This is a genomic window from Pelomonas margarita (assembly GCF_043555875.1).
Classification (GTDB): Bacteria; Pseudomonadota; Gammaproteobacteria; order Burkholderiales; family Burkholderiaceae_C; genus Pelomonas; species Pelomonas margarita.
Genome location: NZ_JBIGHW010000007.1, coordinates 223,259 through 275,622, shown reverse-complemented (window position 1 = coordinate 275,622; position 52,364 = coordinate 223,259). Strand labels below are relative to the sequence as shown.

The following is a 52,364-nucleotide window of genomic DNA, read 5'->3' as shown; positions in this document are numbered from 1 at the left end:
AGCAACTCCACCAGCGAGCGGTAGGCGCTGGTGTCAACCTGCGACGGCACGCCGGCCGGATAGCTCGCCAGCCACGGTTTGGCGCGAGATGTCACATGCGGGACGTCGGCAAGAACGGCGGTCATCGGCGGGCCCTTTTGGCGTGCTCTGCGTGAAGCCGCCGATGGTGGGACTGCCGGTTACATCGAGCTAGGGGAGTTGCCCTAGGACGTCGGTATCGGCTTGAAAGAGGGCGCGTGCCAATGTGTCCTCGCGCTGTCGCACAGTGGACAGGAACTCGGCTGCGCCGCGCATCGCGCGGAAGGTGTCGAAGCCGGTCTCCAGGAAGGTCTGCAGTGTGCCAAGGCCGGCCATCTGCGCCGGGCCGCGCATCAGCCGCAGGGACTGCCGCAGCAGCGGCTTGCGCGTGAGTCGGTCCAGCGACTCGCCGACGGCCATCGTCAGTGCGATCTGCTGCTGGCGCGCGGCCGGCTCGCCGCAGGCGCGCCACGCGAGGGCGTAGTCCGGCGCCGTGATGGCGGTTGATGCCAGGTGCTCGGCCATGCGGGTGTCCAGGCGTTCCGACAGCGCATGCAGGCGTGCGAGCTTGGCGACGGTGTCCACCACCTCGTCGGGGAACAGCCGGGTCAGCGTGGGGATGACGCGGGCGAACTGCGCATCGCGCTGGCGGTAGTCGCCTGGGCCGTAGAGCTCGTGCAGGAAGAAGCGCGTGGCGGCCTCGTAGCGCGAGTGGCTGAGCAGGTCGGCGTAGGTGTGGGCGAAGCGCTTCTGCTGGTAGGCCTTCAGGGACTGCACGCGCGCCTGAAGCGCGGGGTCGGCGGCGCGCCGGGCGCGCTCGGCGTCGACGGCATGCAGTTCGGTCAGCAGGGATTCGGCGCTTAGAGAGTCCATGGAGCGCACTGATTCTGCCTTCCTACACTGTGGCGATGAATGCACGACTGCAGAGGATCTGGGTGTTGCTGCGGCTGGCCGTGGCGCTGTGGGTGGGCTGGCGCTTCGGCTGGGCCTGGGGCGTGGCGACGCTGGGCCTGCATGCCGCCGTGCTGGCGCTTGGCTTTGCGCAGCTGCGCTGGGTCAACCGGCCGGCGCCGGCGTGGGGTCAGCTCTTGCGGGCCTGGGCCGGTGAGGTCGCCGCCAGCGAGCTGGCGTTCTCCTGGCGCCAGCCGTGGCGGGAGTGGGCCGAGCCCGATCACCTGCCCGCCGGCGCCACGCAGGGCGTGCTGCTGGTGCATGGCTTCTCGTGCAACCGCGGGCGCTGGAATGGCTGGATGCTGCGTCTGCGCGCGCAGGGTGTGGCCTTCGTCGCGCCGACGCTGGAGCCGGCGTTCGGCAGCATCGACACCTATGCCGATGAGATCGAGGCCGGCGTGCAGCAGCTCAAGCGCCTGACCGGCCGGATGCCACTGCTGTGCGCGCACAGCATGGGCGGCTTGGCCCTGCGGGCCTGGTGGCGCAAATATGGCGCCGGGCACGCGACGCCGCGCGTTATCACGCTGGGCTCACCGCATCAGGGCACGCGCATGGCGGCGTTGGGGCTGGGCGTCAACGCGGCGCAGATGCGCCAAGGCAGCGCCTGGCTGGCGGAGCTGCCGGGATTGCCGGATGTGGACTGCCTCTGGACGCCCTGCGACCAGATCGTCAACCCGGCTGAGCGCGCCGTGCTGCCCGGCGCGCGGGCGCACCGGCTGGACGGCGTGGGCCACATGGGCCTCGTGCATGCGCCCGAGGCCTGGCAGCTCGTTCAGGACGCGCTGGCTTCTTCTTTCAGCACGCCGCGGCGGATCTGATCGAGCTCGATGCTCTCGAAGAGCGCCTTAAAGTTGCCCTCGCCGAAGCCCTCATTGCCCTTGCGCTGGATGAGCTCGAAGAAGATCGGGCCGATCACTTCCTTTGTGAAGATCTGCAGCAGCAGCTCGTTGTCCACGCCCAGGTGCGTGGCGCCGTCGATGAGAATACGCAAGCGCTTCAGCTCGGCGACGTTTTCGCCGTGGTTGGGTAGGCGCTTGTCGATCAGGTCGAAGTAGGTGGCTATGGTGTCCTGGAACACCACGCCCGTGCCCTTCATGCCCTCGACCGACTTGTAGATGTCGGTGGTGCCCAGCGCCACGTGCTGGATGCCTTCGCCGTGGTACAGATCCAGATACTCGGCGATCTGGCTCTTGTCGTCGGAGCTCTCGTTGATGGGGATGCGGATCTTGCCGCAGGGGCTGGTCATGGCCTTGCTCTTGAGGCCCGTGAGCTTGCCCTCGATGTCGAAGTAGCGCACCTCGCGGAAGTTGAAGAAGCGCTCGTAGAACTCCGACCATTCCTTCATGCGGCCACGGAAGACGTTGTGCGTCAGGTGGTCGATCTCGGTCAGGCCGTGGCCGACGGGGTTGGCATCGACCGGCTGGCCGGCCGCGTCCAGCAGTGGCACGAAGTCCACGTCGTAGATGCTGATGTTGCCGATGGCGCCTGGCTTGGCGCCGCCCTTGCCCTGCCAGCGGTCGACGAAATAGATCAGCGAGTCGCCGATGCCCTTGATGGCCGGGATGTTCAGCTCCATCGGGCCGGCTTTGTTGTCGAAGCCCCAGGCGCCCAGCTCCAGCGCGCGCTGGTAAGCGTGGGCCGCGTTCTCGACGCGAAAGGCGATGGCGCAGATCGACGGGCCGTGCAGCCGCGCGAAGCGCTGCGCGAAGGAGTCGGTCTCGGCGTTGATGATGAAGTTGACGCCGCCCTGGCGGTACAGCGTCACGTTCTTGTGGCGGTGGCGGGCCACGGCCGTGAAACCCATCGTGCGGAACAGCTCGCCCAGGGCGGCCGGGTCGGGCGCGGCGAACTCGATGAACTCGAAACCGTCGGTGCCCATGGGGTTGTCCCAGGGGGTGAACTTGGCCATGTCTGCCTCGTGAGCTGTGCTGTGGAAGCTGAAAATTCTGCGGCGCCGAATCCGCAGAATTCATGCAATCTGTGGCGCCGTGTTTTGATGTGGCGCAATATTCATGCGTAGTGTGACGCTATGGCGCCGGCCATTCGGGCAGGCCGTAGCTCGCCAGGATGGCTTTCAGGCGCCCGCTGCGGCGCAGCTTGGCCATGCCGTCGCTGAAGGTGCGCGCATGGCTGTGCGCCTGCGGGTGCCGTGGTGACAGGGCCAGATAGGCATAGCTGGGCGCTTCGCAGCCGGCGTTGCGCGCCTCCAGCCCGGGCTGCTGCTTCAGCGTGTAGGCCACGAGGTTTTCTTCCTCGATGAAGGCGTCTATGCGGCCCAGCTGCAGCCGGCGCAGCATGCGCTCGGTCAGGCCGTCGCCGGTGTGCACCTCGAAACGCTGCGGCGCCGACTTGATGGCCGCGTCCAGCGCCTGCCCGTAAGAGTAGTCGCGGATGACACCCACCCGCGCCAGATCGTCCAGGCTGGCCGGGCCCCGGTAGCGCCAGGCGCTGTCGGGCCGGGTGTAGATGCAATAGCGGTTGCGCGAGATGGGCTGGTCGGGGAAGACGAAGTCCGGCGCCTCGTCGCGCAGCGTGGACGGCGTGGCCGTGTAGACGCCGGCGCGCACATCGAGCAGGGCGCGGCTGTAGTTCTGGTTGACCAGTCTCACCCGGTGGCCGGCGGCGGTGAAGATCTCGCGCACGATGTCCACCGTGAAACCTTCCTGCGCGGCGCCGGCCTTGCAGCTGAACGGGCACCAGTAGTCCGGTGACGCGAGCACGATCTCGTCCGCCTGCGCCGGCAGGGCGGTGGCGAGCAGCAGGGCGAGCAGGGCTTTCACGACCCGCCCGACTGTAGGTGGCGCCGACGCGCGAAGGCTGCACAATTTCCCGCATGGACGCTCCCCTCGACCTCGACGCCATCGACCGCCGCATCCTGCGCGCGCTGCAGGCCGACGGCCGCCTGACCTACGACGCGCTGGCCGCCGAGGCCGGGCTGTCGTCGTCCGCCGTGCTGCGCCGCGTGCGCCGGCTGGAGGAGGCGGGTGTCATCGGCAGCTACGTGGCGCTGGTGCCACCCGAGCGCGTGGGCCTGGGCCTGACGGCCTACCTCAACGTGCGGCTGGAAAAGCAGACCGAGAGCCCGCTGCGCAACCCGCGCGACCTCTTTCGTGCCGCTGTGCAGACCTGGCCCGAGGTGGTGGAGTGCGCCGCGCTGACCGGTGAGATGGACTACCTGCTGCGCGTGCTGGTGCAGGACATGCAGCACTACGCCCGCTTCATCAGCGACACGCTGCTGATGCACCCCAGCGTGCAGGACTGCAAGACCAGCTTCGTGCTGGAGCGGCTGAAGAACACGACCGCAGTACCAGTCTAGGGGGGTGAGGCGACGGCGCTTGAACCGGCGCGATGCCGGGCAGAACTCATGGCCAGGGTCGACGCCGCAGCCTGCGGCGGGCCCTGTCAGCCCATCCACCTCAGGAGTTCTGCATGCGTCTTCTCGCTCACACCGCCGCCCTCGCCCTGCTGGGCCTGCCGCTGGCCAGCCACGCGCTGGACGGCGTCACCGATCCCCAGGGCGACTTCCTCGCCACCTTCGCCGGCAGTGCCGCCAACAGCGCCGACCTGGACGTCGTCGCCGCCACCGTGCTCTACAACGCCAGCACCGACACCTTCACGCTGAAGGCCACGATGGACGGCAACGTCGGCACCACCGCCACCGGCCTGTACGTCTGGGGCGTGAATCGCGGCGCCGGCGTTGCCAGCTTCGCCAACAACCTGGGCCTGAACGGCGTGCGCTTCGACCGCGTCGTCCTACTCAACGCCAACGGCACGGGCACCGTGGCCGGTGCCGGCGCGCTGCCGACGGGCTCGGTCGTCATCAGCGGCAAGACCATCACCGCCACCGTCAGCGGCGCGCTGCTGCCCAGCACCGGTTTTGCCAACAAGCTGGACTACACCTTCAACCTGTGGCCGCGCAACACGACCTTCGCCGGCGTGTCCGCCATCTCCGATTTCGCGCCCAACAACGCCAACTTCACGGCCACGCCGGTGCCGGAGCCGGCCAGCGCGGCGATGCTGCTGGGCGGCCTGGGCCTGGTGGCCCTGTACCGCCGCCGCCGTCAGTCGAACTCGTGAAGTAGCTTCAGCGCATGGGCCTCGTTGAGGTTCAGCAGCTCGGCGATGTCGTGCAGGTCGTCCGGCACGCCGGCGTCGTCCCAGCCGCGGGCCGTGTGCCGCGCCAGGCGCACGGCCAGGTGCACGCAGCGCACTTGCGGGTCCCGCGCGTGTTTGTCGTTGGTGATGCGCATCAGCAGGTCCGGCAGGTGCCAACGCTGCATCAGTGCCTGCTCCAGGTCGGCCAGTTCGATGCCCAGCACCTGGCACTGCGCGGCCGTGCTGCGCAGCGAATGGTCGGCGTCCTGCAGCGCGGCGATCTGCAGCGCCAGGTCCGGCGCGTGCAGCCACAGCAGCATCTCAGCGAAGTCGTGCAGCAGCGCTGCGCTGTGGATGACGGCGGCATCAGGGTCGGCGCGGTGGGCCGCGAAGCCCAGTGCATAGCGTGAGGCCCGCTCGGCGCGCTGCATCACGCGCGCCAGACCCATCAGCGCTTCGTCATGGCCGGCCAGCGCCTGTTCCATGGTCGGCTGCGGGCCAAAGGCGCGGAAGAAGGGCGTGATGCCCATCAGCACCAGTGCGGCCGTCACCGTCTCGGTGTCGGCCATCAGCCGCCCGCGCTTGAGTTCGCTGGCGCGGGCGATGACCTTCAGCGACATCAGCGGGTCGGTCACGATGAGTTCGGCCAGCCCGTGGGCGTCGACATCGTCCTCGTTGGCGCGCATCAGCTCCAGCGCCTCGGCCGTCTCGGCCAGCACCGGGATCTCGGCGCTGGCAAAGGCGTTGACCCAGGCATCAAGGCTGGGCAGCGGAGCGGCGATGGGGGGGCGCACGGGCATGGTGGCCCGATGCTAGGCCGATGCGGGGGCGCGCGTTCACCGCGTGCGCCCCCTTTTCACCACTCAGTTCACAGTCTGCGCACGCCGTCCAGCTGCGCGGTCAGTTCGCCATCGGCATACAGCGCGCCCTCCGGCGCGCCGGCCTCGGCGTAGAACTCCAGCTGGCTGCGGGGGCGCCGGCGGCGGTGGGCGGGGGCGAACACCAGCCGGATCGCGCGCGCCGCGCGCTTGAGGCGGACCCAGCGGCAGGCCCAGGCGTCGTGGGTGTCGGCGGCGTCGGGGCCGCGCAGTTCGATCAATCTCATGAGGGTCTCCTTGGCACCTGCCGGCGGCCCTCATCACATGGATCGAGGGGCAGGTGGTGCGGCTGATTCAGGGGCTGTCGTCGGGGAAGCGGTCGCGCAGCAGTCGTCGCAGTTCCAGGCGGGCCTGCTGGCGTAGCGCGTGGGCGTCGGTGGCGCTCTGGTGTCGGCCGGCCTGGCGTTTGAGCGCCGGCGCGACCATGGGATTGCGGGGCTTGCGCAGCTTGATCTGCAGCGGGCGTGGCGAGGTGAACTGGGGCATGGGCAAAAACTCCGGTGAAGGCCGCGTGGGCGGCGGGCAATGCAGCGGCTCGACCCGTCGGGGCCTGGCGTTTGCGGCAAGAGGTCGGCGCGCCGGGGGCGCGTGCAGGGCAGCAGCGCGGGCCGGGCGGGTCAGGGATGGTGGGAGGGGCACTCGTCGTGGCGCGAGGACTGCAGCACCACAACTTGCGCAAATGATAAACAAACGTTGATCTTGCGCAAGTGGAATTTATCCATCTTCCCCAAGCTTGGGGAGGCCGGCCGTTGGCGGACGCAGACGCGCTGGGGTCAGCGCTTCTTGGTTTTCAGCGGCGCGATGCCGGACTGCAGCTTGCGCCAGTCGTCCAGCTCGGCTTGCGGGCTGGGAGCTGCGGGCTGGGGGGCCACACGCGGGGCCGCGGCGGGCTCGGGGGTGAGCACCTCGCTGAGCAGGTCCAGCAGCCGCGTGCGGGCGCGCTGAGGGTGGCGGCGGTAGTAGGTCAGCACCAGGCCCACGATGAAGCGCTCGTCGTCGTCCTGCGGCAGGCTGGGCGAGGGCTCGGGGGGCGGCGGGGCCACATGGCCCATGGCCGCGGCCATGGAGGTCAGCGGCGCTGGCGTGGCCACGGCGCCGTGCTCGAGGTCCATCCAGCCGGGCGTCTTGTGGCACAGCTGCTCGAACTGGCGCGCCAGCCGCTCGCCGATCTGGCGCGAGCGGCCCTTGATCTGGCTCCAGTAGCTGGGCTGGATCTGCAGCTTCTCGGCGAAGCGACGCTCGAGGCCACGCAGGGTGGCGGCATCGGGGTGTTTGACGGTGGCGCTGACGAACTCTTCGAACAGCCGCATCGCGTTGTCCAAGCGGATCTGCGCGACGTCGCGGGGGGCGCTGGGCATGGGGGGCATGATAAATGAGTGTTCACCTGGGGTTTGCCGCCGGCCGCAGAATGCGCCGCATGACCTATCGACTCAGCGCGCTCGTTCTTTCCCTGTTCGCCACGGCCGCCCCCGCGCAGGGCAGCGCCGACGAGCTGCAGGCCATGCTGGCTGAGGTCAGCCCCGCGCGCATCGAGGCACGCATCCGCAAGCTGGTCGGCTTCGGCACGCGGCACACGTTGTCCGACATCGCCTCCGACACGCGCGGCATCGGCGCCGCGCGGCGCTGGATCACGGCCGAGCTGCAGGCCTGCGCCAAGGCGTCCGGCGGGCGGCTGCGGGTGGAGGCGCAGAGCTTCATCGAGCCCGCCGGCAATCGCGTGCCCCGGCCCACAGAGCTGGTCAACGTCGTCGCCACGCTGCCAGGCAGCGGCGCCGGCAAGGACAGGCTGCTGGTCGTCAGCGGCCACTACGACTCGCGTAACAGCGATGTGATGGACAGCCTGGGCGACTCGCCCGGCGCCAACGACGACGCCTCGGGCACGGCGGTCATCATGGAGCTGGCCTGCGTGATGGCGCGCCGCCAATTCGATGCGACGCTGGTGTTCATGGCCGTGCCGGGCGAGGAGCAGGGCCTGCTGGGCGCGGCGCAGTGGGCGCGCGAGGCCAGGGCCCAGGGGCTGAACGTCGAGGCCATGCTCACCAACGACATCGTCGGCAGCTCGCGCGGCGATGCCGGCCAGCACGCCCCCCGGCGACTGCGGCTGTTCGCCGACGGGCTGGACCCGCTGGTGCGCCTGCTGCTGCAGGCGCAGGCCAACCGGCCGGCCTCCGTCGCCGACCAGAAGGCCTTTGTCGCGATGCAGGCCGAGCTGCTGCCGCTGCTGCAGGCCGGCGGCAACGAGGACCTGCCCACCCACCAGTTGGGCCGCCACCTGAAGACGGCCGCCGAGGCGGCCATGCCCGGCTTCACCGTGCAGCTCATCCAGCGCCGCGACCGCTACCTGCGCGGCGGTGACCATCTGCCCTTCCTCGAGCGCGGCTATGCGGCGGTGCGCTTCAGCGAACCCTTCGAGAACTTCTCCCATCAGCACCAGAACGTGAGGACGGAAAACGGCATCACCTACGGTGACCTGCCCGAGTTCGTCGATTTCGCCTATGTGGCCGACGTGACGCGGGCCAACCTCGCTGGCTTCGCGACGCTGGCCTGGGCGCCGGCCGCGCCCAAGGGTGTGCGGCTGGACGCCAGCGGCCTGACCAACGACTCCACGCTGGAGTGGCTGGCCAGCGACGACCCCGAGGTGGCCGGCTACCGCATCGTCTGGCGCGACACCGACGCGGCCACCTGGCAGCACGCCCGCGATGTGGGCCGCACGACGCGCGCCACACTGCCCGTCAGCAAGGACAACGTGGTGTTCGGCGTGCAGGCGGTGTCACGCAAAGGCTTTGCGAGCCTGGCCAGCTTCCCGCTGCCCAAGCGCTGAGCGGCCGCAACATTTGCTTGCGCGGACCTCGGTGGCTTGCGCCAACATCGCGGTCAGGAGTTGTCCATGACTGCATCGATCCCCCGCTCGCTCAGCCTGCTGCTCGGTCTGGTCCTGTTGGCGGGCTGCGGCGGCGGCGGTGGCACGGCCGCTGCCCCGACCCCGCCACCGGTAGCCACCACACCCCCGCCCGTGCCCAGTGGCCCGCCGCGCGCCACCGTGCAGCCGGTGCAGTTGTCCAGCCCCTGGGGCTTGGCGCAATTGCCCGATGGCAGCTGGCTGGTCACGCAGCGGGCGGGCAGCGTGGTGCGGGTGTCGGCCGACTACAACACCAGCCAGCCCGTCAGCGGCGCGCCCGTCGTGGACAGCGCCGGCCAGGGCGGCCTGCTGGACGTGGCGCTGGACCCCGACTTCACCAGCACTGGCCACGTGTTCCTCAGCTACTCGGAGCCCGGCAGCGGTGCCGAGGCCGGCCGCTCCGGCACGGCGGTCGCGCGTGCCCAGCTGGTGGGCAATGCGCTGCAGGGGCTGACGGTCATCTTCCGCCAGGCGCCCAAGGTCAGTGGCGGCGGCCATTACGGCTCGCGGCTGGTGTTCGGGCGTGACAAGACGCTGTTCATCACGCTGGGCGACCGCCAGCTCGGCAGCCCCGCCCAAGACCTGGCTCAGACGCTGGGCAAGGTGGTGCGCGTGAACCGCGACGGCAGCCTGCCCACTGACAACCCCAGCTTCGGTGCCGGCGCCCGGCCGGGGCTGTGGAGCCTGGGCCACCGCAACCCGCAGGGCGCGGCGCTGCACCCAAGCACCGGTGAGTTGTGGGTCAGCGAGCATGGCTCGCAGGGCGGCGACGAGATCAACATCGCCCGGGCTGGCGCGAACTACGGCTGGCCCATGGTGAGCTACGGCTGCAATTACGGCGACCCGGTGGGCACTGCTTGTGCCATCGGCGGCGGCACGCATGCGCCGCGCTTCGTCGAGCCGCTCACGTGGTGGGTGCCGACCTCCATTGCGCCCGCCGGCATGGCCTTCTACGAGGGCGCCCTGTTCCCGGAGTGGCAGGGCAACCTCTTCGTGGGGGCGCTCGCCGGCCAGGCCCTGTGGCGGCTCACGTTGTCGGGCAACAGCGTGACGGCGCGCGAGAAGCTGTTCGACGACCTGGGCCAGCGCATCCGTGCCGTCAAGGTGGCGCCGGACGGCGCCTTGGTGTTGCTGACCGACGGCGGGCGCTTGATCCGCGTCGCGCGCTAGAACGCCGCGCTCAGGGTCAGCTGCGCCGTGCTGCGGCGCGTGGCGGCCGCGCCCATGACCGGCCCGCCGCGGCTGGCCCAGACCCAGGCAGCCTGCACCTCCACGGCCTCGCCCAGCTGCCACGAGCCGCCCGCGCGCAGGTCGGCGCGCGTGGGGCCGTCTGCGTTCCGAGGGCGGCCCCAGCGCGAGTTGCCCGTGGCGTGCAGCACGCCCGCATGGGCCAGCCAGGCCAACGGCGCTGTGGCGGGCCAGCGCATATTGGCCTCGAGGTAGACGCTGCGCTGGCCGCTGCCGTAGTGGTTGGGCGCGCCATGCAGGCGCAGCTGCCAGCCCTCGCCCAGCAGGCCGGCAAAGGCCTCGGCGTGGTCGTAGCGTGACAGCCGTTCGTAGCGGTGCAGCACCAGGCCAGCCTCGGCGTCCAGCCCGGGCCGCAGCGTGATCACCCGGCCGCCATAGGCCCGCCACCAGCGGCCCCGGCGGGTGGCATCGAAGCGCACGTGCGTCAGCGACAGGCCGGCATACCAGCCGCCCGTGCCGTCCCAGCCCAGGCCCAGCTGCGCGCCCGGCTGGTTGTCGCTGTAGGACTGGCCGCGCTCGCGCGCATCGCTCTGCAGGGACAGCGTCATGCCGACATCGGCGCGCGCAGCGCCCATCAGCAGCAGGAACAGGGGCAGCAGGCGGGCGGCGGGCATCACTCCGCAGTGTGCACGACCGCTGTGCAGGCGGCGTGATGCTGCCCGGCCCAGCGGGCCAGCGTTGCACAGCTGTCGATGCGGCCCTGCGCGGTGCTCACCAGCGTAGCGCGCCCGTCCAGCTCGCGGGCCAGCGCCAGCAGGCCGGCGGCGTGGGCTGCCGCGAAGGAGCTGCCCGTCACCACCGCCCAGCCGCCGCCCGGCGCGGTGCTGGGCACGTCACGCCCGGGCGCCAGCAGCGCGCCGCTGGGCACCGGCGGTGCGCTGCCCACCACCAGCACGCCCGGATGCTTGGCCGGGAAGGGCGCGTCGCGGATCGGCAGCGCGGCAACGACGGTGGCGCCGCGCGCCTGGGCCTGGTCCAGCAGCAGGGCCAGCAGCCGGTCGTCCGGCCCGCCCAGGCTGAGGTTGATGATGTGGGCGCCCTGCTGGATGGCGGCGTACAAGGCCTTGGCCAGGCCCAGGCCGGTGCAAAGCGTCTGCGCCGGGCTGGCCTGCCAGCAGGCGCGCAGCGCCAGCAGCCTGGCCTGCGGCGCGATGCCGGCGATGCCGGCGCCGTTGTCGGCCCGCGCCGCAATGATGCCGGCTACCGCCGTGCCGTGGTGCTCTGCCGGCGGCGGCTGGTCGCCGACGAAGTTCTGGCTGTGCACCACCTGCCCGGCCAGGTCGGGGTGGCGGGTCTCGACGCCGCTGTCCACCACGGCCACGCGCACGCCGCGGCCCGTGGCCACGCGGTGCAGCTCGGCCAGCCGCCATTGCTGGGCCACCGGCTGGGCGGCGTACAGCGGCTCCTGGGCGCTGCTGCCCTCGGCTTGGTAGAGGCCCACCGGCTGGGCCCAGGCCACGCGGCGGTCCTCCGACACGGTACGCGCCACGTCGGCCGAGGAGCGTCGGTCGCCGGCAGGCAGCTGCATGACGAAGCAGTCCACACCGGCCAGTGGCATTGGCCATTCGCTGCGCATCTCCAGGCCGTGCTGGCCCGCCAGGCTCTGCGCGACCTGTTGGCGGGACTGCCGGCCCATGCCGGCGCCGTAGTGGCCTGCGTAGCTGCCGTCGGGCCGGTAGTGCGCCTTGGGCAGTTGCAGCATCACCAGCACCTGCCGCTGTGCCTCCTCGGCCTGCGCCGCGACCGGCCCGCCCACCAGGCCGCAGGCCAGCAGCAACAGCAGCTGCAAGCCCAGCACGAGGCCCCTCATCGCGCCGGCCCCGGTTGCAGCGGCTCGGCCAGCTGCACGATGGACGCGGCCCGCAGCGCGGCCAGGCCGCGGGCGTCCACGCGCAGCAGCCAGGCGCCCGTCTCGGTCGGGCCGGCCACCACGCGGGCGCCCTGCGCCTGCAGCAGCTCGCGCAGCGCCTGCTCGGTGGTGCCGGGTTTGAACATCACCAGGGCGTCCGCCGCCACCGGCGCCGCGCCGGCCGCCGATAGGCCTTCGTAGGCCGGTGCTTGCGGCGGCGCCTGCAGCCACAGCGTCAGCAGCAGCACACAGGCCGCCCCTTGCAGGCCCAGCGCCCAGGGCATCCAGCGCGGCGCCTCGCGCCGGGGGGGGAGCGGTTGCAGGCGGGCGTGCAGCCGGGCCAGGCCGGCTTCCACGTCGCCCCCCGCAGGCGCCTCGGCGCCGGCCAGCAGGGCCTGCATCGGGCGTTCGGCTGCCAGCTCGTCGCGGCACAGCGCGCAGTGCACCAGGTGCCGCTGCACCTTGGCCGTGTCGGCCTCGTCCAGCTGGCCGCGCGCAAACCAGGGCAGCAGGGCCTGCGCGGCCGCGTGCTCGTCGTGTTCCATCGGGATGACCACGCTCATGACAACGCTCCTCCATGCCCGGCCAGGTCGTCGAGCAAGGTGCGCAGCCGGCGCCGCGCATAAAACATCCGTGTCTTCACGGTCTCGGCTGGGCAGCCCACCACGTCGGCGATCTCCCCGTAGGCCATGTCGTGGAAGTAGCACAGCTCCACGACGGCCCGGTGCTCGGGCGACAGCTCGCCCATGGCCTCGCGAAGCCGCTCGCGCAGCTGCACCTGGCCCAGCTGCTGCTCGGGCCCGGGCCCGGTGTCGGCGGCCTCGGGCACGCCCTCATCGTCCACGGGCAGGTCTTGCCGGCTCAGCGCCTTCAGGCCCTTGCGGTATGCGATGCCGAAGATCCAGGTCGACAGCTTGCTGCGCCCGTCGAAGCTGTCGGCGCGCTGCCACACCACCAGCAGTGTGTCGTTCAACGCCTCCTCTATGGCGTCAGGCTGGCGCAGCAGCTGCGTCAGGAAGCGCCACAGGCGGGGGTGGTAGAGGCGGTAGAGCGCGTCGAAATCGGCCCGGCGGCCGCGTTTCACGCCGGCCAGCAGCGCCAGCTCGACGGCATCGGCGGCCGCGCCCCGTTCGGTGGGCGACGGCGCCTGGCGTGGGGTTCGGAGGCTGGACCAGATGGACATGCGGCGTGTGTACCCTGCCGGCGCTGGCAGGTTCAAGCCGCAGGCTCGCCATCATGCGCTCAGTCGCGGTGGCCTCGGTCACCCCGGTCGCCCCGGTGATGCGGATGATCGTGGTGGCGGTGGTGATGGCCGTCGCCACGGCGGTCGTCGTGGCGCGGTGAATCCCAGCGGTGGCGGTGGCCGCCGCGGTCGTGGTCGCGGTGCACGACGACATGGCGGCGATACCAACCGTCGTCCACGAAGTACACCGGCGCGCCGCAGGCGCCATAGTGGCCGCAGTGACGGCGCCAGTCGCGGCGGTGGCCGGGCGGCACCCACAGGTAGACCGGCTCGCGGTAGACGTGCCGGCCCGCATACACCGGCTGTGGTGCCACCAGCACCGGTGGCGGGTAGCGGCCGATGTCCACGCGGCCGTACACCCCGGGCTGGCTGAAGCCGATGGACAGGCTGACATCGCCGGCCTGGGCGGGCAGGGTGCTCAGGCTGCCCAGGCCCAGCAGGGCGGGGGCGAGCCAGCGGGTGAGGGAGGTGCGGATGCTCATGACAGTCTCCTGGGCGGCCGGGCCGCGGTGCGTATTGAACGTCAGCGGGAGGGCCGTCGTTGGCCTCGGCGTGGTAACAAACGGCAGCCGAGGCCTTGTCCTACACGGGCGGTTCGGCTGTCTCGGCGGGCGCCTGGCGCCTGGGCAGCTGCGCCAGCACCAACGTGCCCCGGCCCGGCGCGGACAGCAGCTGCAGCGTGCCGCCCAAGCTTTCGATGCGGTAGCGCATGCCCAGCAGGCCGTGGTGGCCGGTGCCCACGGCCTCGGGGTTGAAGCCCTGGCCGTCGTCGCGGATCTGCAGCTGCAGCCAGCCGTCCGCCTCGCCCAGCGACACGCGCACCTGCATAGCCTTGGCGTGGCGCAGGATGTTGGTCAGCGCCTCCTGCACCAGCCGGTACAGCGCCAGGCGGTCGGCGTCGTCGGTGGGCACGTCGGCCAGCTCCAGCTTGAGTTGCAGGCCCGAGCGCTGTGCGAACTCGGTGGCCAGGATCTCCAGTGCCGGGATCAGGCCCAGGTTGGACAGCGCCGAGGGCCGTAGGTCCTCGATGATGCGGCGCTTCAGCGCGATGCCCTGGTCCAGCAGCGCGCTCATGTGGCGCAGGCGCTCGTCGATGTCGGGTACGGCCTTGGCCTGGCGTCGGATACGGGCCACGTCCAGCTTCGCCGCGGTCAGCAGTGCGCCCAGCTCGTCGTGCAGTTCGCGGGCCAGGTGGGCGCGCTCGTCCTCGCGTACGGTCTGCAGGTGGCGGGCCAGCTCGGTCAGCTCGGACGTGCGGCGTGCCACCTCGCCGTCCAGTCGGTCGCGCTCCTGGGCCAGTTCCTCGGCATGCTCGCGGCGGGCGCGGTGCAGCGCCTCGTTGCGCCACAGGAAGACCGCCAGCCCGGCCAGGCTCAGCACCGTCAGCACATGCACGCCCAGCCGACCGTAGGTCAGCGAGCGGTTGACGGCCTCGCGCTCCTGCGCGATCTGGCGCAGCTCGTGCCGCTCCAGCTGGCCGACGGCGTCGCGCACCGCCTGCATCTTCTCGCGGCCGATGTCGGACTCCACCAGCGCCTGCCAGCCTGGCGTGTTGCCCTCGCGGTAGAGCTTGATGACCAACTGCAGCTCCGACAGCTTTTCGTTGGCGCGGCGGCTGGCGTCGGCAGCCAGCGCTGCCCAGTCGGAGCTTTCGTACTGGCCGTGCAAGCGCTGCAGCAGGCCGGGCAGTTCGCGCTCGGCCTGCTGCACGGGGGCCAGGTAGTCTTCCCGGCCGGTTAGCAGGAAGCCGCGTTGCGCGGTCTCGGCGGCGGTCAGCAGCGAGCGCAGTCGCAGGCCGTCGTCGCGGGCCAGGTGGCGGGCGCGGGACTGCGCCAGCGCCTTCTCGGCGCCCCAGAACGCGGCCTCGCTGACGCCCATGACGGCCGCAGCCGCCAGTGCCGCGCCAAGCACGGCGACGCCGCGGTGGCGCGATGCCCGCGTCAGCAGCGGGTCCAGGCGGCGCAGCACCATCGGCCGCTCAGCCCGCCGAGGCCGCGGGGTCGGCCAGTTCGACGCAGTAGGAAATCAGGTCGTCCAGCTCGCGGCTCTTGTCGAACACGCGCTCGGCACCCAGGCTGGCGCAGCGCTTGCGCATCTCGTCCGTGGCGTAGTTGGTCAGAACGACGCGGCGGGCGCGCACGCCCAGCTTCTGCGCGGCCTGCAGCACGCCCAGACCGGTGCCGGAGCGTAGGAACACGTCGACGATGACGAGGTCGGCCCCGGGCTCGGCACTGCGGCTCATCCAGCGCACCGCCTCGGCCTCGTCGGCTACGGCGCCCACCACCTCGACCTGCGCCAGCTCTTCCAGCGTGGCCACCAGGTTCTCCAGGATCACCGGGCTGTCCTCGACGATGAAGGCTTTGAGTGCTGGCATGGCCCGGCGCTGAGTTGTTCTTGGCGTGATGGGATCAAGTATCGGCCGCGCGGGCGCCGGTCCGGGCGGCGTGCGTGGCGCGTTGCTTTGTAGGAATTGTCCTAGGCGCCCGCGCCACGCGCGCGCGGGCGCCGCCCTCACGGCTTCACGGCGATGTCGTTGCGCACGGCCACGACGCCCGAGGTCTCGCGCGCCAGCCGGCCGGCAACGGCCTTCTCCGCGTCGCTCTTGGCAAAACCCGACAGCTGCACCGTGCCCTTCAGCGTCTCGACGCTGATGGCCAATGCGCTGACGGTGGGGTCGGCCGCGAACTTGGCCTTCACGCGGGTGGTCAGCGTTGCGTCGTCGATATAGCTGCCGGCGGTCTGCTGGTCGCGGGCCACGGCGCAGCCGGTGGTGGCGCCGACGGTGGCGAGCAGGGCAGCGGACAGGGCCAGGGTCAGGACGGGGCGGTTCAGCATGAGTTGCTCCTTGAGGTTGTGCGGCCCGTGACGGGGCCGTGACTGCACTATCGGAGCGGCGCGGCGACGGCGGGATAGTCCGGCGGCGGGCGGCCTTGTCGGAGATGTCCGGCGCGCTTGTAGGACACCGGCCGCTGCCCGTCGCGCGGTGCGGCTGCTACGCTGACCTGATCGCATCCAACCCACAGGCTCTCCATGATCCGCATCGGCATCGTTGACGACCACGCCATCGTGCGCACCGGCCTGCGCCAGTTCCTGTCCGACCATGTGGACCTGCGCGTCACCGGCGAGGGCGCCACGGGCCGGGAGGCGCTGGAGATGGCGCGCCGTGGCGACGTGGACGTGCTGCTGCTGGACATCTCCATGCCCGACCAGAGCGGTGTGGACGCGCTGGCCGCCATCAAGGCGCGCTTCCCCGCGCTGCCGGTGCTCATCCTCAGCGGCTTTCCCGAGGCGCATTACGCGACCACGCTGCTGCGCCAGGGCGCTGCCGGCTATCTGAACAAGGAGTGCGACCCCGAGGAGATCGCCGACGCCATTCGCCTCGTGTCGCGCGGCCGGCGCTACATCAGCCCGGCCGTCGCCGAGCAGCTGGCCGACAGCGTGGTGGGCGGCAGCGGTGCCGCTGGCGCGCCGGACAAGCCGCCGCACGAGGCGCTGTCCGAGCGCGAGTTCCAGGTCTTCCTGCGCCTGGCGCAGGGCGAGACCGTGGGCCACATCGCCGAGGCGCTGTTCCTCAGTGTCAAGACCGTCAGCACCTACCGTACCCGCGTGCTGGAGAAGCTCAAGCTCTCGACCAACAGCGACCTGACCTACTACGCGCTGAAGAACGGCCTGATCCAGTGAGCGAGGCCCCCGCGCTGGGCCTGGCGGCGCAGCCGGGCGACTGCGCCGGCTCTGGAAAGCCATGAGGCGCGCGCGTGCGGGCTTGACCACAATCGCGGCGCTATCAGGGAGAACAAGATGCGCATGAAAACAGCGGCTGCCGTCGGCATGGCCGCGTGGCTGTGTTGCCTGGCGCCCGCGCAGGCAGCCGACAAGCCGGCCGCCGGGGCCAGGGCGGTGCTGAAGCCCGCGGCCAAACCCGCCGCACGGCCTGCCGCCAAACCCGTTGCGAACGAGGTCGCCGCTGCGGCCGCGCCAGCTTCCGCCGTGCCGCCGGCGCCCACGCTGCCGGACTGGGCGCCGGCCGAGATGAACCGGGTGCTCAAGAACAACGTGGCGCCGCGCTTCACCGTGCTGGCCAGCGACGAGCTCGACGCCCGCACGCGCGCCGCCGCCGAGGCCATGCAGGCCGAGCACCTGCCGCGTGTGCGCGCGCTGATGGAGCGCTGGTTCCTGGAGGAGCTGGCCCAGCCCCACCCGCAGCGGGCCTTTGCCCGCATGCTGGCGCGGCTGGCCAACGAGTTCGCCCTGTGGGGGCGTGACAGCCTCGGCCCCGAGCAGGATGCCGTGCTCGCGCAGATGCTGCAGCAGCCCGGCATGTGCCGGCCGGTCGGCCCGAATGCCAGCGAGCTGGTCATGCGCCTGGCCCGGCTGCGCGGCCTGCCGGCCGAGATGCGCGAGGCGGCCGTGCAGGCCGAGGCCTTGCTGCTCGCGCGCTGGGGCCAGCCGCGCCAGGTCAGCGACGCCGAACCGCTGGCCGCCGAAGAGGCCCTGCTGCAACTGCGCGCCACCGGCCAGGCCCCCGCGACGCCGCTGCCGCCGGTGCTGGCCTTCTTCTACCTGGGCGACCAAGACAACTTCCGCCGTGACCCCTTCATCGCCGACCCGCCTTCCCGCTGTGCCATGCACCAGTGGGCCGGCGCCAGCCCGGCGCAGTTTCGCGCGGCCATGGCCTTGCAGGCGGCCGACTTCGTCTGGCAGGAGCGCCGCAAGGCAGCCGCCAAGACGAGCGATGACGACCCCTATCCCAGCCTGTCGACCTTCTTCGGCGCGCGGGGCGTGTTCACGGTGCAGGCCGACGTGAACGCCGAGGGGCGCGTGGTGCGCGCCAGGATCATCAAGCGCGACGTGGAGGTGCCCGGCATCCGCGGCGTGCGGCCGTTTGCGCACGAGGGCACGCTGGAGCTGGCGACCCTGGCCAAGGCGCGCGAGGTGGACTGGTCGGCAACCGCCACCAAGCACGGCAGCCTGAAGGCTGTGGAGCGGGAGTTTCATTGGAGCTTGTCATGGCGTTGAATCGATGGAAGCTGGCGGCGCTGGCCGGCCTGCTGGTCGCGTCGGCCTGGGGCGCCCAGGGACAGTCGGTGGCCGCGCCCGCCGCCGCGCCGCGCGTGCTGGCCGACACCGTGTACGACGGCGCCTCCGAGGCGCTGTTCTGGGGTGACTGGGACGAGCTGGAGCGCCTGTACGCGGCCGCCCGGCAGGATCTGCAGCGCGCCGAGGAAGGCGGGCTGGCGAGCTGCCGCTTCGGCCACGGCATTTGGCGCACGTACGCGGGTGAGGCTGTTGCCTACCGCGAGGCGGTGGCGGCCAACACGCTGGCCTGGGCGCGCAGCCGGCCCGAGTCGCCGCTGGCCCACGCCGTGCACCTGCAGGCCCTGGTGGAGCTGGCCTGGTACCACCGCGGCGGCGGCTTCGCCAACACGGTGTCTGACCAGCGCTTCGCCGACTTCAAGGCCAAGCTCAACGACGCGCTGGCCTATGCCAAGGCCCATGGCGACGTGATGGGGCGCGATAACTTCTACATCCGCCCGCTGCTGACGCTGCTGCGCGGCATGAACGTCGGCCTGCGGCAACAGCTGGAGATCGCGCGCAAGGGCCTGCGCCAGCATGCGACTGATGACTGCGTCTACCTGGCCGCCGTGCCCAGCCTGCTGCCCAAGTGGGGCGGCGACCCCGATGCGCTGGAGCGCTGGGTGCGCGAGTCCATGAAGGGCCTGCCCGAGAAGGACGCGCTGCGCCGCTATGTGCGCCTCTACAACGCGGCCACGGACGGCGACTACGAGCAGTCGCTGTTCGAGGGCACGGCGGCGCGCTGGCCGCTGATGCGCGATGGTCTGCGCGCCATCCTGGAAGAGTCACCCAGGAGCCGCTACTGGCAGAACCGGCTCGCCTACTTCGCCTGCATGGTGAAGGACCGCGAGACGGCGGTGCCGGCGCTGGAGGCCGTGGGCAGCGCCGTGGACGCCGACGCCTGGGGCCCAACCGGCCAGCGCAACCACCAGTCCTGCAAGCGCTGGGCGCTGCAGGGCTGAAAGACGCTCAATCCGCCACGCCCGGCTCGGCCGCCAGCAGGCCGCCGCCGGCGCGGCGGGCTTCGTAGAGCGCCGTCTCGGCGCGGCGCAGCAGGTCGGGCAGGCCGCGGTCGCCGGGGCGCAGCCGGGCCCAGCCGGCGCTGTACGACAGCGCCAGGCCCAGCTCGGCCGGGGCGCGCTCGGCCAGCGCGGCGCGCAGCCGCGCGTCCAGCGCCTGCGGGCCTTCGGGCAGGCAGCGCGCCATCAGCACGCCGCACTGCTCGCCGGCCAGGCGGCCGGCCAGGTCGCCCAGCCGCATCTGCGTCTGCACGCAGCTGGCGAACAAGGCCAGTGCGCGGTCGGCGAGCTCCGGGCCGTGCTCGGCCCGCAGCGCCGGGAAGTCGTCCAGGTCCAGCAGCACCAGCGCCAGCGGCTCGTCGAAGCGCCGGGCCATCGCGATGAAGTCCACCGAGCGTGCCTGGAAGGCACTGCGGTCGGCCAGGCCGGTGAGGCCGTCGGTCTGGGCCAGCCGCGCCAGCTCGGCCTCGGTCTGGCCGCGCCAGGCCAGCAGCAGCAGGGGCAGGGCCAGCAGCAGCGCCAACTGGCCGGTCACGGCCAGCAGCAGATCAGGCCAGGGCCCGCCGTGGCCCAGCAGCGTGGCGCCGGCCCGCGCCAGCATGGCCACCAGCAGCGGCAGCACGGCGCTCAGGCCCAACAGCCGCCAGCGGCGGTTGTGCAGCCCGTGCAGCACCTGCTCACGGCCGGGCAGCGTCAGCGCAACGCCCAGCGCGGCGAGCTGGGCGGCGAGCACGAGGTCGGCCAGCGTGCGAGCCTGCTCGGGCTGTGGCCACAGCACCGCATGGCCGGTGCCCAGCAGCAGCGGCGCGGCCCCCATCAGCCAGCGGCCGCGGTGCGGCATCAGCCACAGGCCGGCGGCCCACCACAGCGCGCTCACGCCCAGGCTCACCAGCGCCAGGCCCAGGCTGTGCAGCGCGCGCGGCGCCAGCGGCAGGTGCTGCGTCCATGCGGAGCAGGCCAGCGTCAGTCCCAGGCCCAGCGCCAGCAGGCCCAGCTGTGACCAGCGCCCCCCCGCGTTGGCATGGCGCCAGCCGATGAAGGCCATCAGCACCAAGGCCGCCGCCAGCGCCTGCAGCGGCAGCAGCGCGAAGAGGGCGTCGGTCCAGCTCATGGGCGCAGCGGGATGGCCGTCTCGCGCGCGACCGGCACGGCCGTGACGCTGTTCTTGGGCGAACCGTCGATGAGGCGGTCGGAGTAGGTCAGGTAGACCAGCGTGTTGCGCTGGGCATCGACCATGCGCACGATGCGCAGCTTCTTGAACACCAGCGAGATGCGCTCGTTGAACACCTCTTCCTGCCGCGGCAGCGGTTGCTTGATGGCGATGGGGCCGACCTGGCGACAGGCGATGGAGGCCTCGGCCTTGTCCTCGGCCAGGCCGATGGCGCCGCTGATGCCGCCGGTCTTGGCCCGGGACACGTAGCAGGTGACGCCCTGCACCTTGGGATCGTCGTAGGCGTCGACGACGATCTTGTGGTCGGGGCCGATGAGCTTGAAGGCGGTGTCCACCGAACCCAGGGGCTCGGCCTGGGCCGTGGTGGCGAGCAGCAGGAGGAGCAGGGCGGTGGGCTTCATGTGAGGCAGTCTACGCGGCTGCGAAGACGGGTGTAGGGCGGGTCGTGCCCCGCCGTTCGGCAGCGGCAGACGGCGACGGGAAGGGGCTCGCGCGGACGGCGGGTCGCGACCCGCCCTACATGGCGCAGGCGCCGGCTGGGCTGGGCACGCCGGTCTGCCGGCCGGTGAAGCGCGGCGACTCCGGGTGGCCCAGGCTGAAGTGGCTGAGCTGGTCGCTGCGCTGGTTGCACACGTACAGGTGCTGGCCGGCGATGCAGGCGCTGCGAGGGAAGCTGCCGCGCACCCAGTGGTGGTCCAGCAGGCGCGGGCTGCGCGGGCGAGCCAGTGACAGCACGGCGATGCTGTCGTGCAGCCGGTTCAGCGCGTAGAGGTGGCGGCCGCCGGGCGCGACGAGCAGGTCGGACGCGAAGCTGGTGCCGGCGAAGCCGTCGGGCAGCACGGAGACCTCGTCCAGCACCCGCGCCCCGTCGGCGCCGAGCGCGACGGTGGACAGCGTGGACGATTCCTCCTGCAGCACGTAAACGAGGCCGGCGTCCTGCGGGTGGAACACGAAGTGGCGCGGGCCCGAGCCGGGGCTGAGGGCCAGCTCCTGCACGGGCGCGCCCGGCGTGGCGTCGGTCAGCGGCCAGACGAGCAGGCGGTCGCGGCCCAGGTCGGTGCCCAGCAGCCAGCGGCCGTCGGGGCTGGCCTGGATCATGTGGGCATGCGGTGCGTCATGGCCGCTGTGGGCCTGGCTGCCGGGCGGCGCCTTGACGGCGCGCGTGGGGCCGGGGCGGCAATCGCTGCTGCAGCTGGGCCAGCTGGCGGCCGTACCAAGGCGGCCGTCGGCCTGCAGCGGCAGCGCGGCGAATCGGGCGTCGCCGTAATGCGCCACCCACACGCGGCCGGCGGCGAGGGACAACTGGCAGGGCCCCTGGCCGCCGCTGGGCTCGCGCTGCAGCAGCGTCAGCTGGCCGGCGTCGTCCTGCGTGTAGACGGCCACATGGTGGGTGCCTTCCTCGGCGGCGTAGAGGCGCCGGCCGTCGGAGGCCAGCCAGCTGGGGCTGCCAGAGTTGGCAGTGACGCGCAGCGGCCGCAGCGCGCCGTCGGCCGCGATGGCGAAGCTGTACAGGCCTTGCCCGCCGGGCGCGTAGGTACCCACATGCACGAAGCGGGCGGACGGGGCGGCGAGGGCGGTCATGGGCAGCAAGGCGGGCAGGGTCAGCAGGTGGCGTCGCAGCATGGGACAGATGGGTCAGAGTTTGAGCCGCAGGCCTGCACGCAGCAACAACCGCAGCAGCACGAGCACGCCTGCCAGCAGGGCCACGCCGCGTGCAAGGCCGGCCGCGCCGCTGGACAGCGCCGCCGGCCAGGTCCAGCCGGCCAGCGCCAGCAGCGCGCCGATGACGAAGGGCAGCAGGTAGGCCAGCAGCGGGTGGCGGGCGGCATCGCCCAGCAGCGTCAGCGCGGCGCGGCCGAGGGCGGCCTCGGCCAGCGGGCGCACGATGAGATACAGCAGCAGCGTGGCACCTGCGCACACCAGGCCCCAGCTGGGCGTGGCGTGGATCTTGGACAGCGCGAAGTGCGGCCGCAGGCTGAAGCCCACGGCCAGCAGCAGGAAGGCCAGCAGCAGCGCGGCGCGGGTGGCGCGGTCGGGCGCGAGCATGTGCTGCGGGTCGTGCAGCAGCACGGCAGTGGCCAAGCCGGCCAGCACCAGCGCCGTGTGCGTGGCGTGCGCGCCGCCGCCGAGTTGCGGCGCCGCCCAGGCGTACCAGGCCACGCAGCCGGCCAGGCCCGCCAGCGCCAGCGGCAGCCGTGCGTCGCGCCCGGCCAGCACGAACAGCAGCGCCGCCAGCCCGTAGGCCCAGCCGATCATGCCCAGGATGCCCCACCAGTGCACGGCCATGCCGCCGGGGTAGTAGCCATTGCACGCGCCCAGCAGCGCGAGGCCCACCAGACGCCACGGCCAGGGCAGCGGCGGCCCGCCGCGCACGCTGCCCCACATCAGAAAGATGGCGGCGAAGGCGGCCAGCAGCCAGCCGGCGGCATTGAAGCCGGCCGGCGCCATCTCGGCATTCACCATGAACAACCCGGCGACCAGCAGCGCCAGCGTTCGCTCGGCCACGTGCTGCAGCGCGCCGCGGCGGCCGGCGGCGTCCAGCCGCGCCTGCAGCGCCATGGGCAGCGACAGGCCGACGATGAACAGGAAGGCCGGGAACACCATGTCCACGACGCTCATCGCATCGGCGTCGGCCGGCATGTGCTTCAGCCACGCGGGCAGCCCGGCCACGCCGGCCCATTCGTTGACGAGGATCATCACGGCGACGGTGAGGCCACGCAGCAGGTCGATACCCACGAGGCGGGGCGGAGCGGAGGCGCTTGCAGTCATGGGGCGCGATTACAAGGCAAAAAAGGGCGACCCTTGCGGGCCGCCCGAAGTGAGGCAGGAGACTGCCAACACGAGGAGAGGAGGCCGGCCCCGTCGTGCGGGCCGAGCGCCGGGCCGCTCCCAAGCCGGCCCGTCTGGCGATGTGCTTGCGGCTCAATGCCGCAAGCATCGCCGTCCACTCGGGGGACCGACTGGGCGAGCCGCGTTCAGCGGGCTCGACCGGGCGAGGGGTCAATAGCTGTACCGCAGCACGGCCTGGTAACGCTTGCCGGTTCGGTAGATGCCACGGGTCAGCAACTCGGTGTTGGCGATGCCGCCCACGTCCGCGTAGTTGCGGTACTCGCTGTCCAGCAGGTTCATCGCGTCCAGGCCCAGGCTGAGTTGGTTGGTCAGCTTCACGTTGGCGCTGGCGGCGAGATCCTTGCTGCCGTCGGTGACCAGGAAGTTGCCGCGGTCGGCCTGCGTGTAGTACTTGGAGCGGTAGGTGTACGTCACGCGGGCGCTGAAGCGGTCGCTTTCATAAAACGGGCTCAGGCTGTACTGGTGCTTGGAGTTGAACGGCAGGTGCGAGTTGGCCTGGCTGGAGGTGGTGTCCGAGAACGTGTAGGTCGTCAGCGCGCCGAAGCCCCAGCCGATGTTGGCCTGGAAAGCCAGGCTGGCTCCCTTGATGGTGGCGCTGCCGGCGTTGTTCGGGCGCGAGACGGCGTAGGTGGTGTTCTGGCGTTCGAACTGGTTGTAATGCGTTTCGGGCTTGGTCGTGACGAGCACGTAGTCGGTGACCTTCTTGTTGAAGATCGTGCCGGCCAGGATGGCGTTCTTGGCGAAGTACCACTCGGCCGAGAAGTCCAGGTTGGTGGACTTGTAGGGCTTGAGGTCGGGGTTGCCGCCGCCGCCGGTCTTGGTCTGGTCGCCGATCCACAGGTAGCTGGACATGTCGCCGTAGTTCGGGCGCGACATGACCTTGGCGGCCGAGGCGCGCAGCACGAGGTTGCTGTTCAGCTCGTAGGCGACGTTCAGGTTGGGCAGGAAGTTGCGGTAGTTCTTCTGCACGTTCGTCGGCACGTACTTGTCGGCCGGGCAGGCCTGGCCCGTGGACACCGAGCAGGCCCAGCCGCCGCTGTTGGACGTGGTGTCCACGACGCGCACGCCGAAGTTGCCGCGCAGCGCGTCGAGGGCGTAGTCGGCCTGCACGTAGGCGGCGTCCACCACTTCCTTGACCGACCAGGTGTTGGCGACGAAGGACGGGTCGTTGAACGTGGCGGGCTGCGGCATGGTCTGCCACGGGGCCAGCCACTTGCCGCTGGTGATGTAGCCGGCCAGCGCCTCGCCGTCGATGGTGTAGCGGTTGCTCAGGTCGCCGACGTTGCCGAAGCCGCTGAGGTAGTTGCCCGGCAGCGGCTTGGGCGAGAACTGGCTGGCCTTGGCGTCGCCGTACGTGCTCACCGAGGCCAGCGACACGCCGCCCATGGTCTGCGTGGTGTTGTGCTCGCGGTGCTTGATGCCGAAGCGCAGCTGGTAGATGGGGCCTTCGAACTTCAGGCCGCCGTCCACCTGGATGAACTCTTCCTTGTCCACCGTCGGCTTGAAGACGATGTTGCCGCCCCAGCCGGTATTCCAGGTTTCCTTCTTGGTGGGGTCGGAGCCCCAGCCGCCGTCGATCTGGAAGGCATTCGGGTCCTTCAGCGGGTTCACGCCGGTGATGCTCAGCTTGGGGGTGCCGCTGCTGATGTCGTAGCTGTAGTCGGACCAGTTCAGGAACTCGCCATAGACCTGCAGCTTGGTGCCGCCGGTGGCCTTGGAGGTGCCGGCGTGAAAGGAGGCGAACCAGCGGTCGTCCTTGTAGTTGCCCTTGATGTCGTACGAGTTGGTGTCCACCGTCGCCTTGCGGTCGATCAGGTCGTACACCATCAGCGCGTTCTTGAACGTGCCCTTGGTGATGACGCCACCGTCCACGGCCAGGTCGGTCATCTTCATGAGGCCGTTCCAGGCATTGCCCTGGAAGGCGAACATCGAGTGGCTGCGGTTGTCGTAGCCGGCCTTCACGTCCAGCGCGTTGAACTCGAAGTCCAGCTTGTCGGTGGCGCGGGCTTGCAGCGACAGCGACAGCGTGTCGCGCTTACGGGTCTGCTCGAAGTAGTGCGCGCTGATGGAGTTGGGGCCGACGGCGTTCGGGTTGGCCAGCAGCGTGGTGGCGCAGCTGCCGACGCAGGAGGCCGGCTTCTTGGGCTGGCTGCCGTCCGGGTTGGGAGCGACGGACCAGTCGGTCGGCAGGTTGTTGATGGAGCCGCCACCGCCACTGCCGTTGATGTAGTCGCTGCCCTTGACGGTGCCGTACGACTCCACGCCGTCACGGCGGATTCCTTCTTCCGAGCGCTGGACCGAGAAGATGGCCCCGAAGGTCTTGGCCTCGTTGCGCCAGCCGACCAGGCCGGCCACCGTGGGCTTGCCCTTGCCAATGCGGTCGTTGTAGAGATAGCCGACCGACGCTGCCAGCGTGAGCGCCTTCTGCTCCAGCGGCTTGCGGGTGGAGATGTTCACCGTCCCGCCGATGGAGCCCTCGTCCAGCCAGGCTTCGGGCGACTTGTAGACCTCGACCTTGTTGATCAGCTGCGGGGCCAGCAGTGAGTAGTTGAAGGTGCGGCCGGGCTGATCGGCGATGAACCAGTCGGCCGAGGCGATGGTCTGGCCATTGATCAGCGTGCGGTTGAGGGCCGGGTCGGTGCCCAGGATGGACACCTTCTCGCCCTGGCCGAAGGCCTTGTCGATGGTGACGCCGGGGATGGTGGTCAGTGCCTCGGCGACGTTGGTGGCGGGCAGCTTGCCCACGTCCTCGGCGGTGATGACGTCGACGATGGCGTCGGCATTTCGCTTGGTCTGCAGGGACTTCTCCATGCTGGCGCGGATGCCGGTGACGACGACGGCCTCCAGGGACTCCGTCTTTTTCTTGGGGGCCTCCTGCGCCAGCGCGGGGAGTGCGGTCAGCAGCATGGCGGCGGCTGCGATGGCCGTCGGGCGGGGGCTTGAATGCTTCCTCATGATTCTCTTTCTCCGGGGTTACAGGGCGAGCAGGGGCAGGATCAGCACCCGAGCGGGTGCAGCAAGGGCACGCCGAACAGGTCGCTGGCGTGCTTGTAGAAATCGGCGCGGCGCGCGTTCTTGCGCCGGGCGTCGGGGCTGTCGGGCTTGTCGCACTCCAGCGGGCCGTTGATGGCGCGGGTCGTCGCGCCGAAGCCGGCGCCACTGCGGATGGCCGCGTGCGAGGCCTGGGGCGACTCGCCGGGCTGCGTCATCCAGTACCACAGCGCCGTGCGCCAGGCGACCGTGGAGTCGCGCGCCACGCGGTCGGGGTCGCTCCACAGGTCGATGCCGAGAAAGTCGCCGGCTGCCTTGTACTGGTAGTTCCAGCTCAGCTGGATGGGGCCGCGGCCGTAGTACTGCTGGCCCGGCGCGCAGGACAGGCGCGCGTCGTCGCGGCAGTACTTGTCCCAGTTAGCGCGCTTGTACTCGCGCTGCGCGCGCAGCTGGTCGCTCTCGTGGGCGATCTGGCCCAGGAAGGCCGCCATCTCCTGGCGCCGCTGTACCGGGCTGCCCCAGTCCGCGAAGCCGGGCGTCTGGCGCACCGCCTCGGTGAAACCCTCGTAGCTGTAGAACGCGATGCGCTCCGGGAACAGCGCATCGAACTGCGCCCGGCTGGGCAGGAACGGCGAGGCGTCGGCGGCAGCTGTCAGCGGCAGCAGCGCAAGCGACAGGCGGGCGAGTACACGAATCATGTGACGGTTCGTTGCAGGACTGGCAGCGACTGTCCGCCCGTGCGCCTAAGCGCTGCTTCAACGCCTTGTTAAGGCCGTCTTAACGCGCCCGGCGCCAGAATCGCGGCCATGCGAATCTGCTTGCTTGAGGACGATCTGGAGCTGGGCCGCTCGCTGCAGGCCCTGCTGCAGAACGCCGACCACGAAGTGATGTGGCTGCGCCGCATCGCCGACGCGCGGCTGTGGATCGCCGAGGGCGGTTTCGACGCCGTCGTCATGGACCTGGGCCTGCCCGACGGCGACGGCATGGAGTTGCTGCGCGTGCTGCGCCGTAGCCACCGCAAGCTGCCGCTCATCGTCATCACCGCGCGCGACGCCATCGAGGACCGGCTTGACGGCCTGGACGGCGGCGCCGACGACTATCTCGTCAAGCCCTTCGCCGGTTCCGAGCTGCTGGCGCGGCTGCGTGCCGTGGTGCGCCGCACCCAGGGCGATGGCGCCGAGGCCCAGCCCGCCGAATGGCAGCTGCGCGACCTGGTGCTGGATGAGCCGCGCATGGAGGTGCGCCGTGGCGTGGAGCGCGTGCCGCTGTCGCGCACCGAATTCACCATCCTGCTGACGCTGATCAAGCTGCCTGACCGCGTCGTCACCCGTCGCCAGCTGGAGAACCGCGCGCCCTGCCAGATGGACGGCCGCAGCCTGGACGTGCACATCTCCAACTTGCGCCGCAAGATCGGCGAGGGCTACATCCGCACCGTGCGCGGCGTGGGCTACCTCGTCGAGCGTGGCAATTGAGATCGCCTGTAGGGCGGGTCGCGACCCGCCAACGCCAGCAACCCGGCGAGTCGGAACCCGCCCTGCCCACATGAGCACCGCACCCCGTTCCCTGTTCCGGCGCAGCCTCGGCGCGGTCTTTGCCGTGCTGTTCCTGTGCTGGCTGTTCCTCGTCGCGCGTGAGCTCATCGACATCCGCGTGCTGCAGGTGAAGAACGGCCAGGCCGAGAACATGCTGTGGGCCGAGCTGGCGCTGGAGCGCGCGCGCGACACCCATGTCGACCCCGCAGCGCTGGCCCAGGCGCTGCAGGCGCTGGAGGGCATGCGCGAGCGCGAGTGGCGGCTCAAGGGCCACCGCACGCCGTTCCGGCTGCTGCAGGTCATCCGGCGCGACGTGGTGCTGTCCGAGCTGAAACCCGACCTCACCGGCCGCGACCGTGTGCTGCCGCAGGAGAGCGTGCCGGGCCAGGACGAGCGCTGGCTCTATACCGAGGTCAGCGACGCTGCACGAGAGCTGGTCGTGCGCCGCTGGCAGGAGCGCCCCGGCGACTGGCATTTCAGCCTCGCCGGCCTGAGCTACTACGCCCGCCCGCTGCTGTACGGCCTGCCGCTGCTGGCGCTGCCGCTGTGGCTGTTGTTCCGCCTGGGCTTTGCGCCGCTGCAGCGCATCGGCGCGCAGATCTCGGCGCGCTCGGCGCAAGACCTGACGCCGCTGCCCGCCACGCGCTACGTGGAGCTGGCGCCGCTGGTGGGCGCCGTCAACTCGCTGATGGCGCGGCTGCAGCAGCGGCTGGACCGCGAACACGAGTTCCTTGCCGATGCTGCTCACGAGCTCAAGACGCCGCTGGCCGTCATCCAGCTTGGCGCCGAAGGGCTGGATCAGCCCGACCCGCGTGCCCGCGACGAGTCGCGCGAGCGTCTGCGCCTGGGCGTGCAGCGCGCCACGCACACCGTGCACCAGCTGTTGGCGCTGGCCCGCTCCGGCGCCGACACGCTGGACCTCAGCAAGACCCGGCACGACCTCGTGGACCTCGTGCGCGAGCGCGTGGCGCTGGCCGTCGGGCTGGCGCTGCAGCGGCAGATCGAGCTGGCGCTGGAGGCGCCCGAACAGATCACGATGTGGCTGAACCGCGAGTCCCTGTGCAGCCTGATCGACAACCTCGTCGACAACGCCGTCAAGTACTCCCCGGCCGGCGGCCACGTGACCGTGACGCTGGCGGACGTGGGCGAGCAGGTCGTGCTGACCTGTAGCGACCAAGGCCCCGGCATCCCGGCCGAACTGCGCGAGCGCGTCTTCGAGCGTTTCGTGCGCCTGGCCGGCGGCCAGCCCTGCCATGGCAGCGGCCTGGGGCTCACCATCGTCGAGCGGGCCGCCGCGCAGCACGGCGCCACGGTGGCCTTGCTGGACGGGCCGCAAGGGCGTGGGCTGACGGTGCAGGTCAGCTTCCCGCGAGGTGAGGGCTGAGCAGTCAGGGGCTGAGCAGCGGCAAGCGATGCACGCCGTGCGCCGGCAGCTTGACCATGCAGGCCACGAACAGCGGGTGCGCCAGCCAGCCGTTCAGCCAGCCCCGCACGGACGGCAGATCCAGCGTTGCGAACCAGGCCGGGTCCACTGCGGCGAACTGGCGCACGAAGGGCATCACGGCCAGGTCGGTGGCGCACGGCGTGTCGCCGCCCAGGTAGGGCGCGTTGTGCAGCCGGGCCTCCAGCGGGCGCAGCAGGGCGTCCACCGCGCCGTCGCGGTGGGCGTCGGGTGCCAGCAACTCGCCCGGGTAGCGCTGCGGGTATTTCCAGCGGTCCAGGTGGCGCTTGAAGTCGCCGTCATTGCGCTGCAGCAGCGCCAGGTTCTCGGGCGACTGCGACCGCGCCCACCCGCCCCGTGCATCGCGCGGTGCCAGTGCCCAGCGCATGATGTCCCAGCTCTCCTCGATCACGCGGCCATCGGGCAACAGCAGCACGGGCACCGTGCCCTTGGGCGACACCGCCAGCAGGCTGGCCGGCTTGGCGCGCAGGCTCACCTCCACCGCCTCAACGTCCTGCCCGGCCTGCAGCAGCGCCATGCGGGCGCGCATCGCGTAAGGGCAGCGCCGGAAGGTGTAGAGCCGCGGCAACGGCGGTCCGCCGGACAAGTGTGGCGCGTGTGCGGTCATGGCCCCGGCGTGACCGTCAACGTGCCCACAGCACCTCGAACTGCTGCCGCGCCCCGCCCACCTGCAGCGACACCTCGTCACCCTCGCACTTGCCCAGCATGGCCGCGCCCAACGGGGCCTCGCTGCTGATCACCTGAACGACCTGATCGCCGCTGGCCACGCTCATGCTGCCACCGGGCGGGCCGAGGAACAGCTGTTGCTGCCGGTCGTCGGCATCGACGAGGCAGGCCAGCGTGCCCAGCTGTATGCCCTTGCCGGCGTCGTAGGCGCCGGGGCGGAACTGGCGCCAGTGGGACATCGCCGCGCGAATGGCCTGCGCGCGGCGCGCCTGGCCGGTGGCCAGGTAGGCCGCTTCCAGGCCCAACGTGTCGTACTTGTTCTCGGCGATGTTCTCTTCGTGCGTCGCCGTTTCATGCGCGAGCTGCGCGGCGCGTTCGGCTTGCAACAGGTCTTCGGCGAGCCGGTCCAGCACCTGCTGTTGCAACAAAAGTTTGTCCATGGGGAAAGGTTGGGAGGGCTCGAACAAGCGGGGCGGCGTGATTGTGAAGGCGCTTCGGCGGCGGTCGCGCGGGCCTGCCGCCGGATGCGGGGAGGCTGTCGCGTCCGTGTCAGGCGGGATACATCGATGGCCGCCCGTGCCTCAGGTCGTACACGCAGCGCCCACCGGGCTTGTGGCGCAACACAAGGCGCCGCTTGAGGGCCTCCCGATCTCCAGACATACGTCCCCACTTCAGTCGTTAAGTGGGGACGTAGCCTGTCAGCTCATCGTCCTGGCCTCAAGGACGTGGGTAATTGATCGCTTACGGCTAATACGTTATGTTCCACGAGCGAGCGTCAAAGAAATTGGGAGAAACACATGGATGGCCTACTTATCCTCGCTGCCGGGCTACTTCTTGGCGTAGTCCTCGCCCAGGCCTATGCCTCATTGCGCGTCCACCAACTTCGCAAACAGGGCGTCTATCCACAATCGGGTCAAGCCTCGGATGCGGACGTGATGCGCTTGCTGAAGAGTGGCTACAAGGTTGAGGCCATTCGCTGCCACCGAGAGATTCATCAGACATCCCTTAAGGCAGCCAAGCAGGCGGTAGAGAGCTTGTCGGTTTGAATGCCAGCCATGCTTCGTTCTCCATCCACCAGCGCCTTAATGGGCGTTGCATGGGGTGCCTCCACCACTGCGCGCTTCGGCAACGCCAAGCGCGCGCCCTGAACTTTGACGTTGAACGACCGCTTCAGGGCGTCGAGTTCGACAAGTCGAAGGATGGCAGCCGCTGCGAAGCAGCTACCTCGCTGAGTCCACCGCGTCCAACGCCAGCGCAGCTGACCTATCTACTCGCTCCGCCCAAGCACCCGCCCGGCGCGCGCTTGCGGCGTGCCGGCCTCTAGCGCCAGCGCCCCATTGACCCACATCGCCGCGATGCCCGCCGCGGCCTCGCAGGGCTGGCCGTAGTCGGCCCGGTCGGCCAGTTGGTCGGCGTTGAACAACACCAGGTCGGCCGCGGCGCTCGCGCGCAGCAGGCCGCGGTCGCGCAAGCCGAAGCGGGCCGCCGTCAGCCCGGTCATCTTGTGCACGGCGGCCTCCAGCGTCAGCAGGCCGCGCTCGCGGCCGTAGCGGGCCCACACGCGCGGGAAGGCGCCCCAGAGCCGCGGGTGCGGGAAGCGGTCGTGCGGCAGGCCGTCGGAGCCGATCATGGCCAGCGGGTGCGTGAGGATGCGGTCCACGTCGGCATCGCACATCTGGAAGTAGCAGGCGCCGCCCGGCTGCAGCCGCGCCACGGCCGCGGGCTCGCTGCAGCCCCAGTCGCGGGCGATGTCGGCCAGCCAGCGGCCGGCCAGTTCGGGGTGGGCCTCGCTCCAGGTCAGGCGGATGGGCGTCGCGCCGTCGGCCAGGTCCTCGCGCAGCACGGTGGAGCCGGCGAGATACGGGTAGACGTCCAGCCCCAGCGCCTGGCGCTGGCTGAGCCGCTCGATTAGCGCCAGCGTCTGCAGGCTGCGGCCCCACTGCGCGCGGCCGGCGCATTTGTGGTGCGAGATCACCAGCGGCAGGCCGGCCGCGTGCGCGCAGTCGGCGGCCTCGGTGATGGCGCCGAGCACGCCGGCCATCTCGTCGCGAAGGTGCACGGCGTAGACGCCTCCGTGCCGTGCGGCGACGCGGGCCAGCGCCAGCAGTTCTTCGTTGTCCGCTGCGGCGGCGGGTGCGTAGAAGGTGCCCGAGGACAGACCTGCCGCGCCTTCGCGCATCGCGTCGTCCAGCAGCGCGCACATCGCGCCGCGCTCGGCGGGTGTGGCGGGGCGCGACAGGTCGGTCATGCAGCGCAGCCGCAGCGCCGTGTGGCCTACCAGGCCCACGGCATTGACGGCGGGCCGGGCGGCGTCCACGGCGGCGCGCCAGGCGGCGAAGGACGCGTGGCGGAAGTGCTCGCGCGCCAGCAGGTTCAGCGGCGGCGGCGGGTCGGCCGTCACCAGCGGCGACAGCGAGAGGCCGCAGTTGCCGGTCACGACCGTCGTCACGCCCTGCGTGAGCTTGGGCGCCATCGCGGGCGTGGCCAGCAGCGCGGCGTCGTCGTGGCTGTGCGCGTCGATGAAGCCGGGCGCCAGCACCAGGCCGCGGCAGTCGCGGCGCGGCACGGCGGCGTCGACATCCAGCTGCGGCGCCAGTGCCGCGATGCGGTCTCCGGTGATCAGCAGGTCGCCCGTCCAGCCCGGTGCGCCGCTGCCGTCGACGATGAGTGCGCCTTGCAGCAGCATCACGCGAAGTGCGTGGTGATCGCGTCGACGACGCGGTCGTTCTCGTCCACGACGGCCAGCCAGGCCCATTTGTCGAAGGTGGTGCAGGGGTGCGACGGGCCCAGCGCCACGCGCTCGCCCACGACCGGGCCGTCGCATTCGAGCGGGTCCCAGCGCAGGTAGGCGTGCTGGTCGTTCAGCCCGGTGACCTGCCAGCCGGCGGGCGCCGCCGTGCGCTGGCCGTTCTCCACGCGCCACACGGGCAGCGGCCAGCCCTGGTCGAAGGACACATCGCGCCGGCCGGCGTTCAGCAGCGCCAGGCCGGGCTCGGGGGTGGACAGCACCTGCGTCCACACCTCCAGCGCGGGCTGCAGGCTGGCGCTGCCCAGGCGCTCGTCGATGACGCCGACGTAGCGGCCGTAGTGCGCATGGTCGTGGCACACGTAGCAGCCCGAGCGCAGCAGGCCCAGTCTCGGTGTGGGGCCGGGTCGCCCCTGCAGCACCGGTGCGACGAGGTCGAACAGCGCCGAGCCGCCGCCGCTGAGCCACAGTGGCTGCACGCCGAGCAGGCCCTCGGCCTCGATGTCGGCCAGCAGCGCCTCGACGCGCGCCTGCCACTGCTGCATCAGCGCCGTGTCGGGGCCGGTCTCGCCCAGCACCTGCAGGCCCTCGTAGAAGCCGATGCCGCGCAGCCGCAGCGCCGGGTGGTGCTGCAGCGCGCGGGCCAGCGCCAGGGCTTGCGCGTGATCACGAACGCCGCAGCGCGTGGTGCCGAGTTCGATCAGCACGTCGAGCTTCTCTTCGTTGCCGCCCGGCCAGTGCGCCGCGATCAGGTCCAGCTGCGCTGGCGAGTCCACGAAGAAGGCCAGCTCCAGCCCGGCATGCGCGCGGCGCAGCGCCAGCAGTTCGGCCAGGTCGGCGCGGCTGACGAGCTGGTTGGCGATCAGCGCCCGCCGCGCGCCCGCCGCGAGGCCCAGGCGCAGCTGGTGCACGTTGGCAAACGTCAGCCCCCAGGCGCCGGCGTCCAGCTGGCGGCGGAACAGCTGCGGGCTCATCGTCGTCTTGCCATGCGGCGCGAGCTGCACGCCGCGCTCGGTCGCGAAGCGCTGCATCCAGTCGATGTTGTGCGCCAGCGCGGCCTGGCGCACGACGGCCAGCGGCGTGGGCAGTTCGGCCAGCTGCCAGCCGCGCTGCGCCACGTCGGCCAGCGGCAGCGGCGGCTCGGTGGCGGGGAAGCCCTTGAGCCACGGGCCCAGTGTGTCGGCGGGGTTCATGGCGCCATCATCGCGGTGCTGTCTGAAGGTCGTCTAAAGGGTGCGCTTGCGCGTGCCGAGCGGGCCCACCAGACTGCCGCCATGACCTCCTTACTGACCTTCCTCGGCGCCGAGCCCACCGCCAGCGACCGCCAGCCCCGCCCGCTCTCGCCCGCCGTACGCGCGGGGGACTTCGTCTACGTGTCCGGCCAGGTGCCGGTGGATGCGCAGGGCCACATCGTCGATGGCGGCATCGAGGCGCAGACGCGCCAGGTGTTCGCCAACCTGGAGGCCGCGCTCGCGCTGGCCGGCGCCACGCTGGCGGACGTCTGCAAGGCCAGCGTGTGGCTGGAGGACGCGCGCGACTTCGGCGCCTTCAACCGCGTCTACATGGGCTACTTTCCCGGCGGCAAGCCGGCGCGCTCCACCGTGGAGTCGCGGTTGATGATCCCGGCCAAGGTGGAGATCGACGTGGTGGCCTACAAGCCGGTTCAGGCCGGCTGAAGCTTGGTCACCGGCACGAAGGCCGGCTGCCCCTTGAGCTGTACTACCGTCTCGCCCTGGCGGTGGATGACGTGCTGGGCCACGTGCACATGGCCCTGGTAGCGCACCTTGTCGCCGGGCTTGATGACGGGCTCGGGCGGCCGCGCGGGCAGCACAGGCCGTGCCGCCGCCCGGGTGCTGCGCATGGTGTCGCGCAGTTCGCGGTGCAGGTCGGGTGACGTCTTGGCCAGCGTGTTCAGCGCGCGGGTCACGGCGGTCTTGAGCTGGTCGGCCGTGAACGGTTTCTTCAGCACGAAATGCGCGCCGAGCGCCTCGGCCTCGAACTCGTGCTCGGGCTTCACCTCGAAGCTCAGCAGCGACAGCTGCAGCGTGGGTTGCACGTCGCGCAGGCGCTGGAATAGCTGGAGTCCACTCAGCGTGGACTTGCCGAACCAGTCGGTGATGATGAATTGCGGCTTGAACGCCAGCCCCTGGGCCAGGGCCGTGTCGGTGTCGGCGCAGCACAGGATGTGTTCGGGCGCGAAGCCATGGCTTTGCAGCAGTTGTCGGGCGAAGGTCTGGACGCCAGCCAGCGGGTCAACGACGAGGAATTTCACGGGATCGTTCTTGTCACTGTGCGCTGCGGATCACTGACAGCGCATCGGGCGCGATTCTGCGGGCCGCCGCGGTTGCATCCTGTGACAAACCGCCTGCTGCCGCGCTTTTTTTGCAGGCCAACTTCAGCCCGGCGCCGGCCGGCGCTGGAGCTCGTCCACGCAGGCGCGCAGCTGCCGCCAGAAGGCAGGGTCCAGCGAGGTGGCCATGTTCACGCGCATCAGCGAGCCGGGCCGGCGCGTGGCGCTGAACAGCGCGCCGGGCGCCGTCAGCCAGCCGGCGTCCAGCAGCGGCTGGGCCAGGCGTTCGGTGTCCACGCCGGTGTCCAGCCAGCCGAACAGGCCGTCGGGCGGCGTGGCCCACTGAAAGCCCTGCCGGGCCGCCAGCGCCGCGACGCGCTGCCGGGCTGCGCCCAGCCGCTCGCGCAGCCGCTGCGCGTGGCGGCGCAGCCGGCCTTGCTCCAGGCACAGCGCGACGGCGCGCTCCAGCACGGGCGAGCTGGTCAGGCCGTCTAGCAGCTTGGTGTCCGTCAGTGCCGTCAGCCGCTCGGGCGCGGCCGCCAGGTAGCCCACGCGCCAGGCCGGCGTCAGCACTTTCGAGAAGCCGCCCACGTAGACGACGCGGCGCAGCCCGTCCAGCGCGGCGAGCCGTGGCAGGTGCTCGGGGGCCAGGAAGCCGTAGCTGTCGTCCTCGATGACGAGAAAGTCGTGCTCGTCGGCCAGGCGCAGCAGCTGGTGGGCGGTGGCGAGGTCCAGGCTGTGGCCGGTGGGGTTGTGCAGCACCGACACCGTCAGGTAGGCGCGGGGCGCGTGCTGGGCGGCCAGCGCGGCCAGCACGGCCAGATCCGGGCCGGCCGGGCCGCGCGGCACGGGCAGCAGCCGGATGCCGGCCTGCGTCAGGCGCGCAAAGATGACGGACCAGCCGGGGTCGTCCACCAGCACCGCGTCGCCGGGCTGCAGCTGGGTGCGGATGAGCAGGTCCAGCGCATGCGTGGCGCCATTCGTGGTGAGGATCTGTGCCGGGCCGGCGTGGATGCCCAGGTCGGCCAGTCGCTGCGACAGCGCCACGCGCAGCCGCTCGTCACCGCTGGGGTCGCCGTAGCTCATCTGCACCGCGGTGTCGCTGCTGAGCCGGCGCAGCGCCGACTGCAGCAGCGTCGGGTCCAGCCAGTCGGCGGGCAGCGTGCCCAGGCCCGGCGAGCGGGCGGCATCGGCCTCGAACATGCCGCGGATCAACGCCGTCGCGTCCACCGGGGCCTGGCGGGGCAGGGCGCTGGCAGGCCGCGCGGCCCGGGCGGTGGTGGCTGGCGGCCGCGTTTCGCGCACGAAAAAGCCGCGTTGCCGCCGCGCCTCCACCAGGCCGGCGGCCTGCAACTGGTCGTAGGCCGCGACGACGGTGTGCGGGCTGACGCCGTGCTGGCGCGCACAGTCGCGCACGGAGGGCAGGCGTGCGCCGGGCAGCAGCAGGCGCTCGCGGATGCGCTGGGCGTAGCGCTCGGCCAACTGGCCGGCCAGAGGCTGGCTGGCGTCGCGCTGCAGGGGCGAGGGTGTACCGGTGGGCATGGCAGTACAGATTCAGGCTGTGGTTGACATACTGTACTGGTTCTGTACTGGTTGCTGTGCCTAGACTGAGCATATGCCCGGGTTGCCCCTCTCCACCACGACGTCGTCTGACACCGCGCGCGGCCTGCTGCTGGGCGTGGCGGGCGTGTTCATGTTCGCGCTCAGCATCCCGATGACGCGGCTGGCCGGTGGCAGCGCCGAGGCGCCGCAGCTCGACCCGGTGTTCGTCGCCTTCGGCCGCGCGGCGGTGGCGGGCGTGCTGTCGGCGGTCTACCTGGCCGCCACCGGCGCGCGGCGGCCGCGCGGGCGAGAGTGGGCGCTGCTGGCCTTCACGGCGGCCGGCGTCGTGTTCGGCTGGCCGGTGTTGCTGGGGTTGGCAGTGCGGCAGGTGGATGCCGTGCATGCGTCGGTTGTCTCCGGCGTGCTGCCGCTGGCCACGGCCGTCATCGCGGCGGCGGTTCTGCGTCAGCGGCCCAGTGCGGGCTTCTGGGTCTGCGCGCTGGCGGGGCTGGCGCTGGTGATCGTCTTTGCCGCCTGGCGCGGCGCGGGCGGGCTGGAAGTCGCCGACGCGTTGCTGCTGGGTGCCGTGGTCTGCGCGTCGGCGGGTTATGTGAGTGGCGCTCGCTTGTCAGTTGCCCTGACGGCGGAGCAGGTGATCTGCTGGGTGCTGGTGCTGAGCCTGCCGCTCACGGTACCGGTGGCCGTGTTCACGCGGCCCGTGGCGCCGGTGGCGGCGTCGGCGTGGCTGGGCTTCGCCTATGTGTCGCTGGTGTCGATGTGGATCGGCTTCTTTGCCTGGTATCGCGCGCTGGCGCTGGGCGGCACGCTGCGTGTGAGCCAGGTGCAGGTGCTGCAACCGTTTCTGTCCATGCTGCTGGCCGTGCCCCTGCTCGGCGAGCGGCTGGACGCGATGACGCTGCTGTTCGCGGCCGCCGTGCTGGCGGTGGTGTGGGTGGGCAAGCGTCAGCCAGTGGATGTTCGGGAGGGCCCATGACGGATCGATGTTTCACGACACAACTCGGCACCGGCCAGGCGCTGACGCTGGCCGCCACGCGCAGCGCGCGGCGGCTGGTTGTCACGCAGGGGCGGCTGTGGGTGACGCTGACCGGCAGCACCGCGGATCACTGGCTGAGCGCCGGTGACGGGCTGACGCTGCCGGCCGGCACCCAGGCCGTGGCCGAGGCCTGGCCCGAGGCGTCTTTTCAATTGCTGCAGCCGGCCGTTCCGCGCCCGAGCCCGGCGCGGGCCAGTGCTAGGCTGCCCGTTTTCAAATTTGGCGTCATCACCTCATGAGCACCATCTGGACCCAGGCGCGCCGTGCCGCGCGCATGAACCCGTCCATCATCCGGGAGATCCTCAAGGTCACCGAGAAGCCGGGCATCCTGTCCATGGCCGGCGGCCTGCCCAGCGCAGACACCTTTCCCGTCGACGCGATCAAGGCCGCCTGTGACCGCGTGCTGACGCACACGCCGCGCGAGTCGCTGCAGTACGCCGCCAGCGAGGGCTACGCGCCGCTGCGCGAATGGGTGGCGGCGCGGGCGGCGTCGCTGGGCATGACGGTGTCGCCGGACCAGGTGCTGATCACCAGCGGCTCGCAGCAGGGCCTGGACCTGGTGGGCAAGATCCTCTGCGACGCCGGTGCACCGGTGGCCGTGGAGACGCCCACCTACCTCGGCGCGCTGCAGGCCTTCACGCCTTTCGAGCCGCTGTTCGCCAGCCTGGATAGCGACCACGAAGGGCCGCGCCCGGAAGCTATTCGGCAGTTGCCGCATGACGCACCGGGCACCCGCTTCGCCTACCTGCTGCCCAATTACCAGAACCCGACGGGGCGCGTGATGGGCGCACAGCGCCGCGTGGATGTGGTGGAGGCGCTGCGCCGGGCCAACGTGCCCTTCGTCGAGGACAACCCCTATGGCGACCTGTGGTTCGACGAGCCGCCGCCGGCATCGCTGTCCAGCCTGTGGCCCGAGGGTTCGCTGTACCTGGGCTCGTTCTCCAAGGTGCTGACGCCGGGTTTCCGGCTGGGCTACCTCATCGCGCCGCGCGAGCTGTACCCCAAGCTGCTGCAGGCCAAGCAGGCGGCTGACCTGCACACGCCGGGCTTCAACCAGCGCGTGGTGCACGAGGTGGTGAAAGACGGCTTTCTGGAGCAGCATGTTCCTTCCATCCGCGCGCTCTACAAGGCCAACCGGGATGCGATGGCCGAGGCGCTGCGCGAGCACCTGCCGGCGGGTTGCGACTGGCAGTCGCCGGCCGGCGGCATGTTCTTCTGGATCCGCCTGCCTGCCGGCCTGGACGCGATGGCCCTGCTGCCGCGCGCGGTGGACGCAGGCGTGGCCTTCGTGCCCGGCGCGGCCTTCTATGCCCAGCAGCCCGACCCGCGCACGCTGCGACTGTCCTTCGTGACGTTGACGCCCGACCTCATCCGCGAGGGCGTGGAGAAGCTGGGCCGGCTGCTGCACGAGGCGCTGGAGTCGGCCACGGAGCATGCGCCATGAGCGCCGCGCCGGGCTGCCTCAAGCAAGCTCGCTCCCGCCTGGCGGGGCAAGCCGCAGGCCGAAGGGGGCAGCCATGACCCAGCTGCGCCGCTTCGCCCAGGTCGACGTCTTCACCGCCGAGCCGCTGAAGGGCAACCCGCTGGCGGTCGTCATCGACGCCGCGGGCCTGTCCGATGCGGACATGGCCGCGTTCGCGCGCTGGACCAACCTGTCCGAGACCACCTTCCTGCTACCGCCCACCGACCCCGCGGCCGACTACCGCGTGCGCATCTTCACGCCCGGTGGCGAGCTGCCCTTCGCTGGCCACCCGACGCTGGGCAGCGCGCATGCCTTCCTGGCCAGTGGTGGCGATGTGAAGAAGCCCGGCGAAGTGGTGCAGCAATGCGCCATCGGGCTGGTGCGCGTGAAGCGCGACGGCGCGCGGCTGGCCTTCGCGGCGCCGCCGCTGCGCCACAGTGGGCCGGTCGATTCGGCGGGCCGAGCGCAGGTGCTGGCGGCGCTGCGCATCGCGCCGGCGCAGTTGCTGGATCTGGTCTGGTGCGACAACGGCCCGGGCTGGATGGCCGCTCGCCTGCCGGACGCCGCCTCGGTGCTGGCGCTGCAGCCGGATTTTGTTGCCATGCAGGGCCTGAAGCTGGGCGTCGTCGGCGCCCATCCCGAGGGGGCGGACTGCCAGTTCGAGGTGCGCGCCTTTGTGCCCGACCTCGGCGTGCCGGAAGACCCGGTGACCGGCAGCCTCAACGCCGGCCTGGCGCTGTGGCTGCAGGGCGCGGGTCTGGCGGGCGACCACTACGTGGCCGCGCAAGGCGCCGCGCTGGGCCGCGCCGGCCGCGTGCACGTGACGCGCGATGCCGAGGCCACCTGGATAGGCGGCGACGTCACGCCGCTCATCCACGGCCAGGTGCGGCTGTGATGGTGGCGCCCGTGCTCACCGAGGAGCTGTTCCGCGAGGATGCGACGCTGCTGGCCTGCGAGGCCCGCGTCATCGCGCACGGCGAGGGCGGCGTGCTGCTGGACCGCACGGTCTGCTACCCGCTGGGCGGCGGCCAGGCTGGCGACACCGGCTGGCTGAGCGCCGGCCCGCAGCGCCGGCGGATCACCGACACGCGCAAGAGCAAGGAGCAGCCAGGCGCCATCGTCCACCTCATGGACGGCGACACGCTGCCGGCGGTCGGCGCTGTTGTGCAGGTGAACGTGGATGCCCCCAGGCGCCAGGCGCACCGGCGCTTTCACACGGCCACGCACCTGCTGTGCGCGCTGCTGCCGTATCCGGTCGATGGCTGCTCCATCACCGAGGGCTACGCGCGGCTGGACTTCCACACCGATCAGCCCTTCGACAGGGACGCTCTTCAGGCCGGGCTGGACCGCCTCGTGGCCGAAGCCCATCCGGTGCGCCACCGCTGGATCAGCGAGGCCGAGCTCGATGCCAACCCGGGCCTGGTGCGCTCCATGAGCGTGCAGCCGCCGCGCGGCCTGGGGCGCGTGCGGGTGCTGGAAATCGAGGGCGTGGACCTGCAGCCCTGTGGCGGCACGCACGTCGCCAACACGGCGGAGATCGGCGCGGTCGTCGTGACCAAGATAGAGAAGAAGTCCGCCAAGACCCGCAGGGTCGTGCTCGGCTTTTCGGGCTGAGGCCGCTGGCTACACTGCGCCGCTATGTCCGGCCCAGACATCCAACTCATCATTCCCGAGTCGCCAGAGGACTGGCAGGAGACCCGCCACATCCTGCGCGACTACGCCAACAGCCTGCAGGTGGACCTGTGCTTCCAGGGCTTTGAGGAGGAGCTGGCGGCGCTGCCGGGGCCCTACGCACCGCCTGACGGGCTGATGCTGCTGGCGCTGGTAGACGGCGCGGTGGCTGGCAGCGGCGCATTCCGCCCGCTGCGGGATGCCGACTACCCCAATGCCTGCGAGATGAAGCGCCTGTACGTGCGCCCGGCCTTCCGGCGTTTCGGCCTGGGGCGGCTGCTTGCTCAGCAGCTGATGGATCGAGCCACCGAGGCCGGCTATTCGTGCATGCTGCTGGATACGCTGGACGACATGGAGGCCGCGCGTGGCTTGTACGAGAGCCTGGGCTTCGTCGAAGTGCCGCCGTTCTACTTCAACCCCATCCCTGGCGCCCACTACCTGAAGGTGGAGCTGGGTGGCTTCCGCCCGAGTTACTTCGGATAACAGCCTAGAGTGCCGGCCATGGCACTTGACTACGACATCCGGCCCCTGGGCGCCCACCGCTGTCTGCTGGGCGAATCGCCGCTCTGGCATCCCGACGAGCAGCAGTTCTATTGCGTGGACATCCCCGGCCGCCAGGTGCTGCGCTGGCGCGAGGGCGCGGATGCGCCCGACGTCTTCCCGCAGGCGGCTGAACCCGGCTGCATTGCAGCGCGCCAAGGTGGTGGGCTGATCGTGGCGCGGCGCGACGGCCTGTGGGCGCTGGACACCGCTAGCGGGGCGCTGACGCCACTCGCCGCGCCGCCCTACGACCCTGCTCGCCAGCGCTACAACGATGGCAAGCCCGACGCCGCCGGCCGCTTCTGGATCGGCGCGCTCAGCGATGCGCGCGAGCCCGAGGCCGCGCTCTGGCGCATCGACGCTGCCGGCGCCCACGCGCAGCTGGACGGCATCGTGACTTCCAACGGCCTGGCCTGGAGCCCGAACGGCCGCAGCGTCTATCGCAGCGACACCAAGGCCCACACGGTCTGGCGCCATGACTTTGACGTCGAGGCCGGCACGCTGGGCGAGGCGCAGGTCTTCGCCCGTTTCGAGCCGCGCGCCGCCGGCCAGCCTCTGGAAAGCTACGGCGGTCGCCCGGACGGGGCGGCGGTGGACGAGTCCGGTGCCTATTGGGTGGCCATGTTTGAAGGCGCGCGATTGCTGCGTTATGCAGCCGACGGCCAGCTGCTGGAAGATATCGCGCTGCCGGTGCGCTGCCCCACCATGCCCTGTTTCGGTGGGCCGGATCGGCGCACGCTGTTCATCACGACGGCTTGCGACAAGCGCCCCGCCGACGAACTTGCCCGCGAGCCCTGGGCTGGTGCCGTATTGACGCTGCGCGTAACCGTGCCGGGCCTGCCCGCGCAGCGCTGCAGGCTCTGACGCGCCGGCGCCCGTTCGCCCCCCGTTGACCGGGGGTTGCCGGCTCGCGCGTGGGGTTGCTTTTGGGAAAGTACGGGTAACCACATATACTCCCGTGGTTTTGCCGGCCGGCATTTGTGTCGGCGCCCTTCGTCCCGTCAACGCCGACATGACTGCCAGCCCTGAGGTTCGCCCTGCCAGCAGCCCCGTCAGCCCGTGGGACGACGACGCGCCCGACTCCGTGCCCGTGCCGCCCTGGACCGCCCAGCAGGTGCAAGCCCTGCTGGTGCGCGAAAAGCCCCTCTCGCCCTGGCGCGTGGTGGCCATCCAGGCGGGGGTCGGCGGCTTGTTGGCGCTGGCGTGGTGGCTTCTTGGCTCTGCGCCCGCGCAGCAGGTGCGCTCCACGGTCTGGGGCGCGGTTGCGGTGGTGTTGCCCCATGCCGTCATGGCCTGGGGTCTGCGTCGTCCGGCCGTCCAGGCTCAGGCAGCGTTCCTGTCGTTCCTCGTGTGGGAACTGATCAAAGTGGGCCTCGCGGTCGTCATCCTGGTGGCGGCGGCGTGGCTGGTGCGGGATCTGAGCTGGCCGGCTTTGCTGGTGGCGCTGATTGCGTGCCTGAAGGTACATCTGGGGGCCTGGTGGTGGTTGAGCCGGGCCGTTCAACGAACGAATTGAGTCATAGACGATGAGCAGCGAACAGCACGCGCCCAGCGCCGGTGAGTACATCACCCACCATCTGCAGCACCTGCAGAAGAACTTCGCGTTCGAGAGCGTGAAGCAGAAGGACATCGTCGACTTCAGCCTCTACAACTTCGACTCCCTGGTCGTGGCCACGGTGCTGGGTTTCCTGGGCGTATTCCTGCTGTGGCTGGGGGTGCGCAAGGCGACCTCCGGCGTGCCGGGGCGCTTCCAGGCGGCGGTCGAGATCCTGTTCGAGATGGTCGACAACCAGGCCAAGAGCGTGATCGACAACGCCAAGAGTCGCGCCTTCGTCGGCCCGCTGGCGCTGACGGTGTTCGTCTGGATTTTCCTGATGAACTTCATGGACATGCTGCCGGTCGATGCGCTGCCGCAGCTGTGGCATACGGCCGGCCCCGCCCTGGGCTTCAAGGATTACCTGCGTGTCGTGCCGACGGCCGACCTGTCCACCACGCTGGGCATGTCCACTTTCGTGCTGCTGCTGTGCATCTATTACAGCGTCAAGATCAAGGGTCTGGGCGGCTGGGGTCACGAGCTGATCGCCGCCCCGTTCGGCGATCACTGGGCGCTGTGGCCGTTCAACTTCCTGATGCAGATGATCGAGTTCCTGGCCAAGACCGTGTCTCACGGCATGCGGCTGTTCGGCAACATGTTTGCTGGTGAACTCGTGTTCATGCTGATCGCGCTGATGGGCGGCGCGTTTGCGATGAGCGTGACGGGTTTCAGCATGGCCTTTGGCCACGTTGTGGCCGGCACGATCTGGACGCTGTTCCACATCCTCGTGATCGTGCTGCAAGCGTTCATCTTCATGATGCTCACGCTGATCTACATCGGTCAAGCGCACGACCATCACTGATTTTTCTTTCCTGTTCCCTTTCCTTTTTCTTCACTGTCTCTAGGAGATTTCAAATGAACGACATCCTCGGTCTGGTTGCTCTGGCTTGCGGCATCATCGTGGGCCTCGGCGCCATCGGCGCTTCGATCGGCATCGCGCTGATGGGCGGCAAGTTCCTGGAGTCCTCGGCCCGTCAGCCTGAGCTGATGAACCAGCTGCAGACCAAGATGTTCATCCTGGCCGGCCTGATCGACGCCGCCTTCCTGATCGGCGTCGCCATCGCCCTGCTGTTCGCCTTCGCCAACCCGTTCGCCGCGACCCTGCTGGCCAACCTGCCGAAGTAATCACCGGCCCCTTTCAGGCTTGAAAGGAGATAAGCCGTGAACATCAACGCAACACTGTGGATCCAGTGGATCCCGTTTGCGATCCTGGCATGGGTGACGGCTCAGTTCATCTGGCCCGTCATCGCCAAGGCGCTGGACGAGCGCGCCGCGAAGATCGCCGACGGCCTGGCCGCCGCTGATCGCGCCAAGAGCGAACTCGCTTCCGCCAACAAGGCGGTGGAGACCCAGCTGGCGCAGACGCGCACCGAATCGACCAAGCTGCTGGGCGACGCTGAAAAGCGCGCCGCAGCCATCGTCGAAGAGGCCAAGAAGCGCGCCGAGGACGAGGCAGCCAAGATCATTGCCCAGGCCAAGGCCGACGCCGACCAGCAGGTCGTGCGTGCCCGCGAGGCCCTGCGCGAGCAGGTCGCCGTGCTGGCCGTGAAGGGCGCCGAGGCCATCCTGCACAAGGAAGTCAACGCCGGCGTTCATGCCGATCTGTTGGCGCGTCTGAAGCAGGAGCTCTGACCATGGCAGAACTCGCCACCATCGCCCGCCCCTACGCCGAGGCGCTGTTCCAGGTTGCCCGCAACGCCGACCTGGCCGCCTGGCGCGGTCAGCTCGACGCTCTGGCCGCCGTGGCGGGTGACGCCGCGCTGCGCCAGTTCGCCGACCATCCCAAGACGTCGGCTGAACAGGTTGCCGCCGTGGCCGCCGAAGCCGCAGAGAAGCAGCTGGGCCAGTCCCTGCTGCCCGGCGTGCGCAACTTCCTGCAGACGGTGGTCGAGAACCGCCGGCTGGATGCTGTGCCAGCTGCGGTCGCGCAGTTCCACACGCTGGCGGCTGGCGCCCTGGGCGTTGCCGAGGCGCAGGTTGACAGCGCCTATGCGCTGGACGCTGCCCAGCTCGTCGAGCTGACCGAGGTGCTGGAAAAGCGCTTCGGCCGCAAGCTGAAGTTGGATGTGCGTGTCGACCCGACGCTGATCGGCGGCGTGCGCGCCACCGTCGGCGACGAAGTGCTCGACACCTCCGTGCGCGCCCGTCTGGAGCGCATGAAGACCGCGTTGATTGCCTAAACACCCAACCACCTGGCGCCTGGGCGCCAGGTCGGGAGACCGACATGCAACTGAACCCTGCAGAAATTTCCGAATTGATCAAGAGCCGCATCGAGGGCCTGGCCCCCAGCGCGGACATCCGCAACCAGGGCACCGTCGTGTCGGTCTCGGACGGCATCGTCCGTGTCCACGGCCTGTCGGACGTGATGCAGGGCGAAATGCTCGAATTCGCGGCCGCCCCGGACGGCACGCAGACCTTCGGTCTTGCGCTGAATCTGGAGCGTGACTCCGTCGGTGCCGTGATTCTGGGTGCCTACGAGCACGTCTCGGAAGGCCAGACCGTCAAGTGCACGGGCCGCATCCTGGAAGTGCCGGTCGGCCCCGAGCTGATCGGCCGCGTCGTGAACGCGCTGGGCCAGCCCATCGACGGCAAGGGCCCGATCAACGCCAAGATGACCGACGTCATCGAAAAGGTCGCCCCGGGCGTGATCGCCCGTAAGTCGGTGGACCAGCCGGTGCAGACCGGCCTGAAGTCGATTGACTCCATGGTGCCCGTCGGCCGTGGCCAGCGCGAGCTGATCATTGGCGACCGCCAGACTGGTAAGACCGCCGTCGCCATCGACGCGATCATCAACCAGAAGGGTCAGAACATGACCTGCGTGTACGTCGCCATCGGCCAGAAGGCGTCGTCCATCAAGAACGTCGTGCGCGCTCTCGAGCAAGCCGGCGCAATGGAGTACACCATCGTCGTGGCGGCCTCGGCCTCTGACTCTGCTGCCATGCAGTACGTGTCGGCCTACTCCGGCTGCACGATGGGCGAGTACTTCCGCGACCGCGGGCAAGACGCGCTGATCGTCTACGACGATCTGTCCAAGCAGGCCGTGGCCTACCGCCAGGTCTCGCTGTTGCTGCGCCGCCCGCCGGGCCGCGAAGCCTTCCCTGGCGATGTGTTCTATCTCCACAGCCGCCTGCTGGAGCGTGCCGCCCGCGTGAACGCCGACTATGTCGAAGCCTTCACCAAGGGTGAGGTCAAAGGCAAGACCGGTTCGCTGACGGCCCTGCCGATCATCGAAACGCAAGCCGGTGACGTGTCTGCCTTCGTGCCGACCAACGTGATCTCGATCACCGACGGCCAGATCTTCCTGGAAACCAACCTGTTCAACGCCGGTGTCCGCCCCGCCATCAACGCCGGTATCTCGGTGTCGCGCGTCGGTGGTGCTGCCCAGACCAAGCTGATCAAGTCGCTGTCCGGCGGTATCCGTACCGACCTGGCCCAGTACCGTGAGCTGGCTGCGTTCGCGCAGTTCGCTTCCGACCTGGACGAAGCCACCCGCAAGCAGCTGGACCGCGGTGCCCGCGTGACGGAATTGCTGAAGCAGGCCCAGTACTCGCCGCTGTCCATCTCGCTGATGGGTGCGTCGCTGTATGCCGCCAACAAGGGCTTCATGGACAGCATCGAAGTCAAGAAGGTTCTGGCCTTCGAGCACGGCCTGCACCAGTTCCTGAAGACCAGCCACGCCGCGCTGCTCCAGACGCTGGAGACCAAGCAGGCGATGGACAAGGACGCCGAGGCCGAACTGAACGCCGCCATCACGGCGTTCAAGAAGTCCTTCGCCTGAAGCCACGGAACAGCGGGGCTGAGCCTCCACACTCAACCCCGCACTGACTAGGAGTTCGAATGGCTTCAAGCAAAGAAATCCGCGGCAAGATCAAGTCGGTCGAGAACACCAAGAAGATCACCAAGGCGATGGAGATGGTCGCCGCATCCAAGATGCGCAAGGCGCAGGAACGGATGCGCTCGGCCCGCCCCTACGCCGAGAAGGTCGGCAACATTGCCGCCCAGCTCGCCCTGGCCAATCCTGAATACCGTCATCCCTTCCTCGTGAAGAACGACGATGCGAAGGCGGCTGGCATGGTGGTCGTCACGACGGACAAAGGCTTGTGCGGTGGTCTGAATACCAACGTGCTGCGCGCCGCTGCCAACAAGCTCAAGGAGCTTGAAGGCCAGGGCCAGAAGACCGATGTTGTCGCCATTGGCGGCAAGGGCTTCGGGTTCATGAACCGCATCGGCGCCAAGGTTGTGGCCCACGCCACGCAGCTCGGTGATGCCCCGCACATCGAGACGCTGATTGGTCCGGTGAAGGTGCTGCTGGATGCGTACGCAGAAGGCAAGCTGTCGGCCGTCTACCTCAGCTACACCCGTTTCATCAACACGATGAAGCAGGAAGTGGTTGTCCAGCAGCTGCTGCCGCTGAAGGCCGAAGCGCTGGCAACGGACAAGGCCGGTCACTCGTGGGACTACGTCTACGAGCCCGATGCCGCCACCGTCATCGACGAGCTGCTGCTGCGCTACACGGAAGCGCTGGTGTTCCAGGCTGTCGCCGAGAACATGGCCAGCGAGCAGTCCGCCCGCATGGTGGCCATGAAGGCCGCCACCGACAACGCCGGCACGCTGATTGGCGAGCTGAAGCTGGTCTACAACAAGACCCGCCAGGCCGCGATCACGAAGGAACTGTCCGAGATCGTCAGCGGCGCCGCCGCCGTGGGCTGATCAGGTCAAGCAGGCAAGCAATACGGAATTGAAGGAACGAAAAAATGGCTAACACTCAAGCAGTCGGCAAGATCGTTCAGTGCATCGGCGCCGTCGTGGACGTGGAATTCCCGCGCGACAACATGCCCAAGGTGTACGACGCGCTGAAGATGGAAGGCTCGGCCCTGACGCTGGAAGTCCAGCAGCAGCTGGGCGACGGCGTGGTTCGCACCATTGCGCTGGGTTCGTCCGACGGCCTGCGCCGCGGCACCGAGGTCTACAACACCGGCGACACCATCCAGGTGCCGGTCGGCAAGGCGACCCTCGGCCGCATCATGGACGTGCTGGGCAATCCCATCGACGAGCGCGGCCCGGTGTCGTCCGAGCTGAGCGCCTCCATCCACCGCAAGGCCCCGGCCTACGACGAGCTGAGCCCGTCGCAGGACCTGCTGGAAACCGGCATCAAGGTGATCGACCTGATCTGCCCGTTCGCCAAGGGCGGCAAGGTGGGTCTGTTCGGTGGCGCCGGCGTCGGCAAGACCGTGAACATGATGGAGCTCATCAACAATATCGCCAAGGCGCACAGCGGTCTGTCCGTGTTCGCCGGCGTGGGTGAGCGCACCCGCGAGGGCAACGACTTCTATCATGAGATGTCGGACTCCGGCGTCGTCGTGCAAGAGAAGCTCGAAGACTCCAAGGTCGCCATGGTCTACGGCCAGATGAACGAGCCCCCGGGCAACCGTCTGCGCGTGGCCCTGACCGGCCTGACCATCGCCGAGTCGTTCCGCGACGAAGGCAAGGACGTGCTGTTCTTCGTGGACAACATCTACCGCTACACGCTGGCCGGTACCGAAGTGTCCGCACTGCTGGGCCGCATGCCTTCCGCCGTGGGCTATCAGCCGACGCTGGCCGAGGAAATGGGCCGCCTGCAGGAACGCATCACGTCGACCAAGGTCGGCTCGATCACGTCCATCCAGGCCGTCTACGTCCCCGCGGACGACCTGACCGACCCGTCGCCTGCCACGACCTTCGCCCACTTGGACGCTACCGTCGTGCTGTCGCGTGACATCGCTTCGCTGGGTATCTATCCCGCCGTGGACCCGCTGGACTCGACCAGCCGCCAGATCGACCCCAACGTCGTCGGCGAAGAGCACTACACGACGACCCGTGCCGTGCAGGCCGTGCTGCAGCGCTACAAGGAACTGCGCGACATCATCGCGATTCTGGGCATGGACGAACTGTCGCCGGAAGACAAGCTGGCCGTGGCTCGCGCCCGCAAGATCCAGCGCTTCCTGTCGCAGCCCTTCCACGTCGCCGAAGTGTTCACGGGCACGCCGGGCAAGTACGTGCCGCTGAAGGAAACCATCCGCGGCTTCAAGATGATCGTGGCGGGCGAGTGCGACTCGCTGCCCGAGCAGGCCTTCTACATGGTCGGCACCATCGACGAAGCGTTCGAGAAGGCGAAGAAGATTCAGTAAGGCTTCGCATTCGGGCCTGATGTGGCGTTGCCGTGCTCGCTGGACGCGAGTCCAGCTCTGCGCGGCGCCTCGCCTCAGACCCGACCGCTCGCTGACTGAACCCTCTTTCCGTTAAACAAGGATCAATCTCATGGCAACCCTCCACGTCGACGTGGTCTCCGCCGAAGAGCAGATCTTCTCCGGCGAGGCCAAGTTTGTGGCCCTGCCGGGCGAGAGTGGCGAGTTGGGCATTCTGCCGCAGCACACGCCGCTGATCACCCGCATCAAGCCGGGCGCCGTGCGCATCCAGCGTGCCGACAACGACCAGGAAGAATTCGTGTTCGTGGCCGGTGGCATTCTGGAAGTGCAGCCCCACCGCGTCACCGTGCTGGCCGACACCGCCATCCGCGGCAAGGACCTCGACGAAGCCAAGGCCATCGAGGCCAAGAAGCTCGCCGAAGAAGCGCTGCGCAACGCCAAGGACAAGCTGGACCAGACGGCGATCCAGAACGAACTGATGGGCCTGGCTGCGCAGATCGCTGCGTTGCGCAAGTTCAACAGCAAGAAGTAAGTCAAGGCTTACGGCTTTCCTCCGAAGAGCGCGGCAATGGCCGCGCTTTGCGTTTGGGGGGGCATTTTCACGGGGATGGCGCCTGCTTTCTGGCGCTTCGGCATCTCGGGCCTGCAAGCCTTGCTACCGATAATTGCGCCGTCCCTGGATTGCATAGTGCCGCCTGATTCATGACTGACTTCCAAGTTCGCCGCTGGGCCGCATGGGCGCCCAGCCTGCAGACGCAGGAGGCCTGGGTGGGCTGGTTGAGTGCGCCTGTGTGGCCATTGGCCCCTGTCGATGCGGTAGCGCCGCTTGCCGAGGTGTCGGCGATGACGCGTCGGCGCATCGATCCGTTGGGTCGTGCCGCATTGCAGGTCGCCTGGGGCGCGCAGGGGGCCGAGCCGACCGGACCCGTGGTGTTCGCGTCGCGCTGGGGCGAGATCGCCCGCTCCGTGGCGCTGCTGCGCCAGCTCAGTGCGGGTGAGCCGCTGTCGCCCACGGCGTTCAGCCTGTCCGTGCACAACGCCAGCAGTGCCCTCTATTCCATTGCACGAGGTGACACCGCCAACTACGCCGCCGTGTCGGCCGGCGAGGCCAGCGCGGCGGCCGGCGTCTGTGAGGCCGTGGGCCTGCTGGCGGACGGCGCGTCGCAGGTACTAGTCGTCTCCATCGAGGCCGCATTGCCGGAGCCGTATGAGGGCTTCGAGCGCTACCCCGGGCCACTGCGAGCCTGGGCGGTGCTGCTGGAGCCGGCAGAGCTAGGTCTGCGTCTAGTGGCAGCGCCGTCTGGCGACCGACAGCAGGTCGACGATTTGCCGGCCGATCTTGCGACGTTGCGGTTCCTGGTGGGTTCTGCCGCGCGGTGGCGCCAGTCCAGTCCGCAAGGTGGCTGGCTGTGGAGCCGTCATGGCTGAGTTGCTGGTTTGGCCGGGTAGGCTGTGGCGCATCGTCGCGACGGCGATCGCCTTCGCCAGTTTCGGCATGGGCGGGGTGTTGCTCTGGCTGCTCGTGTTCCCGCTGCAGGCCCTGCGGTGGCGTGACGTTGCGCGTCGCCAGCAGGCGGCTCGCACGATGGTGCAGACGGTGTTTCGCCTGTTCGTCCGCTGGATGCGCCTGCTGGGGCTGATCGACTACGAGGTGCGTGGTCTCGAGAAGCTGCAGCGCCGTGGCCTGCTGATACTCGCCAATCACCCCACACTGATCGATGTGGCCTTCCTCATCGGTTTCGTGCCCAATGCCAGTTGCGTGGTCAAGTCCACATTGGCCGATCACCCCTGTACGCGTGGCCCAGTGCGGGCAACGGGCTACATCTGCAACAATCCCGATGCTGATTTGTTGCGCGCCTGTATCGACACACTGGCGATGGGCAGCAACTTGATCATCTTTCCTGAAGGCACACGGTCGCGGCCTGGGCAGCCGCTGAGGATGCAACGTGGTGCTGCGCAAGTCGCGTTACGCGGCGGGCTTGACATCACGCCGGTACGCATCCGTTGCGAACCGCTCGGTCTTTACAAGGGGCAGCCCTGGTGGGCCGTCGCTAGGCGCAAGTTGTGCTTCACCTTCGAGGTTGGCGACGATCTGCCCTCTGCGCCTGTGCTGGCGGCGGCGGGGGGTGAGCATGGCCGCGCGGCCAGGCGCCTGACGGAAAGTCTGATCCAGTTTTTTTCGGAGCCCGTGCGGGCGCCGGGTTGAGGTGTTGAAGGGGAGTCATGCAAGCGCTGGAAAAAGAAATCAAGGAGCTGCTGATCTCGGCACTCCAACTCGAAGACCTCAAGCCCGATGACATCGACGCCGAACAGGCGCTTTTCGTCGAAGGCCTGGGCCTGGATTCCATCGACGCGCTGGAGCTGGGCCTGGCCTTGCAGAAGCGCTACGGCCTGAGCATGGCGGCCGACTCGGTCGAGACCCGCAAGCATTTCGCCAGCATCCGTGCGTTGGCGCAGTTCGTCGACAGCCACCGCAAGATCGCCGCCTGAACGCCGAGGAATGACCGCCATGACCGACCAAGAAATCTTTGATCGCCTGCGCAGCATCCTCGTCGAGACCTTCGACATCGAGGCCGACCGCATCGCCCCGCAGGCCAGGCTCTATGACGACCTGGACATCGACAGCATCGATGCCGTGGACCTGATCGTGAAGCTCAAGCCGCTGGTGGGCAAGCGCCTGCAGCCCGAGGCCTTCAAGGCCGTGCGCACGCTGCAGGACGTCATCGACGCGCTGCAGGGGTTGCTGAAGGAAGGCGCCGAGTCCTCCGAGGTCGGCGACCGCCCGGCGGCGGCCACGACCGCCTGACCCCGGGGCTCGCGATGCGCTGGGCCCTGGTGCTGGCCCTGACGGCCGCGTATCCGCTGATCGTCTATTTCAGCCTGGGGCATATCGAGCCTCGTTATCTCGCGCTGCTGCTGCTGGTGCTGGGTGGCCTGCGCTGGCTGGCCGGCGGCGCGCAGCAGGCCGTGCAGGCGCGCTGGGTGGCGCTGGCGGCGCTCGTGCTGGCCGGCAGCACGGCCCTGCTCAACATGAGCCTGCCGCTCAAGCTCTATCCCGTGCTCGTCAACTTCGCGCTGCTCATCGTGTTCGGTCTCAGCCTCGTGCGCGGCCCGACCGTGGCCGAACGCCTCGCGCGCCTGCAAGAGCCCGATCTCCATCCCCGTGGCGTCGTCTACACGCGCCACGTGACCCAGGTCTGGTGCAGCTTCTTCGTGCTCAACGGCAGCCTGTCGCTGGCCACGGCCCTGTGGGCCTCGGAGAAAACCTGGGCTCTCTACAACGGCTTCATTTCCTATGTCCTCGTCGGCACGTTGATGGCCGGTGAATGGCTGGT

Annotated in this window: 61 protein-coding genes (2 of these 61 running past the window's edge); 33 read left to right on the top strand and 28 right to left on the bottom strand. The window is 70.0% G+C overall.

Annotation, left to right across the window (positions count from 1 at the left end):
- Together ACG0Z3_RS14870 and ACG0Z3_RS14865 are read right to left on the bottom strand one after the other, a co-directional pair.
- A protein-coding gene (locus ACG0Z3_RS14870) for a long-chain-fatty-acid--CoA ligase (RefSeq protein ID WP_394398736.1) crosses the window boundary here: on the bottom strand, positions 1–125 show its 5' end (the start). Its footprint begins 1,618 nt before the window's first position; the window shows 125 of its 1,743 coding nt (coding positions 1–125); its start codon is at positions 123–125; the stop codon falls past the left edge of the window.
- Between the two features lie 64 nt (positions 126–189).
- Positions 190–891, bottom strand: a complete 702-nt coding sequence (locus ACG0Z3_RS14865) for a DUF8198 family protein (RefSeq protein ID WP_394398734.1) — start codon at positions 889–891, stop codon at positions 190–192.
- 35 nt (positions 892–926) lie between these two features.
- Between ACG0Z3_RS14865 and ACG0Z3_RS14860 the strand changes: the two genes are divergently transcribed.
- Positions 927–1,787 carry an esterase/lipase family protein gene (locus tag ACG0Z3_RS14860; protein WP_394398732.1) on the top strand — a complete coding sequence of 287 codons (861 nt, stop codon included), beginning with the start codon at positions 927–929 and terminating at the stop codon, positions 1,785–1,787.
- On the opposite strand, the gene hppD is transcribed toward ACG0Z3_RS14860, so the two are convergent.
- Together hppD and ACG0Z3_RS14850 are read right to left on the bottom strand one after the other, a co-directional pair.
- Complete coding sequence (gene hppD / locus ACG0Z3_RS14855) at positions 1,742–2,878, bottom strand: 4-hydroxyphenylpyruvate dioxygenase (protein ID WP_394398730.1); 1,137 nt, start codon at positions 2,876–2,878, stop codon at positions 1,742–1,744. The two genes, ACG0Z3_RS14860 and hppD, sit on opposite strands and share 46 nt — an antisense overlap.
- Before the next feature lie 118 nt (positions 2,879–2,996).
- On the bottom strand, positions 2,997–3,749 hold the full coding sequence (locus ACG0Z3_RS14850) for a substrate-binding periplasmic protein (protein ID WP_394398728.1): 753 nt from the start codon (positions 3,747–3,749) through the stop codon (positions 2,997–2,999).
- A 53-nt stretch (positions 3,750–3,802) separates the two neighbouring features.
- Here ACG0Z3_RS14850 and ACG0Z3_RS14845 point away from each other — a divergent pair, with 53 nt between their 5' ends.
- Both ACG0Z3_RS14845 and ACG0Z3_RS14840 read left to right on the top strand, forming a co-directional pair.
- Positions 3,803–4,285: an Lrp/AsnC family transcriptional regulator gene (locus ACG0Z3_RS14845; RefSeq protein ID WP_394398726.1), complete on the top strand. Its 483-nt coding sequence runs from the start codon at positions 3,803–3,805 to the stop codon at positions 4,283–4,285.
- 113 nt (positions 4,286–4,398) lie between these two features.
- Entirely contained in the window at positions 4,399–5,046 is a 648-nt protein-coding gene (locus ACG0Z3_RS14840) for a PEP-CTERM sorting domain-containing protein (RefSeq protein WP_394398724.1), read from the top strand.
- On the opposite strand, the gene ACG0Z3_RS14835 is transcribed toward ACG0Z3_RS14840, so the two are convergent.
- From ACG0Z3_RS14835 to ACG0Z3_RS14820, 4 genes are all read right to left on the bottom strand, one after another.
- A complete protein-coding gene (locus ACG0Z3_RS14835) occupies positions 5,031–5,864 on the bottom strand; it encodes an HDOD domain-containing protein (RefSeq protein ID WP_394398722.1) in 834 nt (277 codons plus the stop codon). The genes ACG0Z3_RS14840 and ACG0Z3_RS14835 overlap by 16 nt on opposite strands.
- Before the next feature lie 68 nt (positions 5,865–5,932).
- Positions 5,933–6,169: a hypothetical protein gene (locus tag ACG0Z3_RS14830; protein ID WP_394398720.1), complete on the bottom strand. Its 237-nt coding sequence runs from the start codon at positions 6,167–6,169 to the stop codon at positions 5,933–5,935.
- Between the two features lie 67 nt (positions 6,170–6,236).
- A complete protein-coding gene (locus tag ACG0Z3_RS14825) occupies positions 6,237–6,428 on the bottom strand; it encodes a hypothetical protein (protein WP_394398718.1) in 192 nt (63 codons plus the stop codon).
- A 287-nt stretch (positions 6,429–6,715) separates the two neighbouring features.
- The gene (locus ACG0Z3_RS14820) at positions 6,716–7,300 is read right to left on the bottom strand and encodes a hypothetical protein (protein ID WP_394398716.1); all 585 of its coding nucleotides are present in this window, start codon (positions 7,298–7,300) and stop codon (positions 6,716–6,718) included.
- A 59-nt stretch (positions 7,301–7,359) separates the two neighbouring features.
- Here ACG0Z3_RS14820 and ACG0Z3_RS14815 point away from each other — a divergent pair, with 59 nt between their 5' ends.
- Together ACG0Z3_RS14815 and ACG0Z3_RS14810 are read left to right on the top strand one after the other, a co-directional pair.
- Positions 7,360–8,763 (top strand): M28 family metallopeptidase, encoded by a 1,404-nt coding sequence (locus ACG0Z3_RS14815; protein ID WP_394398714.1) that lies wholly within the window; start codon positions 7,360–7,362, stop codon positions 8,761–8,763.
- A 66-nt stretch (positions 8,764–8,829) separates the two neighbouring features.
- Positions 8,830–10,011, top strand: a complete 1,182-nt coding sequence (locus ACG0Z3_RS14810) for a PQQ-dependent sugar dehydrogenase (protein WP_394398712.1) — start codon at positions 8,830–8,832, stop codon at positions 10,009–10,011.
- Here ACG0Z3_RS14810 and ACG0Z3_RS14805 read toward each other — a convergent pair.
- The 8 genes from ACG0Z3_RS14805 to ACG0Z3_RS14770 form a co-directional block, all read right to left on the bottom strand.
- Positions 10,008–10,703, bottom strand: coding sequence for a TorF family putative porin (locus tag ACG0Z3_RS14805; protein WP_394398710.1), 696 nt, complete (start codon positions 10,701–10,703; stop codon positions 10,008–10,010). The two genes, ACG0Z3_RS14810 and ACG0Z3_RS14805, sit on opposite strands and share 4 nt — an antisense overlap.
- Positions 10,703–11,899, bottom strand: a complete 1,197-nt coding sequence (locus ACG0Z3_RS14800) for a S8 family peptidase (protein WP_394398708.1) — start codon at positions 11,897–11,899, stop codon at positions 10,703–10,705. The genes ACG0Z3_RS14805 and ACG0Z3_RS14800 overlap by 1 nt, the downstream gene beginning before the upstream one ends.
- Positions 11,896–12,501 (bottom strand): anti-sigma factor family protein, encoded by a 606-nt coding sequence (locus tag ACG0Z3_RS14795; RefSeq protein ID WP_394398706.1) that lies wholly within the window; start codon positions 12,499–12,501, stop codon positions 11,896–11,898. The genes ACG0Z3_RS14800 and ACG0Z3_RS14795 overlap by 4 nt, the downstream gene beginning before the upstream one ends.
- Positions 12,498–13,121 (bottom strand): RNA polymerase sigma factor, encoded by a 624-nt coding sequence (locus ACG0Z3_RS14790; RefSeq protein ID WP_394398704.1) that lies wholly within the window; start codon positions 13,119–13,121, stop codon positions 12,498–12,500. Before ACG0Z3_RS14790 ends, ACG0Z3_RS14795 begins: the two co-directional genes overlap by 4 nt.
- Positions 13,122–13,180: 59 nt before the next feature.
- Positions 13,181–13,663, bottom strand: a complete 483-nt coding sequence (locus tag ACG0Z3_RS14785; protein ID WP_394398702.1) for a hypothetical protein — start codon at positions 13,661–13,663, stop codon at positions 13,181–13,183.
- A 100-nt stretch (positions 13,664–13,763) separates the two neighbouring features.
- On the bottom strand, positions 13,764–15,152 hold the full coding sequence (locus tag ACG0Z3_RS14780; protein WP_394398700.1) for a CHASE3 domain-containing protein: 1,389 nt from the start codon (positions 15,150–15,152) through the stop codon (positions 13,764–13,766).
- Positions 15,153–15,159: 7 nt separating this feature from the next.
- Positions 15,160–15,555, bottom strand: a complete 396-nt coding sequence (locus tag ACG0Z3_RS14775; RefSeq protein ID WP_394398698.1) for a response regulator transcription factor — start codon at positions 15,553–15,555, stop codon at positions 15,160–15,162.
- A gap of 137 nt (positions 15,556–15,692) precedes the next feature.
- Positions 15,693–16,016, bottom strand: coding sequence for a BON domain-containing protein (locus ACG0Z3_RS14770; protein WP_268166984.1), 324 nt, complete (start codon positions 16,014–16,016; stop codon positions 15,693–15,695).
- Between the two features lie 195 nt (positions 16,017–16,211).
- Between ACG0Z3_RS14770 and ACG0Z3_RS14765 the strand changes: the two genes are divergently transcribed.
- From ACG0Z3_RS14765 to ACG0Z3_RS14755, 3 genes are all read left to right on the top strand, one after another.
- Positions 16,212–16,862 (top strand): response regulator, encoded by a 651-nt coding sequence (locus tag ACG0Z3_RS14765; protein ID WP_268166985.1) that lies wholly within the window; start codon positions 16,212–16,214, stop codon positions 16,860–16,862.
- 117 nt (positions 16,863–16,979) lie between these two features.
- Positions 16,980–18,197: a hypothetical protein gene (locus ACG0Z3_RS14760; RefSeq protein ID WP_394398695.1), complete on the top strand. Its 1,218-nt coding sequence runs from the start codon at positions 16,980–16,982 to the stop codon at positions 18,195–18,197.
- Entirely contained in the window at positions 18,188–19,216 is a 1,029-nt protein-coding gene (locus tag ACG0Z3_RS14755; protein WP_394398693.1) for a hypothetical protein, read from the top strand. The genes ACG0Z3_RS14760 and ACG0Z3_RS14755 overlap by 10 nt, the downstream gene beginning before the upstream one ends.
- 7 nt (positions 19,217–19,223) lie before the next feature.
- On the opposite strand, the gene ACG0Z3_RS14750 is transcribed toward ACG0Z3_RS14755, so the two are convergent.
- From ACG0Z3_RS14750 to ACG0Z3_RS14725, 6 genes are all read right to left on the bottom strand, one after another.
- Positions 19,224–20,384: a GGDEF domain-containing protein gene (locus ACG0Z3_RS14750; RefSeq protein ID WP_394398691.1), complete on the bottom strand. Its 1,161-nt coding sequence runs from the start codon at positions 20,382–20,384 to the stop codon at positions 19,224–19,226.
- Positions 20,381–20,845, bottom strand: coding sequence for a CreA family protein (locus tag ACG0Z3_RS14745; protein ID WP_394398689.1), 465 nt, complete (start codon positions 20,843–20,845; stop codon positions 20,381–20,383). The genes ACG0Z3_RS14750 and ACG0Z3_RS14745 overlap by 4 nt, the downstream gene beginning before the upstream one ends.
- Before the next feature lie 115 nt (positions 20,846–20,960).
- On the bottom strand, positions 20,961–22,067 hold the full coding sequence (locus ACG0Z3_RS14740; RefSeq protein WP_394398687.1) for a lactonase family protein: 1,107 nt from the start codon (positions 22,065–22,067) through the stop codon (positions 20,961–20,963).
- A gap of 12 nt (positions 22,068–22,079) precedes the next feature.
- Positions 22,080–23,213, bottom strand: coding sequence for a DUF5009 domain-containing protein (locus ACG0Z3_RS14735; protein WP_394398685.1), 1,134 nt, complete (start codon positions 23,211–23,213; stop codon positions 22,080–22,082).
- A gap of 231 nt (positions 23,214–23,444) precedes the next feature.
- Positions 23,445–26,249, bottom strand: coding sequence for a TonB-dependent receptor (locus ACG0Z3_RS14730; protein ID WP_394398683.1), 2,805 nt, complete (start codon positions 26,247–26,249; stop codon positions 23,445–23,447).
- A 41-nt stretch (positions 26,250–26,290) separates the two neighbouring features.
- Positions 26,291–26,983 carry a chitinase gene (locus tag ACG0Z3_RS14725; RefSeq protein WP_394398681.1) on the bottom strand — a complete coding sequence of 231 codons (693 nt, stop codon included), beginning with the start codon at positions 26,981–26,983 and terminating at the stop codon, positions 26,291–26,293.
- A gap of 108 nt (positions 26,984–27,091) precedes the next feature.
- Between ACG0Z3_RS14725 and ACG0Z3_RS14720 the strand changes: the two genes are divergently transcribed.
- Together ACG0Z3_RS14720 and ACG0Z3_RS14715 are read left to right on the top strand one after the other, a co-directional pair.
- Positions 27,092–27,757 carry a response regulator transcription factor gene (locus tag ACG0Z3_RS14720; protein ID WP_394398679.1) on the top strand — a complete coding sequence of 222 codons (666 nt, stop codon included), beginning with the start codon at positions 27,092–27,094 and terminating at the stop codon, positions 27,755–27,757.
- 70 nt (positions 27,758–27,827) lie between these two features.
- The gene (locus tag ACG0Z3_RS14715; RefSeq protein WP_394398677.1) at positions 27,828–29,201 is read left to right on the top strand and encodes a sensor histidine kinase; all 1,374 of its coding nucleotides are present in this window, start codon (positions 27,828–27,830) and stop codon (positions 29,199–29,201) included.
- Positions 29,202–29,205: 4 nt separating this feature from the next.
- On the opposite strand, the gene ACG0Z3_RS14710 is transcribed toward ACG0Z3_RS14715, so the two are convergent.
- Positions 29,206–29,886: a glutathione S-transferase gene (locus ACG0Z3_RS14710; RefSeq protein WP_394398675.1), complete on the bottom strand. Its 681-nt coding sequence runs from the start codon at positions 29,884–29,886 to the stop codon at positions 29,206–29,208.
- Between the two features lie 16 nt (positions 29,887–29,902).
- Positions 29,903–30,385: a GreA/GreB family elongation factor gene (locus ACG0Z3_RS14705; protein ID WP_394398673.1), complete on the bottom strand. Its 483-nt coding sequence runs from the start codon at positions 30,383–30,385 to the stop codon at positions 29,903–29,905.
- A gap of 357 nt (positions 30,386–30,742) precedes the next feature.
- Between ACG0Z3_RS14705 and ACG0Z3_RS14700 the strand changes: the two genes are divergently transcribed.
- Positions 30,743–30,991, top strand: coding sequence for a hypothetical protein (locus ACG0Z3_RS14700; RefSeq protein ID WP_394398671.1), 249 nt, complete (start codon positions 30,743–30,745; stop codon positions 30,989–30,991).
- Positions 30,992–31,212: 221 nt separating this feature from the next.
- Here ACG0Z3_RS14700 and ACG0Z3_RS14695 read toward each other — a convergent pair whose 3' ends face one another.
- Complete coding sequence (locus tag ACG0Z3_RS14695) at positions 31,213–32,631, bottom strand: N-acyl-D-amino-acid deacylase family protein (RefSeq protein ID WP_394398669.1); 1,419 nt, start codon at positions 32,629–32,631, stop codon at positions 31,213–31,215.
- On the bottom strand, positions 32,631–33,884 hold the full coding sequence (locus tag ACG0Z3_RS14690; protein ID WP_394398667.1) for an alanine racemase: 1,254 nt from the start codon (positions 33,882–33,884) through the stop codon (positions 32,631–32,633). The genes ACG0Z3_RS14695 and ACG0Z3_RS14690 overlap by 1 nt, the downstream gene beginning before the upstream one ends.
- Before the next feature lie 81 nt (positions 33,885–33,965).
- Here ACG0Z3_RS14690 and ACG0Z3_RS14685 point away from each other — a divergent pair, with 81 nt between their 5' ends.
- Positions 33,966–34,367, top strand: coding sequence for a RidA family protein (locus ACG0Z3_RS14685; protein ID WP_394398665.1), 402 nt, complete (start codon positions 33,966–33,968; stop codon positions 34,365–34,367).
- On the opposite strand, the gene ACG0Z3_RS14680 is transcribed toward ACG0Z3_RS14685, so the two are convergent.
- Together ACG0Z3_RS14680 and ACG0Z3_RS14675 are read right to left on the bottom strand one after the other, a co-directional pair.
- Entirely contained in the window at positions 34,355–34,963 is a 609-nt protein-coding gene (locus ACG0Z3_RS14680; protein WP_394398663.1) for a response regulator, read from the bottom strand. The two genes, ACG0Z3_RS14685 and ACG0Z3_RS14680, sit on opposite strands and share 13 nt — an antisense overlap.
- Before the next feature lie 123 nt (positions 34,964–35,086).
- Entirely contained in the window at positions 35,087–36,523 is a 1,437-nt protein-coding gene (locus tag ACG0Z3_RS14675; RefSeq protein WP_394398661.1) for an aminotransferase-like domain-containing protein, read from the bottom strand.
- An 82-nt stretch (positions 36,524–36,605) separates the two neighbouring features.
- Between ACG0Z3_RS14675 and ACG0Z3_RS14670 the strand changes: the two genes are divergently transcribed.
- The 21 genes from ACG0Z3_RS14670 to ACG0Z3_RS14570 all read left to right on the top strand — a co-directional run.
- A complete protein-coding gene (locus ACG0Z3_RS14670) occupies positions 36,606–37,517 on the top strand; it encodes a DMT family transporter (RefSeq protein ID WP_394398659.1) in 912 nt (303 codons plus the stop codon).
- A complete protein-coding gene (locus ACG0Z3_RS14665; RefSeq protein ID WP_394398657.1) occupies positions 37,514–37,816 on the top strand; it encodes a DUF2917 domain-containing protein in 303 nt (100 codons plus the stop codon). Before ACG0Z3_RS14670 ends, ACG0Z3_RS14665 begins: the two co-directional genes overlap by 4 nt.
- Positions 37,813–39,021, top strand: a complete 1,209-nt coding sequence (locus ACG0Z3_RS14660; RefSeq protein ID WP_394398655.1) for an aminotransferase-like domain-containing protein — start codon at positions 37,813–37,815, stop codon at positions 39,019–39,021. Before ACG0Z3_RS14665 ends, ACG0Z3_RS14660 begins: the two co-directional genes overlap by 4 nt.
- Before the next feature lie 73 nt (positions 39,022–39,094).
- Positions 39,095–39,934: a PhzF family phenazine biosynthesis protein gene (locus ACG0Z3_RS14655; RefSeq protein ID WP_394398653.1), complete on the top strand. Its 840-nt coding sequence runs from the start codon at positions 39,095–39,097 to the stop codon at positions 39,932–39,934.
- A complete protein-coding gene (locus ACG0Z3_RS14650; protein ID WP_394398651.1) occupies positions 39,934–40,653 on the top strand; it encodes an alanyl-tRNA editing protein in 720 nt (239 codons plus the stop codon). Before ACG0Z3_RS14655 ends, ACG0Z3_RS14650 begins: the two co-directional genes overlap by 1 nt.
- A 24-nt stretch (positions 40,654–40,677) precedes the next feature.
- Complete coding sequence (locus ACG0Z3_RS14645) at positions 40,678–41,193, top strand: GNAT family N-acetyltransferase (RefSeq protein WP_394398649.1); 516 nt, start codon at positions 40,678–40,680, stop codon at positions 41,191–41,193.
- Positions 41,194–41,211: 18 nt separating this feature from the next.
- Positions 41,212–42,114, top strand: a complete 903-nt coding sequence (locus ACG0Z3_RS14640) for an SMP-30/gluconolactonase/LRE family protein (protein ID WP_394398647.1) — start codon at positions 41,212–41,214, stop codon at positions 42,112–42,114.
- A 148-nt stretch (positions 42,115–42,262) separates the two neighbouring features.
- Positions 42,263–42,766 (top strand): ATP synthase subunit I, encoded by a 504-nt coding sequence (locus ACG0Z3_RS14635; RefSeq protein WP_394398645.1) that lies wholly within the window; start codon positions 42,263–42,265, stop codon positions 42,764–42,766.
- Positions 42,767–42,776: 10 nt separating this feature from the next.
- Complete coding sequence (atpB, locus tag ACG0Z3_RS14630) at positions 42,777–43,646, top strand: F0F1 ATP synthase subunit A (protein ID WP_394398643.1); 870 nt, start codon at positions 42,777–42,779, stop codon at positions 43,644–43,646.
- Between the two features lie 53 nt (positions 43,647–43,699).
- Positions 43,700–43,969: a F0F1 ATP synthase subunit C gene (atpE, locus tag ACG0Z3_RS14625; RefSeq protein WP_268167015.1), complete on the top strand. Its 270-nt coding sequence runs from the start codon at positions 43,700–43,702 to the stop codon at positions 43,967–43,969.
- A gap of 36 nt (positions 43,970–44,005) precedes the next feature.
- Complete coding sequence (locus tag ACG0Z3_RS14620; RefSeq protein ID WP_394398641.1) at positions 44,006–44,476, top strand: F0F1 ATP synthase subunit B; 471 nt, start codon at positions 44,006–44,008, stop codon at positions 44,474–44,476.
- A gap of 2 nt (positions 44,477–44,478) precedes the next feature.
- A complete protein-coding gene (locus ACG0Z3_RS14615) occupies positions 44,479–45,024 on the top strand; it encodes a F0F1 ATP synthase subunit delta (protein ID WP_394398639.1) in 546 nt (181 codons plus the stop codon).
- A gap of 44 nt (positions 45,025–45,068) precedes the next feature.
- Positions 45,069–46,622, top strand: coding sequence for a F0F1 ATP synthase subunit alpha (gene atpA, locus ACG0Z3_RS14610; RefSeq protein WP_394398637.1), 1,554 nt, complete (start codon positions 45,069–45,071; stop codon positions 46,620–46,622).
- A gap of 59 nt (positions 46,623–46,681) precedes the next feature.
- A complete protein-coding gene (atpG, locus tag ACG0Z3_RS14605; protein WP_394398635.1) occupies positions 46,682–47,554 on the top strand; it encodes a F0F1 ATP synthase subunit gamma in 873 nt (290 codons plus the stop codon).
- 44 nt (positions 47,555–47,598) lie between these two features.
- Positions 47,599–49,011 (top strand): F0F1 ATP synthase subunit beta, encoded by a 1,413-nt coding sequence (gene atpD / locus ACG0Z3_RS14600; RefSeq protein WP_394398633.1) that lies wholly within the window; start codon positions 47,599–47,601, stop codon positions 49,009–49,011.
- 130 nt (positions 49,012–49,141) lie between these two features.
- A complete protein-coding gene (locus ACG0Z3_RS14595; protein ID WP_394398631.1) occupies positions 49,142–49,561 on the top strand; it encodes a F0F1 ATP synthase subunit epsilon in 420 nt (139 codons plus the stop codon).
- 170 nt (positions 49,562–49,731) lie between these two features.
- The gene (locus ACG0Z3_RS14590; protein WP_394398629.1) at positions 49,732–50,457 is read left to right on the top strand and encodes a beta-ketoacyl synthase chain length factor; all 726 of its coding nucleotides are present in this window, start codon (positions 49,732–49,734) and stop codon (positions 50,455–50,457) included.
- The gene (locus tag ACG0Z3_RS14585; RefSeq protein WP_394398627.1) at positions 50,450–51,235 is read left to right on the top strand and encodes a lysophospholipid acyltransferase family protein; all 786 of its coding nucleotides are present in this window, start codon (positions 50,450–50,452) and stop codon (positions 51,233–51,235) included. Before ACG0Z3_RS14590 ends, ACG0Z3_RS14585 begins: the two co-directional genes overlap by 8 nt.
- A 17-nt stretch (positions 51,236–51,252) precedes the next feature.
- Positions 51,253–51,519, top strand: a complete 267-nt coding sequence (locus ACG0Z3_RS14580; protein WP_394398625.1) for a phosphopantetheine-binding protein — start codon at positions 51,253–51,255, stop codon at positions 51,517–51,519.
- Between the two features lie 19 nt (positions 51,520–51,538).
- Positions 51,539–51,835 (top strand): acyl carrier protein, encoded by a 297-nt coding sequence (locus ACG0Z3_RS14575; protein WP_394398623.1) that lies wholly within the window; start codon positions 51,539–51,541, stop codon positions 51,833–51,835.
- 14 nt (positions 51,836–51,849) lie between these two features.
- A protein-coding gene (locus ACG0Z3_RS14570) for a COG4648 family protein (protein WP_394398621.1) crosses the window boundary here: on the top strand, positions 51,850–52,364 show its 5' portion. Its footprint extends 43 nt past the window's final position; only the first 515 of its 558 coding nucleotides appear in the window; it begins with the start codon at positions 51,850–51,852; its stop codon lies beyond the right edge, outside the window.

Excerpts from the sequence above, each read along its gene's own strand:
- ACG0Z3_RS14865 (WP_394398734.1), bottom strand. The coding sequence starts at position 891 with ATGGACTCTCTAAGCGCCGAATCCCTGCTGACCGAACTGCATGCCGTC.
- ACG0Z3_RS14860 (WP_394398732.1), top strand. The coding sequence starts at position 927 with ATGAATGCACGACTGCAGAGGATCTGGGTGTTGCTGCGGCTGGCCGTG.
- hppD (WP_394398730.1), bottom strand. The coding sequence starts at position 2,878 with ATGGCCAAGTTCACCCCCTGGGACAACCCCATGGGCACCGACGGTTTC.
- ACG0Z3_RS14845 (WP_394398726.1), top strand. The coding sequence starts at position 3,803 with ATGGACGCTCCCCTCGACCTCGACGCCATCGACCGCCGCATCCTGCGC.
- ACG0Z3_RS14840 (WP_394398724.1), top strand. The coding sequence starts at position 4,399 with ATGCGTCTTCTCGCTCACACCGCCGCCCTCGCCCTGCTGGGCCTGCCG.
- ACG0Z3_RS14835 (WP_394398722.1), bottom strand. The coding sequence starts at position 5,864 with ATGCCCGTGCGCCCCCCCATCGCCGCTCCGCTGCCCAGCCTTGATGCC.
- ACG0Z3_RS14830 (WP_394398720.1), bottom strand. The coding sequence starts at position 6,169 with ATGAGATTGATCGAACTGCGCGGCCCCGACGCCGCCGACACCCACGAC.
- ACG0Z3_RS14825 (WP_394398718.1), bottom strand. The coding sequence starts at position 6,428 with ATGCCCCAGTTCACCTCGCCACGCCCGCTGCAGATCAAGCTGCGCAAG.
- ACG0Z3_RS14820 (WP_394398716.1), bottom strand. The coding sequence starts at position 7,300 with ATGCCCAGCGCCCCCCGCGACGTCGCGCAGATCCGCTTGGACAACGCG.
- ACG0Z3_RS14815 (WP_394398714.1), top strand. The coding sequence starts at position 7,360 with ATGACCTATCGACTCAGCGCGCTCGTTCTTTCCCTGTTCGCCACGGCC.
- ACG0Z3_RS14810 (WP_394398712.1), top strand. The coding sequence starts at position 8,830 with ATGACTGCATCGATCCCCCGCTCGCTCAGCCTGCTGCTCGGTCTGGTC.
- ACG0Z3_RS14805 (WP_394398710.1), bottom strand. The coding sequence starts at position 10,703 with ATGCCCGCCGCCCGCCTGCTGCCCCTGTTCCTGCTGCTGATGGGCGCT.
- ACG0Z3_RS14800 (WP_394398708.1), bottom strand. The coding sequence starts at position 11,899 with ATGAGGGGCCTCGTGCTGGGCTTGCAGCTGCTGTTGCTGCTGGCCTGC.
- ACG0Z3_RS14795 (WP_394398706.1), bottom strand. The coding sequence starts at position 12,501 with ATGAGCGTGGTCATCCCGATGGAACACGACGAGCACGCGGCCGCGCAG.
- ACG0Z3_RS14790 (WP_394398704.1), bottom strand. The coding sequence starts at position 13,121 with ATGTCCATCTGGTCCAGCCTCCGAACCCCACGCCAGGCGCCGTCGCCC.
- ACG0Z3_RS14785 (WP_394398702.1), bottom strand. The coding sequence starts at position 13,663 with ATGAGCATCCGCACCTCCCTCACCCGCTGGCTCGCCCCCGCCCTGCTG.
- ACG0Z3_RS14780 (WP_394398700.1), bottom strand. The coding sequence starts at position 15,152 with ATGGTGCTGCGCCGCCTGGACCCGCTGCTGACGCGGGCATCGCGCCAC.
- ACG0Z3_RS14775 (WP_394398698.1), bottom strand. The coding sequence starts at position 15,555 with ATGCCAGCACTCAAAGCCTTCATCGTCGAGGACAGCCCGGTGATCCTG.
- ACG0Z3_RS14770 (WP_268166984.1), bottom strand. The coding sequence starts at position 16,016 with ATGCTGAACCGCCCCGTCCTGACCCTGGCCCTGTCCGCTGCCCTGCTC.
- ACG0Z3_RS14765 (WP_268166985.1), top strand. The coding sequence starts at position 16,212 with ATGATCCGCATCGGCATCGTTGACGACCACGCCATCGTGCGCACCGGC.
- ACG0Z3_RS14760 (WP_394398695.1), top strand. The coding sequence starts at position 16,980 with ATGCGCATGAAAACAGCGGCTGCCGTCGGCATGGCCGCGTGGCTGTGT.
- ACG0Z3_RS14755 (WP_394398693.1), top strand. The coding sequence starts at position 18,188 with ATGGCGTTGAATCGATGGAAGCTGGCGGCGCTGGCCGGCCTGCTGGTC.
- ACG0Z3_RS14750 (WP_394398691.1), bottom strand. The coding sequence starts at position 20,384 with ATGAGCTGGACCGACGCCCTCTTCGCGCTGCTGCCGCTGCAGGCGCTG.
- ACG0Z3_RS14745 (WP_394398689.1), bottom strand. The coding sequence starts at position 20,845 with ATGAAGCCCACCGCCCTGCTCCTCCTGCTGCTCGCCACCACGGCCCAG.
- ACG0Z3_RS14740 (WP_394398687.1), bottom strand. The coding sequence starts at position 22,067 with ATGCTGCGACGCCACCTGCTGACCCTGCCCGCCTTGCTGCCCATGACC.
- ACG0Z3_RS14735 (WP_394398685.1), bottom strand. The coding sequence starts at position 23,213 with ATGACTGCAAGCGCCTCCGCTCCGCCCCGCCTCGTGGGTATCGACCTG.
- ACG0Z3_RS14730 (WP_394398683.1), bottom strand. The coding sequence starts at position 26,249 with ATGAGGAAGCATTCAAGCCCCCGCCCGACGGCCATCGCAGCCGCCGCC.
- ACG0Z3_RS14725 (WP_394398681.1), bottom strand. The coding sequence starts at position 26,983 with ATGATTCGTGTACTCGCCCGCCTGTCGCTTGCGCTGCTGCCGCTGACA.
- ACG0Z3_RS14720 (WP_394398679.1), top strand. The coding sequence starts at position 27,092 with ATGCGAATCTGCTTGCTTGAGGACGATCTGGAGCTGGGCCGCTCGCTG.
- ACG0Z3_RS14715 (WP_394398677.1), top strand. The coding sequence starts at position 27,828 with ATGAGCACCGCACCCCGTTCCCTGTTCCGGCGCAGCCTCGGCGCGGTC.
- ACG0Z3_RS14710 (WP_394398675.1), bottom strand. The coding sequence starts at position 29,886 with ATGACCGCACACGCGCCACACTTGTCCGGCGGACCGCCGTTGCCGCGG.
- ACG0Z3_RS14705 (WP_394398673.1), bottom strand. The coding sequence starts at position 30,385 with ATGGACAAACTTTTGTTGCAACAGCAGGTGCTGGACCGGCTCGCCGAA.
- ACG0Z3_RS14700 (WP_394398671.1), top strand. The coding sequence starts at position 30,743 with ATGGATGGCCTACTTATCCTCGCTGCCGGGCTACTTCTTGGCGTAGTC.
- ACG0Z3_RS14695 (WP_394398669.1), bottom strand. The coding sequence starts at position 32,631 with ATGCTGCTGCAAGGCGCACTCATCGTCGACGGCAGCGGCGCACCGGGC.
- ACG0Z3_RS14690 (WP_394398667.1), bottom strand. The coding sequence starts at position 33,884 with ATGAACCCCGCCGACACACTGGGCCCGTGGCTCAAGGGCTTCCCCGCC.
- ACG0Z3_RS14685 (WP_394398665.1), top strand. The coding sequence starts at position 33,966 with ATGACCTCCTTACTGACCTTCCTCGGCGCCGAGCCCACCGCCAGCGAC.
- ACG0Z3_RS14675 (WP_394398661.1), bottom strand. The coding sequence starts at position 36,523 with ATGCCCACCGGTACACCCTCGCCCCTGCAGCGCGACGCCAGCCAGCCT.
- ACG0Z3_RS14665 (WP_394398657.1), top strand. The coding sequence starts at position 37,514 with ATGACGGATCGATGTTTCACGACACAACTCGGCACCGGCCAGGCGCTG.
- ACG0Z3_RS14660 (WP_394398655.1), top strand. The coding sequence starts at position 37,813 with ATGAGCACCATCTGGACCCAGGCGCGCCGTGCCGCGCGCATGAACCCG.
- ACG0Z3_RS14655 (WP_394398653.1), top strand. The coding sequence starts at position 39,095 with ATGACCCAGCTGCGCCGCTTCGCCCAGGTCGACGTCTTCACCGCCGAG.
- ACG0Z3_RS14650 (WP_394398651.1), top strand. The coding sequence starts at position 39,934 with ATGGTGGCGCCCGTGCTCACCGAGGAGCTGTTCCGCGAGGATGCGACG.
- ACG0Z3_RS14645 (WP_394398649.1), top strand. The coding sequence starts at position 40,678 with ATGTCCGGCCCAGACATCCAACTCATCATTCCCGAGTCGCCAGAGGAC.
- ACG0Z3_RS14640 (WP_394398647.1), top strand. The coding sequence starts at position 41,212 with ATGGCACTTGACTACGACATCCGGCCCCTGGGCGCCCACCGCTGTCTG.
- ACG0Z3_RS14635 (WP_394398645.1), top strand. The coding sequence starts at position 42,263 with ATGACTGCCAGCCCTGAGGTTCGCCCTGCCAGCAGCCCCGTCAGCCCG.
- atpB (WP_394398643.1), top strand. The coding sequence starts at position 42,777 with ATGAGCAGCGAACAGCACGCGCCCAGCGCCGGTGAGTACATCACCCAC.
- atpE (WP_268167015.1), top strand. The coding sequence starts at position 43,700 with ATGAACGACATCCTCGGTCTGGTTGCTCTGGCTTGCGGCATCATCGTG.
- ACG0Z3_RS14615 (WP_394398639.1), top strand. The coding sequence starts at position 44,479 with ATGGCAGAACTCGCCACCATCGCCCGCCCCTACGCCGAGGCGCTGTTC.
- atpA (WP_394398637.1), top strand. The coding sequence starts at position 45,069 with ATGCAACTGAACCCTGCAGAAATTTCCGAATTGATCAAGAGCCGCATC.
- atpG (WP_394398635.1), top strand. The coding sequence starts at position 46,682 with ATGGCTTCAAGCAAAGAAATCCGCGGCAAGATCAAGTCGGTCGAGAAC.
- atpD (WP_394398633.1), top strand. The coding sequence starts at position 47,599 with ATGGCTAACACTCAAGCAGTCGGCAAGATCGTTCAGTGCATCGGCGCC.
- ACG0Z3_RS14595 (WP_394398631.1), top strand. The coding sequence starts at position 49,142 with ATGGCAACCCTCCACGTCGACGTGGTCTCCGCCGAAGAGCAGATCTTC.
- ACG0Z3_RS14590 (WP_394398629.1), top strand. The coding sequence starts at position 49,732 with ATGACTGACTTCCAAGTTCGCCGCTGGGCCGCATGGGCGCCCAGCCTG.
- ACG0Z3_RS14585 (WP_394398627.1), top strand. The coding sequence starts at position 50,450 with ATGGCTGAGTTGCTGGTTTGGCCGGGTAGGCTGTGGCGCATCGTCGCG.
- ACG0Z3_RS14580 (WP_394398625.1), top strand. The coding sequence starts at position 51,253 with ATGCAAGCGCTGGAAAAAGAAATCAAGGAGCTGCTGATCTCGGCACTC.
- ACG0Z3_RS14575 (WP_394398623.1), top strand. The coding sequence starts at position 51,539 with ATGACCGACCAAGAAATCTTTGATCGCCTGCGCAGCATCCTCGTCGAG.